We start from the raw sequence: 57,671 nt of genomic DNA, 5'->3' as shown, positions 1-57,671 counted from the left end.
CTGCTGGCTCTGGTTTGCAAACACTCCTCCGGAATGATGTTTCCACTGACGTTTTTTATTATCTAATACAAGAATCGGCTCATCCGCCGTCTTCTCCTTCTCATTGGACTGAAACGTTGTATAAGTGCATACGGACTCTGTTTTCTTCTCACCTGGTGCATTGCTAAAGTCAAAAACTGGCATTTTTCTCTCTCCTGTATTTTTCATTTGTCCTCTTAAACTGATAAAAAGACCTTTTCTCTCAGAATACCACAAGGGTTCTGAAAAGAAAAGGTCTATTCATCCACTTATTCATCCACTTATTCATCCACTTATTCATCCACTTATTCTCCGCTTACTCTACACCTTTTAAGGTTTCTACCATATTGAGACTGCGGATTCGTTTTGAGAACATAAAGCTTACCAGCATCGAAATTATCATAACCAGAATACCGGCTATGATATAATCCACCGGTGCCAGTGACAGATTATAATCGAAATTCTCTCCATTGGTATTTATCATTGCATTTAATGACACATTTCCAAGCGGTGCTCCAATAAGGATTCCGATGATGCTCAGCCACAGATTCTGTATGCTCAGTATTTTTCTTATTTTAGAAGATTGTAAACCCAGTACCTTTAATGTTGCAAATTCTTTTACTCTTTCATTAAAGGAAAGGACTCCGGAATTATACAATACCACAACTATCATAAGTATTGAAAATACCGCCATCATAACAACCATCATATTGATTACCGACATGCTGTTTTCATACGCCGCCTGCATCTCACTTTTACTGTTCACCCCGGTTACATAACTAAGGTCAGCTTTATCTTCTGCCGCTCCTTCATTCGTCATCAGAAATCCCGGTGTATATTCTGCCCCTGTTTTCTCATAGTCTTCTCTCAGATATGCGATTCCCTGGGATTCAAGGCTTCGGTAAATTGTTCCGACTTCTGCTTCATACCAGGTATTCTTACTATAAAGATGCCAGTAAATGGTATCTCCTTTTTCCACATGAAGGTCTTCCGCCAGCTTGCGGCTGATTCCAACGGTTCCCGGCGTCAGATTTTCCACCTGATTATTTAAATCCAGTATATTATAGAGATTCTTTCCTTCTAATACTGTGATGGTCTCTTTCTTCTTTTCTTCTGATGGAGCATTTTTCTTCTTTGCCACCTCTATCTGGTTTACCATCACTACTTCACCATCCAGTTCCTCCGCCATGGCATCTGCATCTTCCGTCTTAGCATCCTCAGAGAATTTAATCTGATATTCGCCTGCACTCACACGGTTAAAATTGATTTCCACCATGCTTCCCAGCAGCTCATTACAGCCAACCGCATATACCATAAGCAGCATGCCTACTGCTGTTCCGATCACACACATAAAGCTGCGCAGTTTTGCCCTGGAAATATCCCTGAGATTATACTGGCTGGTAAAAGAAAGTTTTTCCCAGAATGGCAATTTTTCAAAAATACAGTTCTTTCCTTTCTTCGGTGCTGCCGGCCGCAATGCTTCTGCCGGTTTAATACGAAGCAGTTTCCGGCAGCTCATATAGGATGCAAGCACACATACTGCCACGATGCCTGCTGCAATGATAAAATACATCGGATGGAATACCGAATGCAGACCCGGCACGATATACCAGTTTGCAAACATACCAATGACTGCCGGGCTTCCCCACAAAGTTCCTGCCAACAGTCCAAGAACGACTCCAACTACCGAAACAACAAGACTGAAACTGATATAATGCAGCATGATTTTATGCCGTTTCAAACCAAGGGCATTCATGGTTCCTATCTGGGTACGCTGCTGTTCTACCATTCTTCCCATGGATGTTGCAATTACTAAAATTGCGATTCCCACAAATATAATGACAAATAAATAGGAAAATGACTGATGTTGTTCTAATTCACTGTCTAATCTTACCAGTCCCGGAATGGATTTTCTGTCTACAATGGCTGAATAATCACGGTCGATGCTTTCTGCCAAAACCTCTTCATGAGCAAGCCCGCCGCCATCGGTGGTTACAATAATCATCTGGGTATACGGCATCATTTTGGCAAGCTTTTCGTCGCTGACTTTATCTATCATCTGACCTAACATTTCCTGGGTAATGTCATCTTCTGTAAGTCCTGCCTCTTTTAACTGCTCTACTTTTTCATCTAAAGCAATGGTATTTTTCTTAACATCCTTCCAGGTGATTTTTCCTGTATCAATCATGTGATTTATATAATCACGGATTGGGAATGCATCATAAGACATATATGCAATGGCAATATTTTCAAGATACATATCCGCATCGCCATCTGCCTCACGGAATTCATACTCTGCGCTCTCTATCAGGCCCTTTACCTTTCTGATAAATGTAATCCCGTTGTATTCAATGGTAAAATCATCTCCGACTTTAATGTTCCGGAATTTTGCGAATGCATTGGCAAGCCAGACACCATCTGTATCTGTCGGATCAAAAGGTTCTCCTGAAATATAATATGGTGTATCTACAAGATTTTCCCGCTCCAGATACAAATCTACCTGTGCGCCATCACAATCCGGTGCACTTCCTGTTACTGACATCCGAAGCTGGGCATCTTCTACAAAATCCAGTGCTTTTACCGTATCCAGTTCATCCCCGGAAAATCCCTCCCCATACATCCAGATATCGGAAAGATTACATTCTTTGTGATAATTCTCTCTTGCAACTTTCTGTGACAAAACATGGCCTTCAAATGTACAGAACAGTGCCATTGCCAGTGCTGCAAGCAGAAAAACCGAAAAGAAGGCTCCAAAATTGGCCTTGTAGTCACGCAGCATTTTGCGAAATAGCATTACCACTCCACCTCCTCTACATCCAGTGGGTGTTCATTTTCCACAATTTCACGTATTTTTCCGTTTTTCATACGAATGACTTTATCTGCACATTTTGCAATATCTGCGTTGTGAGTTACCAGAATGACTGTATCCTGATTTTCCCTGCTGCGTTTCTGCAACAGCTGCAATACGATCACTCCCGTTTCTGAATCCAGTGCTCCGGTAGGTTCATCTCCAAGAATAATCCGTGGTTTTTTGGATAATGCCCTTGCAATGGAGACACGCTGCTGCTCTCCACCGGATAGCTGCGCTGGAAATTTATTCTTATGATCAGCAAGACCAACTGCCTCTAACATTTTTCCCGGATCTTCTGCATCTTTTACTATACTTCTGGTCAATGCTACATTTTCATATGCTGTAAGACCTGGCAGCAGATTGTAAAACTGAAAAATAAATCCTATTTTATCTGCCCGGAAATCCGATAACTGTTTATCATTCATCTCTGAGACAGTTTCTCCATCAATGATAACCTGTCCCTCTGTTGGCTGGTCCATTCCCCCTAACATATTTAGTACCGTCGATTTTCCTGCTCCTGACTGTCCTAAAATCACCACAAATTCTCCCTCGTTAATTGTAAAGTTCACATGATTGACTGCATATTGCAGTGCTTCTCCTTCCCCATAAGTACGGACTACGTCCTTAAACTCAACAATTGTTTTCTTTGTTTCCTTTTTCATATTTCCATGTTCTCCTTCTTTCACGCAAGTTAGTCGTGTCTAATCGGGATTATAGCACAAAAATAAAGATAACCAAGTTCCGGTTATCCTGTTGAAAAATATTATCATTAATTTTTAAATAAATTTATTCTGTTAATCCTTTGATTTCATCCACAGATAATCCTGAAATTTCTGCTATCTGCTCCAAAGAAAAGCTGCCCATCCTGAGCATCCGGGTTGCTGCTTTAACAGATGCCTGTTTTTCACCTTGTTCTACCCCTGCCTCAAACTCCGCTTTGCGAAGTTTCTTTTCTTCTTCCACTTTATCATATTCGAAAATACTCATCGCAACTACCTCCGCACGATTCTTTTTCAGGAAATCAGCAAGTATATTCTCCCGGATGCATTCTGTAACCGCTCGTTCCACAGCATCCTCCAACGGAAGCTGCTCTGCATACTTTCTGACTTTCGTCACATACTGCGCATACTCCTTTAATTTTCGGCAATGCTGCATTAATTCGCAATTATGTCCTTCATTGATATTTAATGTTGTCACAATCAGTTCCAATGCCGGTTCTGCTCCGGTATGTAAAAAAGCATCTGACAACCGGCTGATGCAACAGTCCTCTAACGGCTCTATTCCATTATAAAAAACAAAAAAGCCGGGAGTCGGAATCTTTTGAATTGCAGATGAATATAACGATTTCCGGTCGATGAGTTTCTGGTATTCCGCTGCAATATAAAACAAGTCCCGAAGAGGAATATTGGGATTTACTGTAGACTGATGTTCATAAAGATAGAGATTCATGTCTAAAATAAATGCCAGATCATTTTTCATTCCCATATAAATAGCATTTTCCAATGTTACAATTTCCAAGTCATCGGGATTGGTATAATTCCGTTTGTTTACCGCATTATAGAGTGACAGAAGTGACTCCCTGTCTGAAAAAAGCATACGAAAAATCGTATCCTTATAATTGCGGTTTGCTGCTGGTACTTTCTTTGTCATATGTAGTTCCTCCTTTGATTTGCAGGAAGCTGCTACATACTCCTTTTCCTGTAACTTCTCCTGCTTTTTATTTAATAAATGGTATAAAAAGCATAGATAGATACAGAAATGTCATAACGCTTAAGACTGCCAGAATGGAATAATAGAAAATGCTATCTGGATTGTATTTTATGCTTTGGATTATTGTATCACAAAGATTTTGTCCCCGGCAATCCTTTTATGAATATTTTAGATTTCTAAGAATCCCTTAAGTTTTATTAATGGGTCTGTTCATATTCTAAGAATTCTTTTGTCTTAGACCAGTACTTGATTCCCCAGTTTTCAAAATTCCATTCTTCCATATAGGCATTGCACTCATAATCCACATAATAGAGGACATTTTGCCACAGGATAAAATTTGTAGGGAAATAATCAATATTTGTATGTGCAGCATATAACTTTGTGCACATTTCTTTTACCTGTTGCAGGCAGATTTCCGGCAGTGCATCCTTTTCTACCTGCTGATAGACAGTGTCTCCCGGAATGTATTCCTTTAAAATGCGTTCCTGTGTTTCATCGATATCAAGCAGCTTTGGCATGGTAATTCCAATTTCCATAAGCCGTTTATAATCCCTTTTTTCAGCCTCTAACTTATTATCAAACTGATAATAACTGCATGGTTCATGGTGAATCTGTTTCAGGACATATTCCTTCTCCCCATCCGTCACAAGATAGGAATAGCCGCCTTTCCCCTTTCCAAGCAGTTTTTTCACTTTATATTCTTTTCCGTTTAATGTCATTACCTCTTCTTCCGGCAGCTCCATTTCCGCTCCGATATCCAGTTTCTTTTCATAAGCCAGCTTATCCGCCATGCGGATGCTGCGCTGTTTTCCGGTATCATCCACCAGAAGAATCGTAACCATCGGTTCTTCCCCTTCCGGCCGTCCTTCACAGCCGAATTCATCCTCAATAATATCTGTGATTCTATATGTTTTCATCTGCCATTCCTTTCTCTTTACTTTTTCATCTCATCATCTTTCATTATACCAGTTTTTCCTGTTTTTGTATTGTCAACTTATGTATTATTGCAGGTTGACATTCTATTGATTTTTGTTTATCATAAAGAACTGTAAAATTCACACAGATACAAAGGAGACAAACCATGGATGCACTGACACTGGCACAGGAAATTATTGACGGACGACGCATTACGAGAGAGGATGATTTATCCTTTTTTCTTACCTGCGATTTAAAGGAATTATGCGAAGGAGCCGACAAAATCCGTGCTGCAAGAATTGGAGATAAAGTAGATTTATGTTCTATCATAAACGGACGAAGCGGACGCTGTCCGGAAGACTGTAAATATTGTGCCCAGTCTGCACATAACCATACCAACTGCGAAGTATATGACTTCCTGCCGGAAGAAGATATCATCAAAGCCTGCAAAATGAACGAAAGCGAAGGCGTTGACCGATTTTCTATCGTAACTGCGGGAAAAGCACTGACCGGTCCGGAGTTTGAAAAAGCCATTCACGCCTTTGAATCCATGCATCGGGAATGCAAAATCGATTTATGTGCTTCCATGGGATTTTTAGACGAAGAACAACTGCACCGCCTTCATGAGGCAGGCGTTACCAGCTATCATCATAATATAGAAACATCACGCCGGAATTTTCCAAATATCTGCACCACCCATACCTACGATATGAAAATTGAAACTTTAAAGAAAGTAAAAGCGGAAGGCATGTGCGCCTGCTCCGGTGGTATTATCGGAATGGGCGAAACCTGGGAAGACCGTCTGGATATGGCAGTAAGTTTAGCTGAACTGGGAATTGATTCTATTCCAATCAATGCTTTAATGCCAATCCCGGGAACTCCTTTAGAAAATCTGCCGCAGTTAAGTGAAGATGATATTCTGCGTACCATCGCATTCTTCCGTTATATCAATCCGGATGCAAATATCCGTCTGGCTGCCGGCCGTGCGCTGCTTACCAACGATGGTGAAACTGCTTTTCAGGCTGGTGCATCTGCAACCATTACCGGAAATATGCTGACTACCGTTGCCTGCGCTACCATAAGAAGTGACCGGAAATTGTTAGAAGATTTAGGCAGGGATGTAACTCCGGATTACTGGAAAGAAGCATAGTAGATTCCGCAGTCTGCTGGGCCTGCCACCGACAGATTCTTATGAACATTTGGTAGCTCCTATAGGATCCGGCAGCTCCTTACGGATGCATGGCAAAAAAAGGAAGCCGTTCCAATGGAACTGCTTCCCTTTTTTTATGCGGATAACCCACAAAATATTTTCCCGCGTTTATACGATTTTCCTACACCTGTATTCGGTCTGCAATTTCATTTCCCATTGCAAATCTGCTGTCTTTTGCCCCAATAATTACACAGTCACGCATTTTCTGGATGAGCTGTATGCGTTCCCCCTCATCTACAGAGTGGCTATGCAAGAAATCAAGCACTTCCGGCTGACCAAACATCCACTGAATGGTATAGGTTTCACCTGGTGTTGCTTTTGACAATGCCTGCATAGAAATTCCTCCTTTTCTCCTATTGTAGTTTTCACCTGCCCTGTTAGTCAATTGCTATCTTAGTTGCAATCTTCCAACAAATAGTATACGTATATAACAGGAGTAAGATACGGATTTTCTCTTTTATCTTTTTAAAATATCTTCCAAATCCAGACCATAACGTTTGGCAATATCTCTTGCATAACTTAAGCCATCCGGTGTCGTCCGGATGACCCGGTAACTCCGGGTACCCTCTTCTTTACTTTCCATCATTGCCACCAGATTATCGATTTTGCCTTTATTCTCCGGATGCTCATTATAGGTATCCAGCTGTTGTGTCAAATCATGAATATGGGTCACATAAAGGCCACAGCAGCCGATAATTCCGATTCCGGTCAGCACCTCTGATGCTATGTAGCCTGCCTCAAGTCCACTGGTACTGGAAAAAGATTCATCCATCAACAGCATATCCGTATCTGACAGTTGTTTCATGATTTCACTCAGTCTTACACACTCACTTTCCAGTCTGCCCATTCCATAATTATTCTCATCAGAGGATGGAAAATGTGTAAATATTCCAGACACCGGACTCATTACCGCCTCTTCTGCCGGAACAAACAGCCCCAGTTGGAATAACGCCTGCGCCATTCCGATGGAATAGGCAAAAATAGATTTTCCTCCGTGATTTGGGCCGGTTATCAGATAGAATCTTCCTTTTTCATCCAGCTCAAAGGAATTAGACACAATTGTTTCCTCTACGGAATTCACTGCCAGCATGGGATTGTATACATGCTTTAACTCACAGCGTTTCTCCTGCATGGATGCACTCTTCGGTCTGCACATGGCAAATCCCTTTTCTTTCATGGAACGGATAAATTTTACTCCGGCAGTCAGAAAACGGATATCATCCAATAAAGCAATAAACATATTTGTATTAATGTGATAATAATTCTGCACCAGCGGTTCAAACTCCCTCAGCGACTTTGCAAAAATAGTCTGCAAAGCTGCATTCATGGAATAGTCTATAGCATCCTGTTCATCATTGTGTAGCACCCTGCTCAGTGGATAGAGTGCCGACATCAGATGCCATTTATCTTTTTTCCCTTTTTTCAAAAGCCGGTCCATGATAGTTCCTGGATGGAACTGCTCCTCATTGACAGAAATCAGTCCGGCTTCTTTCGGTCTTAAATTGCCATCAAGATTAATACCTACGGTTACGCTTTTGATATGCCCGAAGTTCAGTTCCATTTTCGGAAGTTCCTCATTCAGGCTCTGGTACTCGCTGCTTGCTACGATTGAGTGAATTTCTTTTTTGAAATTCTGCATACCTTCCGAATGAATCTCTGCTTTTTCCAATGCATCCGCAAACAGATTTACAATTTCCTGATACATTTCAAGATATCGCACCGAACGCAGGGCTGAATCCGTCGTAAAATCACTGTTTAATACTCTTCGCATATCATTGATATTATAAATAATGGATACTGCCTTGCAAAATGCCTCGTAAAGTGATGGATTTTCCACCAGATCTTCTACTACGCCCAGACGATACTCTAATACCCGCTCATCTGTAGAGAAGAAATTTTCCAGTGAAAGGTCTGCCACTCCCCGGTAACTTTCCTTAATCAGTATTACCATAGCATCAATTTTTAATGCCTGGATAAATTTATAATCCTTCATGGGAACGGCTTTGTTCCGGTCATAATCCGGTGGATATAATAAATGAAAATCTGTCTGCATTCCACTTACGCTCCTTTTCTCTATTGTGCCCTTCTCTGTCACGCATCTGAACGTGAATATGCATTTTTCATCTGGCTGCTTAATTCAAACAGTACCTTATCCAAAGTATCCTGTGTTTCTTTCTTAAGCATTTCTGCTATCGCATTATTTGCCTGCTGCATCAGTTTCTGTCTGTTTGCTGCGTCCTTTTCTTCTGCCAGAAGTGCATCATAGGTATGCAGCAGTTCCCGCCCTTTTGCCATCACATGCATCTGATAGCGTTCGATGTGAAAAAGGGATCTGTGATAAGAGGCATCTGCCATAGCTGCAATCATACGGCTTGCCCAGTAGAAATTATCTGTAGAAACTTCTCCGGTGGTATTGGATACATATTCCGGCGTTGTCTCCACTTCACCATAAAATGGAACCAGCACATTAAATGCATTGGATGCAAATGCCACCCACTGTATAATGCTTCCTGTATTTTCGGTAATGTCTGCCTGCTCCGGCCGCATTTCAATGACAGAAAGGAAATCATTCCGGTTGACTCCAATAGAACGGAATGCGCCCTTCATGGATTTCTCTCCATAAGAACCGTATGGGTCATAAGGTGTTCCCTGAAAATGTGCGGACAAGACATATTTTACATCTTCGATTGTTACCTTTTTCTCCGGTTTTAAGCACCATGGAATATCATCGGATGCCGGCGTATAATCAGCCTGCTCCCCATCCCATTTATAGGTATGTGGGTTGAGATAACGCTCCATAAACCAGGCTCTTGGTGTATTGTATACATGGTCGGAATCATCATGGGAACCAAATGCATCTCTTGGATTTAACTTTCCATCCAAAGAAAGGTCAAGATGATTCTTTTCAATAAATTCCCGCAGATCCTTTGAGCACATATAGTCCTTCTGTGTAGTAAGGGCATCCTCTAAATCAAAGCTGTCAAGTCCCAGCTGGTTTGGCATTACCACATAGACATCATCCGGCACTCTTCCTGCCATCCAGTGATGTCCGCCAATGGTCTCAAGCCACCAGATTTCATCCTTATCCTGAAATGCAATTCCATTCATCTCATAGGTTCCATACTGCTCCAACAAACTGCCCAGGCGAATGACACCCTCTCTTGCACTGTGAATGTACGGAAGCACAATGTATACAATATCCTCTTCTCCAATGCCGCCGATAATCTCTTCCCTGCCATTTTCTGCCGGATGGTAGGTCACCAGAGGATCTGCTCCTAAGACGCGGGGATTGGAAGTTATGGTCTCTGTTGCAGTCATGGCAATCTTCGCCTCATTGACACCGCAGGCAGCCCAGACACCTTCCCCTTCTACCGCATTCGGCATTGCCGTGTAACGCATCGGATGCTCCGGCAATTCTATTTTCACATGAGATAATACCGACTGATAGATTGTCGGCTGTTCTTCCGGATGAATTACCACATATTTCTTAGGTGTAAAATGTCCGGCACCGGAATCATCATTTCGTGCAATTATGGTTGCTCCATTATAAGAAGCTTTTTTCCCTACTAAAATAGTTGTACATGGCATATCTGTTCTACCCCTTTTCCTGTTTCATTGAATGTTATTTCTAACGATAGCCCATCTTCGTCTCATAGTTCACGATGGTATCCTCATTGGTTCTCTCTATTTCCGATAACATATCTTCTTTGAAATCGTCCGGTTCAATGGTTCCGTTGTACCAGGATTTTCCATCGAAATATTCCTGCAGTCCTTCATCTAAGAATTTTCTTCCATGTCTTGCATAGATTTCATTTCTGGCAATCCGAAGGTCCTCCTGGGTCAGATTCTCCAAATCAGCTTCCGTTAATAATCGGCTGGCACTCTCCGGAAGAATATATTCTGCTTCCTCTTCTCCAACTGCTCCGTCTGTTCCCATGTCCTCATTTCCGGTTGTATCTTCTTTATTTATTACTTCGGAAGTTTTCTCAGATGCTTCCTGCTGTCCGCTTACACCTTTCCTATCTGTCTGCTCTGTAGACATTTCCGTCTCTGTGGTCTGCTCCGTTGTAACCACCGGCTTATCGGTAATATCATCCTGCTTTGCCGGCTGATTGCCCTTGATAAATAACAATACTATAATTGCAATCAGAATAATAAGAAGAACTGCTGCACCGATTAATAAATATACCATGGCACCGGAGCCGGATTTCTTCTCAGTTTCATTCTTATTTTTATTTGATATTTTTTCACTGTTCTTTGTTTTTGTTACTTTCTCATTCTCATTCTTTTTTTGTTGTGGATGTGGTGCCGGGCTTGCCTGTCTTACCGGGGTCTGCTGCTGTGTCGGTGCCTGTTGCGGTACTGAGTTTCTCTGCGGTACCGGAGTCGGTTGATTTACCGGTGCTTTCTGCGGTGTCGGATTTGGCTGGATTGCTCCCGGCTGAAAAGCTTCTACTTTCGTTCCGCATTTGGTACAGAATTTTGCATTTACCGGTAATGCATTTCCACATTTTGTACAAAACATTTTCTTTCCTCTTTTCTGTTATTTTATGTTTCTTTTGTTTCAAATTTTCAAATTATTTTTATTATAGATTCTATTGTACAAAAATGCGGGACACCAATTCCGTATCCCGCATTATCTTTTTTATCTTTTAAATTTCTTCCCGTCCTGTTCTGGAACGAATTACGAATAATACACCAATTAATACCACGATACAAACCGGAAGTGCCAGCCATGAAATTCCTGCCAGTCCGACTGCCTGCAGGATACCAATCAGGAAATAGCCTAATAAGCAGACAACCGCAACAGTCAATGCATACGGAAGCTGGGTTGCTACATGGTTGACATGCTCACAGTGACCACCGGCAGATGCCATAATTGTGGTATCTGAAATCGGTGAGCAATGGTCTCCACAAACAGCTCCTGCCAGACAGGACGCAATGGAGATTACCATCATCTGTCCACTTGGGAATACACCAAGGACAATCGGAATCAGAATGCTGAAAGTTCCCCAGGAGGTTCCGGTTGCAAATGCCAGGAACGCTGCTACCAGGAAGATAATCATTGGCAGGAAGCCCTGCATTGCATTTGCTGAATTTGCTACCAGATCAGCCACGAATACTTTTGCTCCCAAGAGATTGGTCATTCCGGATAAGGTCCATGCCATAGTCAGAATCAGAATCGGAGCAATCATTGCCTTAAATCCTTCTGGAATACATTCGGTAAATTCCTTAAAGGATAAAACATCACGCATCATGTAATAGATAAAAGTAAATACCAGTGTTACTGCACCACCAAGAACCAGTCCGACGGAAGCATCACAGCCAGAGAATGCCTCTACAAAGGAAGTTCCGCTGAAGAAGCCACCGGTATAAATCATGGCTACGATACAGCTTACAATCAACACAGCTACCGGAAGAATCAAATCCAGTACGTGAGAGTTTTCTTTTACAACTTCCTCTTCATTATCTTCATACGGTCTTCCCGGTGTGGTAAACAAATCACCTTTGATTGCATTCATTTCATGGGTTTTCATCGGTCCGAAATCCACGCGCAAAAGAGTAATTCCAATTAACATTACCAATGTCAGCAATGCATATAAGTTATATGGAATTGTCTGGATAAATACCGCAAATCCATTGATTCCGGAATCTGCCGGAACAGAAGAAGTAACTGCTGCTGCCCAGGAACTGATTGGTGCGATGATACATACCGGTGCTGCCGTTGCATCAATAATATAAGATAATTTTGCACGGGACACCTTGTGCCGGTCTGTAACCGGACGCATTACACTTCCTACGGTCAGACAGTTAAAATAATCATCCACGAAAATCAATACACCAAGAATCATAACGGAAATCTGCGCTCCGATTCTGGTTTTAATATGCCGGGATGCCCACTTTCCAAATGCGGCAGAACCACCTGCACGGTTAAGAAGGGATACCAAAATGCCAAGCATGACAAGGAATACTAAAATTCCCACATTCCATGCATTCGCAAGCTTGTATACCATACCGCCCTCTTCTTGGAAGAAAATGGTATTTATCATCAACTCAAGGTTGAAGTTGGAATACAGCAAACCTCCTGCAATAATTCCTGCCAGAAGTGAGGTATATACTTCCTTGGTAATCAGTGCCAGTCCGATTGCAATAACCGGCGGAAGCAATGATAAAATTGTCGCATAAGCTTTACACTGATAGCTGTCAGCATCAGCAATTGTTCCAGGTGTCTGGCTTGTTACGACCATAAGTATCACGATAATCGCAATAAATACCAGCATACCAATCTGTTTTCTTTTCATTTTCACTGTTTTCGTCTCCATCTCATTGTATTTTCAAAATAACCTACTCTGCCTTAATTGCCCAGCGCATCTTAGTAGAACGTGCCCGTCCGTTCTGCGCACACTCCTGTGCAGATGGGCGGATTACATCTTTGGCATAATCGGCATAAATGCCTGCCCGATAGCCTTCTTTTAATGCTTTCTTTACTAACTTGTCTTCGCCGGAATGGAAAGTTAAAATTGCAGCTCTTCCGCCCGGTTTCAATGCATCCGGCAGTTTCTCCATGAATTCATACAGTACTTCAAATTCACGGTTCACATCAATACGAAGTGCCTGGAAGGTTCGCTGGCAGGTCTTTTTTATCGTATCCTTCTTCTCTTTTTCCGGTAGAAAATCAAGCGTCTTTTCAATGATATTCCTTAACTTTGTGGTGGTATCAATCCGGTTGCCTTTTCGAATCTCATCGGTAATCGCTTTTGCCAGTTCTTCACAGTATGGCTCATCCGAATTTTCATAAAGCATTCCCGCCAGTTCATCCTTTGTAATGGCAGCCAGGCGTTCTGCTGCACTGATTCCGGCTTCCTGGTTCAGCCGTAAATCCAGTGGGCCATCCACTTTAAAAGAAAATCCACGCTTCGGATTATCAATCTGCATGGAAGATACACCCAGGTCCGCAAGAATAAAATCAAATCCGCCGGCTTCTTTTGCAATTTCATCTATCGTACAGAAATTCTGTAATCGTATTGTCAGAATATCTTCTCCAAAACCGGCCTCTTCTAACCGCTTTCTTGTCCTGGCTGATTCCTCCGGGTCTACATCCGTTGCATAGATATGTCCCTGCCCGTTTAAGCACTGCAGCATGGCTTTCGTATGACCGCCATATCCCAAGGTCGCATCAAAGCCTGTTTCTCCCGGCTGGATTTTTAAGAAATCCAGAATTTCATTTACCATTATGGAAATATGCATTCCGGCAGGTGTGTTTCCTTTTTTTATTACATGCTCAATCGTATCTTTATATTTTTCCGGCTGAAGTTCTTTATATTTTTCTTCAAATTTCTTCGGATATTTTCCACTGTAACGCACCCTGCGTTTGTGGGTTGTCTGGTTTTCCTCTGCCATAATTAAAAAGCCTTCTTGATTGCTTCCATTAACTCATCATAAGTCTCAAATGCAGGCAGTTCCGGATGGTCTTTCTTAATCTGCTCGGTGCTGCGGAATAAGAATCCTGCTTTACTTGCCTCAATCATTCCAAGGTCATTGTGGCTGTCTCCGCTGGCAATCGTCTCATAACCAATGGACTGTAATGCTTTTACTGTAGTCAGCTTGGAATTTTCAATTCTCATCTTAAATCCGGTAATCTCACCGTCCTCTGCCACCTCCAGAGAATTGCAGAAAATGGTAGGCCAGCCTAATTTCTTCATCAGAGGTCCTGCAAACTGGGTAAAGGTATCACTGATGATGATAACCTGTGTCATGGAACGAAGTTCATCTAAGAACTCTTTTGCTCCCGGCATCGGGTCGATTTTTGCGATGGTTTCCTGAATCTCTTTTAATCCAAGTCCATGTTCTTTTAAGATGCCAAGTCTCCATTTCATCAATTTATCGTAATCCGGTTCGTCTCTTGTAGTTCTCTTTAATTCAGGGATTCCGCTTGCTTCTGCAAATGCAATCCAGATCTCCGGTACCAATACTCCTTCCAGATCAAGGCATACAATGTTCATGTCCATAATTAATCCTCCATACAAACATATTTAATTCAACAAATTACTTCCCTAAAGTATACCTTATTATGAATAAAAGTACAAGAAAGAACCTCATTTTTCAGAAAGCCAAAGCTTTTCTCATAGCCAATATGTGACAAGCTATGTTAATCTTACCAGAGGTATCGGTACACCATACAATTACCTCTGTTGGAAATGTAAGCTTCAGTCTTGCGCTGATTTTCCTGGGTGCAGCTCTTTCTTATATTTCCTTAAAGAATCTCGACTTTATTTATGATTATTTCTTTCTGGTAATTGTCAAAATGATTCTGATTCCGGTTGGTGTTGCAGCCGTGGTATCACATTTCCTTACTCCGGCCGAAACAACCATTCTTACCCTGATGGCATGTATGCCAGCCATGTCCGCCATTCCGATGATGGCAGAAAACTACCATTCCAATGTGGAATTTGCTTCAAAGACCTGCTTTGTCATGACACTTTGCTCCGTCTTTACGATTCCGCTGGTCTTCTTCCTCTTAGAACTTCTCGGCGTCCACATTGGCTGATGATTGGTCTTCTTTCTGAAATATGCTATAATGAGCACTGCGTACTAACTTAATAGTGACTTATCAAATGCTTATTTTAACTTTAAGAAACCCTTCAGAAAGGAGTCTCCATGAGTATCTTATCCAACCTATCCAGTAAAAAACGTACCTTTGAAGTAGCAGAACCGGACCGGAAATACCTGGCACAGGGCATCTTCTTCATTGCCCTTGGAACCATTCTTATTTCCTGCATTACCGTTACAGAGCTTGATCTGATGTCTCGTTATCTGCTGCTGGCTGCCGGTATTATCCTTGGTATCTTCGGCTGTTTTCGATTATTGAAATTCCATAAAGACGCCAAAGCTTTCCGCGACTACGAACCTGCCTGGGACAAAGGCAGAGGCATGTATGACCGGTTTGCCAAAGAATATAACCAGTGGAACGAAGATGAAACTCCTCCGGTAAGCTGTGATGGTGATATTACATATTTTCTGAAATTACAGCAGGAACGTCTTAAGGAAAAGGGACTTCATATGGAAAACCGTGTCATTCCGGGAAAGGGAAATACTTTTGGTACTGCCTGTCTCACCCACAAGAGTGCCTGGTATACCTCGGATACAACTTATGAAGAAATCCGCCATAAGTTCTCTTTTTCCAATGCTTCCGGCGAACTCTATTCCCGTGATACCGAGCAGGTTATGTATGAAACAATTGTACACAGCCCTAACGAACAGCAGCTTCCCTTTATTACCGCAACCTGTCCAAGCTGTGGTGCCGTTAATCTGGTTTCCAATCTGACGGAAGGCTGTCCTTACTGCGGTACAAAATTTCGCATAACGGATTTATTTCCCCGTGTCATGAATTTATCCTTTGTAATAAATCCATCCTCTAACCGGAATATGCAGGTATTTCACAATACCATTTTACTTACCATGCTGGCATTTTTTGCTGGATTCTTCCCATTCTTTCTCATTGAAAAACAGGAAATTCTTCCTCTGGCACTGTTCTCTGCTTATCTTGCCGCACTGATTGGTGGCGGATTCTTAGGCTTGCTGTTAGGAGATTTGCTGCTTCTTATGGGGCTTGGCAACCGTGATGGCATGAAACATATTTCGGCTTTTGGCTTTCTGCGTACAAAACGGAAGTTAAAGGATACGATGCTTCGTTATGATCCGAATTTCTCTTATGAAAAGTTTGAAGGCCAGATGATTTCTCTTGTACGCATGGCGGTATTTTCCAATGACCCATCCACGCTTTCTTCCTATCGTGGTGGTACATTAGACGAGCGTTTCAAAGATATCATTGAAATGACTTATACCAGTGGCATGACACTGAGAAATCTGTCCGTGGAAAACAATCAGCTGCATATGACCTTACGAACCTGGTGGATAAATTACAGCGAAAAAAATGGAAATATTTCCAAAACCGGTGACTGTATTGATGTCACTCTTTTGCGAAATATTTCCACTCCGGAACCACCTGGATTCTCCATCAGTTCCGTTATCTGTAATAGCTGCGGTGCCAGCTTTGATGCAGTACGACAGCGGTATTGTCCATTCTGTCACAGCGAATATCATATGGAAGATAAGACTTTTATTATCGAAGATATGAAATTAATCCGATGAACTATTCTTTTTCTTCAAAACCATGCTGCAGGAATTCATTCCATGCAGCATTGGTTTTTTCTAATTCTTTTTTCTGCATAATCGCATTCCGGTCACTTAAAATGGCAAGCATTTCATCTACAATTTCACCCTCCGGCAGATATTCATAGTGTGATAAATACCATAACATCCTCTGTGCCGTAAAATCCGTATTCAGATTCCGGGTAATGACATCACAGAATTCTTCCGGATACCCCCGCTCTGTCATGATATGATAAAGCTCTATACTCTTTTCCGACTTCGGTTTCATTTTCCATTCCTGCCCTTCGTCTCTTAGAATTCATATTTTAATATGGCACAGTTCTTCACGCCAAATGCAGCATATTCTTCATTGGTCATTTCATAAAAATAGGACTGCACAACTCTTGATATGCCATTGTGTGCCACCAGAATATAAGTCTTATCGGAAGCTGTTACTTCATCCAGAAGATTGTAAATTCTCTGTGCCAGATGCAGCATAGATTCTCCGCCGTCATAGCGGGTGATAAACTGTCCCTTTGCAATCTTAAATTCTGCTCCATCCCGCGGTGTGGATTCAAATCTGCCAAAGTTCTGCTCTTTTAAACGAAGCTCTTCCCTTGCCGGAATTCCGGTAATTTCCGAAATATGCAATGCAGTATCTTTTGCCCGGATTAATGGGGAATATAATATTTCATCCGCCTTTATGCCTTCTTCTAATATTTTCTTTCCGGTCTCAATTGCCTGCTTATGTCCAAGCTCAGTCAGTGCAATATCTGTTGCACCACATATCTTATTTTCTACATTCCATATGGTCTGTCCGTGCCGGACAAAATATACATATCCCATACTGTTATCTCCCTTAATGCCTTATTTATGTTCTTCGTCATTTTAGCGGTTCACCGGAAAAATGTCAATTTTCATATGTTTAAACAAATTTGAGGAATAATCAGTTTCCAAGTCACTTATTGTCTAAATAATTTTGACTTATTTCCCATAAAGTAGTAAAATTATGATAAATATTTAGATTTTCGCTTTTACTTTTACTATTGTATAACGCAATTGGTGCCATAGTGCCATTGTATATAACGAAGGAGGAACGTTATGTTTGAGAATCTTAAAATTAGAAAACGTCTGGGGAAGGCATTCCGTATTATCGTGACATCCTGCTCCATCGCAGCCGTCCTTGGTGTGGTTATGCTGATTGTAACCATGACTCTGTATAAGAATGCCCTGAACAATTATGGTTTTTCACAGGGTGACATCGGCAAAGCAATGGTTGCCTTTACCGATACCCGATCTGCCACCCGTGCTATTATCGGATATGATGATGACAGTCTGATTAGTCAGATGTCCGATACCCATGATGAAAGAAAGGCCACTTTTGAACAGTATTGGGAAATCGTAGATGAAGTTACTACCACCAGCAAAGAGCAGGAAATCTATGATTCCATTGATGCCAAGCTGGAAGATTACTGGACTACTGAGCAGAAAGCAATTGATACCGGCAAAACAACTGACCCGGGTCAGAGCGCAAAAGCCCAGAATATAATGGTTGATGAAGTAGCCCCATTATATGATGAAATCTATTCCGGAATGAGGGACTTGATGAATACCAAAGTAACAGAAGGAGATCGTTTAGCAGATACACTTTTTGTTGTTTCCCTTATTTTTATCATTATCATTGCTGTAATTATTATCGTATCCATCCTTGTTTCTTCCAAGATGGGAGCTTCCATTGCAAGGGGAATTTCAAAACCTTTAGTCGCACTGGAGAATCGTCTTAGCACTTTTGCACAGGGTAATTTACATGACCCTTTCCCGGAGGTGAAATCCAACGATGAAGTTGCAAGTATTGTAGCCACTTCTACTGAAATGGCCGAAACACTAAACGCACTCATCACTGATGTAGGTGTTCTGATGGAGGGCATGGCAAATGGTGATTACACCATTCAGTCCGAGCATTCCGACAAATATGTCGGTGACTTCGAACAGTTACTGACCGCAATGCGTGGCATGCGTGATGCAATGGTACATACTATCCAGATGATTGGAGAAGCTTCTTCCCAGGTTTCTGCCGGTTCCATGAACCTTGCAGAATCTTCCCAGAGTATGGCAGAAGGTGCTACTGAGCAGGCCGGTGCCGTACAACAGCTTCAGGCAACAATCACTGATATTACAAGTAATATTGAACAGTCCGCTGATCAGGCTCAGATTGCTTATGATCAGGCAAAGCAGTATGCTGCTGAAGCAGAAGACAGCAGTGCTGAAATGAAAGCCATGGTTGATGCTATGGCACGTATTGATGAAACTTCTAAGAAGATTGGAAATATTATTTCTGAAATCGAAGATATTGCTTCCCAGACCAACTTACTTTCTCTGAATGCTTCTATCGAGGCTGCAAGAGCCGGCGAAGCAGGACGTGGATTCGCCGTTGTTGCTGACCAGATTCGTCAGCTTGCAGAGCAGACAACCAAATCTGCTGTAGATACCAGAGACTTAATCGAAGGTGCCCTTCAGGAGATTGCTGAAGGTAATGCTGCTGCAGACCATGCTGCTGAATCTATCGGAAACGTTGTAAATGGTATCCAGCAGATTGCTGAATCTTCCAAGCACATCAGTGATGTTGCTAAGACTCAGGCAAATGCCATGGATCAGGCAGAACAGGGTGTAAACCAGATTTCTGAGGTAGTTCAGTCCAACTCCGCATCCGCAGAAGAGACCTCTGCTACCAGCCAGGAGTTATCTGCACAGGCAACTTCCTTAGATGAACTTGTTGGAAAATTCATCTTACCGGAAGACACTGAACAGTAAAATATACCAAAGCCCGTGAAATCATAAAACAACTTTGATTCCACGGGCTTTTCTTTTATTCCAATTTCTTTATTTCAATTTTCCCTGTTCTTCTGCCAGGCTTCGCAGTTCTTTATTTAACATATTATAAGGTCCGAAATTCTCGCAGGTGCAAATACAGGTTTCACAGCCTGCAAGTATTTTCTTAGCTTCTTCCAGTTGTGCTTCTTCCATCGGATAAAAAGCTTTTGCAGTAATGACTTTTGATGCCAGTGCCGTTGCAACAGGATATTCTACGTCATTTTCAAATAAGATTCCTGCTGCAAATGGAATATGCTCTCTCTGCAGTCTGTAATAGGTTGGTATTGCAGCACCACCGCCTCCGATTACGAATACATTCGGGGCCGCTTTATTTCCCGGCATCTGCATGATTCCAAGCATGGAATCAAAGTTCTTTTCCTCAATTCCATAAAGCTTCTGTACCAGCGAACCCTGAAAGATTTCTTCCGGTGTTCCTATGTGGCTGACGGTGGTTCCATCTACACAGGCTACCATATCCGATACTTTCTGTACCAAGTCAAGTTCATGCAGTGACATCATTACTGCTATATTCCGTTCCCTTGCCAGTTTCCGGATGCTGTTTAAAATATCAAGCTTATAACGGATATCCAGATAAGAGGTAGGTTCATCCAATACCAGGATTGCTGTATCCTGGCAGATGGCTCTCGCCAACATAACACGCTGTCTCTGTCCGTCACTGATTCTTGTAAATGACTGCTCTGCCACCTCTTCCGCATGAACCATGGTAATTGCCTCATCCACCAGTTTCCAGTCCTGCTTATCTAAGATTCCAAGTCTTCCGGTATAGGGATATCGTCCGGTTGCAACCACATCCCGGCAGGACATCAGCTCCGGATGAATATGCTCTGTCATTACCATGGAAAGGCTCTTTGCAATTTCTGCCTCTTTCATTTCCGAGGTTGCTTTCCCATTCAGGTATACTACACCATCAAGGGATTTCAACTGCTTTACAATACTCTTTAGAATCGTAGATTTACCGGAACCATTTGGGCCAATCAACGTCAATACCCTTCCCGGTTCTGCCATCAGATTGACATTCGAAAGAATGACCTTTTTTCCATATCCAACTTTGAATTTGTCTGTTACAAGCCCTTGCTTTCTTTCAGAAGATTTCATTTTTCCTGCCATGCGTTCTTTCTCTGTGGACTCTGCTTTTCCTGCTATCTGTTTTGTCATCCCCGCTCCTCCTGTCTGCGCAGCATCATTATAATTACCACCGGAACCAAAAAGACCGCTGTAACGGTACTGATACTTACTTCTGTCGGTGCAAAGAGTGTTCTTGCGATTCCATCACAAAACAGTGTCACTACCGCTCCCCCCAGAAAGCAGCCCGGTATCAGCACCAGTGGTTTTGCTGTTCCTGTGGCAGATTTTATCAGATGTGGCACCGCAATTCCTACAAAGGAAATCGGCCCTGCAAACGCTGTTACACAAGCCGACAACAAGCTGGATAACAGAATCAGGCTTACCCGGAGCACCGTTATATTAACCCCCATATTTCTGGCATAAGTCTCTCCCATCTGATACGCACCAATCGGCTTTGCAAGAAACATTGCCGCAAGAAAGGACAGCAAGGTCAGGATAAATATCATCAGGATATTTGACCAGTTCATTCCGGAGAAGCTGCCCTGGGACCAGTTGTGCAAATTTACGATATTCGAATCATCTGCAAAAGTAACACAGATGTCTGTAATTGCCGAGCAGATATATCCGATTAGAATTCCGCATACAATCAGAAGAGACATTCTATGTACCTTCATGGAAATTAAAAGTACAAATCCCATTGCCAGAAGTGAGCCGGCAAAGGCTGCTGCTACCATTCCAAAAGAACTGATTGTAATTCCCCTTCCCAGAAGATAAATCATTGCCAGTGCTACCATAAGTTTGGCACCGGAAGAAATTCCCAGCACATACGGACCTGCAATTGGATTTCCAAAAAAAGTCTGCAGTAAAAATCCGGAAATGGACAATGCTCCCCCCAGCATGACAGCAGCCAGAATCCGTGGCAGTCTGATATCCCAGATAATATGATAAGTGGTACCTTCTTCTGTCTGTTTCAGTAAAATATTCCAAAGCTCATCCCAGGAAATCGAAATACTTCCAGAACCAATATTCCAGAAAATTAATCCCACCAGCAATATAAAAATTGTTATAAAAGAGACTGCATACCGCTTCATTTTCTTTTACCTCAGCTTCTTTAAATATCCTGCTTCTTCTGTATCTGTATTCTGAAATATTTTATTCAGATCTTCCATAAAATCTCCGATTGCCGTGGATTTCTGGAAGAAATTATTTGTGGTACAATAGACATTTCCATCCTGTACTGCCTGAAAATCTGCAAACAGTGCATTCTTCTGCTTCAATTCCTCCAGCGTACTGATTTCGCCTTCAATTGTACTGTTATATATTAAGATATCGGCATTCTTTGCATCTGCATAGAAATCCTCCATCTGTATGTTCATTGTGGAAAGTGCATTTTCTTCTTCGCCCGCCAGTTGTTCCGGCACATAGGTTCCACCGGAAAGAGCAATCATCTGTGCTACATAATCATTTGATTTCCGCACACTGATTGTTCCGTTTGCTGTCACACTGAAAAATGCTACTGTTACATTGCAGCTTTCTTTCTTCATAATCGGCTCTAATTTTTCTAATTCTGTTTCATAGAAAGAATCTGCTTCTTCCTCTTTATCAAATAATACTCCATATAAACGGATCCATTCCAGTCTGCCCAATGGGTGTGATTCATAGCTGGAACGCTCCACAAGTACAGGGATTCCAAGTTCTTCCAACTTTTCTTTTACTTCCGGGTTATGATAAATCATTGTATTTTCAATTGCCAGATTACAGCCTTCATCCAGAATCAGTTCATAGTCCGGAGCACTGTATTTTCCTGCATATAAAATGTCTCCTTCCTCCATGGCTTCCCTGGCTTCTTCTACATACCAGCCATCTTCCTTCGTTCCGGAGAGCCGGATATCTGACATGGCATCAATCTGTCTTACCAAATCCATGACAGAAGTGGATACCAGATATGTTTTATCCAGCGGCTGCTGTAAAACCGTAACATCCTCCGGGATATTCTGCGGCACCACCATGCCCTCCGGAATAAGCAAAAAACGACCGTCATCCACGATCGTAATCATTTTGTACCCGCCATATTCATCGACACTATACTGTGTTGCATAATTTAATTCCATACTCCCAGTCTTGCTGAGAGAACTAAAATCTACGGTATCTGCTTTTTTCTCCTGCTTCTTTGTACCACAGGCACAAAGAGTCAGAAGAAGTATACAGATAACGCTCACTATCATAATTCGTTTTTTCTGCATTTTATTTTACCAGTTTAAAATTCAATGTATATTCAATTTCATGAGGTGTGCTCATTGCAACAGTATCACCCACTACTGCAATGTCACAGTCAAAGCCGGATACCGGAATCGTAAAGGTGGAATTTCCGCCCTTGTTCTCATTAAGATACTTTGTTCCATCTACTAACATGTAATCATAGTTTGGACTGCTCCACACAACGGTTGCAGTAATTTTTCCATCTTTTATCACAACCTTCGCCGGTGAATCCACCGTTGCTCTTCCGGTTCCGCCCCCTAAAGTTACTTCTGCCTCATAAGAGCCATCAGCTAATTTTTTTTTTCAGGATTAGAAACAGATACTTTGTGGTCGTACCATTTTCCCTTTGTTCCAATTAATGCAAGATCAAAGTCTTCATCCACTGCAGGAACCGGAACATCAAAGCCGTATACTTCTTCGCTGGTTCCATCACTGTATTCTACCGTATCTGTAGTAGGCTCAAGAAGCTTCGCACCATCTTTCTGTGCATCTGCTGCTGTTCCAACAAATAAATTTACAATGTTCTTAGATGGAAGTGTGATATGCGCTGTCATTTTTCCATCCTTTACCGTAAGTTCTGCCTTGCCTTCTTTTGCTTCATTTACGTGAAACATTGTGCTGTCTGTGTTGAAGTCTACGGTATAAGTTCCATCCTCTAAGGCTGCAGAGGAATTGGAACCACCTGCTGTTGCAAGTGGCTCTGCCTCTAAAGCAGCCTTTGTATGTGCTACATAAATATCCTGGACTGCTTTGATTCTTCCAAGACCTTCAATCTGTGTATCTACACTGTCAAATGCTTTAGATGCTTCAAACTGGCTCTTCCAGGAGTCTTCATCATCTCCAGCCATATCGTTGTTTGCATGGTCTCCGGCAACAACCATTAACGGACGAAGAATTACTTTTTTGTATCCTGCTTCTTTTACCTTTTCAATAACAGCTTCACATGCGGTATCTTCCGGTTCACCTTCTACGGTTCCAACGAATGCATTCTTGTAATTCAGTTTTTCTAACTGGGTCTGCATCTGGTCATAAGTTACATTTGCAGTATGGGAAGTACCATGTCCCATAAATACAAATGCTGTTCCATCTTCTGCTGCAGCATCCATGCTGTCATATCCAGCAAGTTTAACTGCTTCTGCTGTAATTGCTTCTGCAACGGCAGCCTTGTCTTCGTTGATTACAGTTGCATCACTTCCAACTTCACCTAACAGAGGTTCTGCGATACGGACTGTTTCAAATTTATCCTGATACTTCTCAATTGCTTCTACCAGTTCATCATATTCTGCACCATGCATTAAGTGAGTCGGCTGTACCACAAGATTCTTAACGCCATTGTCTACCGCACGCTCTAATGCCTGATCCATGTTATCGATTTTTTCATCATCACGGGCCTGTATATGGTTAATAATAATCTGTGCTGTAAATGCTCTTCTTACAGACCAGTCAGGATTTGCTTCCTGTAATGCTTTTTCAATGCCGCCGATATCTGTTGCGCGGCTGTCATTAAAGGATGTACCAAAGCTTACTACCAAAAGCTCATTCTCTCCAATATCATCCTGATTTAAAGGATCATCCTTTGATGCATCTCCGGTATCTCTTCCAAAGTAATCCGGGTCTGCATTTTCTCCAGATACCAGTTCCTTCTGAGCATCTGTCAGTGCATCCCATGCTTCTTTTGCTGCCTTACACTGTGCATCTGTCTCATCAGTTCTTTCCTGCACATAAATTGCATCAATCAATGCTGCTACCTCATCTGCCTTTGCCTGATCATCCTTTTCATCTTCTGTCGAAACAGCTTCTGTTGTTTCAGTTGTCCCTGTTGTTTTCTTATCACCACATCCCGCAAACATGGTTGCAGCCATAGTAAGTGTAAGAACTACAGTCAATGCTTTCTTTTTCATTTTTTTCTCCTTTTCTCATGTTCTGGTTTCACTTACACATGAAAAAACTCCGTTCCATATTGCTATGAACGAAGTAAATGACATACTAACTACAGGAAATACGCTTTACGGATTTCCCTTGTTATCAAACAGTACAGCCAATTACTCGTGACCCGGAATCTCTTCCCGTACCAGATAAACGGCAGGTTTCCTGACTCAAAGATTAACGCTCCGTAATCACCTTCCCAATGTCTGTGCATCAGTGGCGCTTTTAAAAGCCTGACTACGTTACTCCCTTCTTACAGTGACGAGTTCGTACAGGATTTACACCTGTTTCCCTTTTACCCTGCATATGAATGAATTTCATTGCAGGCACCGGTTATCTTTCTATGAAATCGCTACTATACTAACACACTTTTTATTTTTTCACAAGCCATAGTTCACCCAGCCTCAACAAACTTCACCCTTAAAAAGTCCTCTAGCCTTTCAGCCGGTGGGTCAGTACCTTCATAATGGCATCATAATGTTCTGCCTGATGGGGATACGTACAGTTGGTACAAATCTTAAGTTTTCTGCCATTTGTCTCTTTGTACTCCGGTGTTCCCGGACAATGCTCCATTTCATACATCGGGCAGTAGCAGAACATACAGTTAATCTGCTCAATGTCCCTATGGCAGGGATAATAAGCGCATGCACGATTCTCAAAAAAGCGGCTGCTGTTATGCACCGGCTCATCTTTGGTCTTTACAATCACGATGGTAAAATATCCGCTCTTTTCCGGTATGTTATCCACACCGGAAAAGACTTTTTCTTCCTCTTTTCCACAATCGGAAACACTATACACTTCTAACGGACGGATGGTGCTTTCCTTTTGCAGCATTTCTTTTAACTGCTTCAGCTTCCTTCCGGACTTCATATAGATTCTGGTGCCGGAAAATTGTCTCGATTCTTCTATCTCATAGGAACCGGGAATAATATGAATCTGCTCTTCCTTTTCTCCCAGCGAAATGCCAAGTCTTGCTGCCACTGCACAAAAAGACGGTACCCCGCTGACCATTTCCGTATAGCCACCATGCTCTTCGATTTTCTGTGAAAGATAAGTATAGGTGGAATAAATTGCCGGATCCCCCAGCGTTAAAAAGGCAACCTTTTCTCCCCTTGCAAGATATGCTTCTATATTTTCGCATATCTTATCATGGGCTTCTTCTAACTTTTTCTCATCTCTGGTCATGGGAAAATTCCATGCCACAAGCTGATGCTTCCGTATGTCCGGCACCAGTTTTTCTACAATCTGAAAAGCATTACACTCTTCTATCGGTTCGGACGGCACTACTATGGTATCGCAGCATTCTATCACCTGAACCGCTTTATGGGTCAAAAGCTCCGGCTCCCCCGGACCTACTCCGATTCCATATAAAATTCCGCTCTGTGCTTTTTCTTTCTGCATCTATCTTCCTCTTATTTTAAATTATCTTTTACTTCTATTTATCATTTACTTCATTTTATCATTTAATTCCATTTATCTTTTTGCTTCAATTTTGATTGTTGATACAGTCCTGCCTGCTGATAGAAATGCTCCACAAAAGAAGGGTTGGACGGATAATAAAGATGAGGAAATCCCCACCAGTGGTTTTCTCCTTCCCAGACACATTCCCACCTTCTGTTTCCGGTCGGTTTCTTTGCCACGCAGTCCGTTCCATTTTCCGTACTGTCAAAATAATGGAATTCGTGTCCCCGGATTCCTTCTTTTTCCGGCAGGAAACAGCTCTCTTTCTCGGTAAGCTCCACATAGCCAAAACGCACCAGTTTTCCCCGGTAATCTGCATCTGCATCAATTACGCCCGCCATGGAATATTGTCTGCCTTCCATATCCTTCAGTGATTTATGAAGATAAAGAAAACCCCCACATTCTGCCAGTGACGGAAGTCCGCCCCGGATGGCTTCCCGTATGACTGTCTTCATGCTGTCATTTTCGGATAATTCCTTTGCAAAAAGTTCCGGATATCCCCCGCCTAACAGTAATCCGCTGATATGCTCCGGCAATTTCTTATCATGCAGGGGGGAAAACGGCACCAGCTCAAAGCCCCTTTTTGAAAGCAGTTTCAGGTTCTCCTGATAATAGAAACAGAATGCCTCATCTTTTGCGATGGCAAGGCGGAGCTTACTTTCATGGGTGTCATTTTCTTTGATATCTGCTCTCTGGAATACCATATCATTTTCATAGATATCTGCTCTCTGATATGTCACTTTGTTTTCGTGACTATCAACTTCTGGGGATGCCGCATCTTTTTCTCCGGCTCCCCCAATTGCTAAAATCCGCTCTATCGATACCGTTTCTTTTAAGCTGTCTGCCCCGCGGCATACCTGTTCTTTTAAATCACGCTTTTCTTCCGGAAGTTTTAAGCCTAAGTGGCGGCTCTCCAGATGAAGCTCCTTCTGTTCGGTAAAACAGCCCAGCACTTCTATGGATAATTCGGTTTCGATTAACTCTTTTAATGACGCATAGAACATTTTGCTGACCCGGTTTAGTATCACGCCCTTTATGATTCCGGCTTTGTCATAGGATAAAAGTCCCTGTATCAGTGGAAGTATCGTTCTTCCCATGCCATGTGCATCAATTACCAGAATCACCGGCAAAGAAATTGCTTTTGCCAGGTGATAAGTGGAACCTTCTTCTAAAATTCCGCCAAGTCCGTCATAAAGTCCCATGACACCCTCTACTACTGCAAATGCATCTTCCGGTGTCTCTTCCACAAATATCTCTTTTGTCTTTGTTTCGCCGGTAAAATATGTATCCAGATTTCCGCCCGGCACACCTAAAATCGTCCGGTGAAACATCGGGTCTATATAATCCGGTCCGCACTTAAATGCACAGACATTGACTCCTGCTTCTTTCAAGGCTTCGATTAACGCACAGGTAATCAATGTCTTTCCACTGCCGCTTTTGGGTGCTGCAAGAACTACTCCTTTACGCTTCTGCATCCGCTTCTCCTCCCTGCAAATCAAAGGAACATATCATAACCGGATTTTCCGCCTTTGGCATATAATAAGAGCCAAGCTCATGATAACGGCTGACCTGCATCTGAATCAGTTCAAAACCACAGACCGGAAAACGCTCTTTCACCTGCTTGAATTCCGCCACTGTCTCAAGGCTTATGGCATTCATTACAACTCTTATTCTCCTCTTTTTTGCTGCCAGTACTTCTAAAATTTCCATCAGGTGTCCACCGCTTCCCCCGATGAAAACATGTGTCGGCTCCTCTAATCCATTGCATGCCTCCGGTGCCGTTCCCCGGATAATCTCCATATTTGCTACCTGAAACTTCTCTTTATTCTGTGCCAGAAGTGCTAGCGCCTCTTCTTTCTTTTCAATGGCATAGACTTTGATTCCTTTGGATAAATGGGCTGCTTCCACAGCAATCGAACCCGTTCCGCTTCCAATATCATAAAGCACCGAATCTTTCTGAAGCCGCAGGCTGCAAAGGCTGACCTGACGCACTTCCCCTTTGGTCATTGGAACTTTCCCACGAATAAAGGCTTCATCCGGGATTCCCGGTGACAAAGTTGCCGGCTCTTCCTGCGCTTCCTGTTCCCTGCGCTTTCCCTGCTCCGCACATTCTTCATTCGCTTTCTGTTCTTCCTTCTCTATCATAACAACATACAATCCTTCCTGTTCTGTCTCCTGGCACGCTTCCGGTGTAAGCACCATCAGCTTCTGCTGCAGATAAGACAACTGGTACCCCACTGTAATTCTGCAATTCTCTTTATTCGAAAAAAGTACTCCTAATTTCCGGATATCTTCAGCTCCGGATACCAAAAGAAACAGCCGCCCATTTTCATGCAGCCTGTGCAGCACTTCTGCCTGCCAGCCACCCGTATCTGTTTTGCCATGTATACTGTAAATTCCGGCATTTTCCCAGCTTACGCCACAGGCTGCTGCCATCATCTGAATGGAAGAAATGCCCGGAATGCTTTGCAGGGTTCCATGAAGTATGCCCTTTTGCAGCGCTTCCTGCAGACAGATTCTTACCTTGCTCCAGCCACTATAAAAACCAATATCCCCGGAAAAAAGGATGACTACCTTCAGTTTTTCATGCACCGCATACTGTCTGCTCTTTTCCTTAAGCCATGTAAGGATTTTATCCGGCAGATAAAGTGCCTCTTTTTCAAGCTTCGGTGTCACTGCCTCTATCAGACGTTTCGCACCTAATACAAGGTCCGCTTCTGCCAATGCTTCCTTTAACCGGACGGTCATCATATCTGCATCCCCCGGTCCGATTCCTGCCAGCGTAATCATAAGCTCCGCCGGTCTTAAGGAAAGGTTTACTCCTGTTAATGTTTCGATTTTCTCACAGACTGCATCAAAGGAAAGTCCGTCTTCCTCTGCTGCCTCCCGACGAATGACCAAAAGCGGGATATGATTTTTTAAAGCTGCTTCTTTTTTTTCTAAAAAGCCTCCGGTAATGCCGCCCTGCTTTGTTACCATACATTTTATCCCGTACTGATGAATCAGTGCATCATTGAATTCTTCAGAAAAAGGTCCCTGCAGTGCCAGAATCTGTTGTGGCAGAATTCCTTCCCTCCGGCAGATTTCAAGACTTTCCAGCCCCGGCAGTACCCGGACATAAAGACGTTTTTTTACTTCTTCCGATTCGGTATATACGGAAAGTTCCTTGCTTCCTGTAGTAAGAAGAATGTTTCCCTTGATTTCCTTTAATGCTTCTGCACAGGCCTCATTGCTGTCAAAGAAACGAAGTCCCGTTTCTTCCGACGCCTGGATGCTCCGTTTCAGCCGTAAGTAAGTGACCTCAAGTCCATCCGCTTTCATTCCGGCAACGCAGCTTTTTATGGTTCTGGTCACTTCCACCGCATAGGGATGAGTGGCATCGATTACAATGTCAAAGGATTCTTTCCTTAGAAATTCTGACATAGCTTCTTTGGAAAGGCGTCCTTCCTGAATCTTCACCTTCGGATGCGCCTTCATAACCAGCTTTCCATAATCGGTTGCCACCGATACGGTGTGGGCTATGCCTGCTGCCGCCATCAGCTCCGATAAGTTTCTTCCTTCTGTTGTTCCTGAAAAAATGATGATCTTTTTCATTGCTCTATCTTATAGCCTCTTGGTGTGATTAATTTTCCATCCTGAATTCTGGTTCTGGAATTTCCGACAAAAACGGTAGTAAACATATTTACTGATTTACTCTGTAATTCTTCTAATGTACAGGTAACTGTGCTTTCTCCGTCTCTTCCGATATTTTCCACATAACCGCATGCGCGCTCCGGTTCTATCTCCTGAAGCAGAATTTTGCATGCTCTTTCCAAATAGTCTGCCCGCTTCCGGCTGGACGGATTATAAAGTGCAATAGCAAAATCTCCCCGTGCCGCCATAATCAGCCTCTTTTCAATTAACTCCCATGGTGTCATAAGGTCACTGAGACTGATTACACAGTAGTCATGATTTAATGGTGCTCCAAGAACCGCTGCTCCGCTGTTGGCTGCGGTAATTCCCGGTATCACTTCCAGTGAAATCGCCGGATATTCTTTTCCGATCTCATACATCAGTGATGCCATTCCATAGACACCGGCATCGCCGCTGCATACCATTGCCACGCTTTTGCCTTTTTCTGCTTCCTCAAAACACATTCTGCAGCGTTTTTCTTCCTGCCGCATCGGCGTGGAAAGAAATTCCTTGTCTTGAAAACGTTCTCCTAACAAATCAAGATATACGGTATATCCGATGATTACGTCCACCTGTTCTAATACTTCGATGGCTCTGCCTGTCATCATCTCTTCATTTCCCGGTCCCATTCCAACAATCCATATTTTACTCTTCATATAAAGTCAGTCTCCAATCTTCTTTTGCTATTGCAAGTGTCATTCCATTTTCCGCTTTTTTCTGAAGCACCAGCCTTCCATTATCCCGGCAGGCTGCCATGGCTGCCCGCTCGCAGACATTGTCTACGCCCACCTGGCTTTCCACAAATACCGATGAATCAAAGGTACCGGACACACGGCTTAAGGTTTCTGCATCAAAGGTGAGAAATGGAATGCCATGTTCTGCCGCAAGTTTTAGAATTGCCTTCTCATCCTTCTTTTTATCAATCGAAGCAATCGCCCGTATCTGTTTCCAGTCTACTCCGGCTTCCTTTAAACAGCTTTCTGCAAATGCCTTAAGTTCCTGTTCTTCTTTATTCCTTCTGCATCCGATTCCAAGAATATATTCTTTGGGGATTAAGGTCAATAATGGCTCTGACTTCTGTCCATCCTCTGGTGTGCCGATTACCACATCCACTTTAGCAGCATATTTCGGAACGATTGTCATGGAAAGCTTCTTTTTTTCCAGCACCTTTGCAGAAACTTTCTTAATGCCTTCTTTTTTATCAATGGAAAGGTCATGCTTTTTTGCAAATACATCTATGGCAAAGGCATTATTAATGTCAGTCGCTGTGGTAATTACCGGAACTGCTCCTAATAACTCTGCCAGTAAAAGTGCTATCTCATTGGCGCCTCCTACATGCCCGGATAAAAGAGGAATGACATAATTGCCTGCCTCATCCAGTACCAGCACCGGACTGTCTGTCAGCTTGTCCTTAAGAAATGGGGCAATTGTCCGCACTGCAATTCCGCATGCTCCGATAAAAATGATTGCATTTCTTAGGGAAAACTGCTCCTTTGTCCACGCGTTCAGATTTTCCACTTGTTTTCTGCCATGATAAGTATGAATTTCACAGGGAAGCTGCTGCTCTTTGGAAAGTCTTTTTATCTTTTCGGCAAGCTCTGCTCCCTTTTCGGTAAAGCTGATGACACTCCATTTCAATGACTGCATTTTCTTTCCGCCTTCTTATGATTTTTTTGCTGCCCGGAATTCTGTGGAGAAATCTTCTGCATACAGTCTGGATTTGCTGTATCCGCTCTTGTTAATGACATCTCCAACGAGAACCAGTGCCGTTTTGGTAATTCCATGTTCTGCCGCTGTCTGTGCCAATGTTTCTACCGTGCAGATATATATTTCTTCCTCCGGCCAGCTTACCTTATAAGCCAGTGCCGCAGTGGTATCCTTTGAATAGCCGCCCTTTATCAGTCGCTCAGATAACTTCTCCAACATTCCGGTGCTTAAATAGATTGCCATGGAACACTGATGGGCAGCAAATGCCTCAATGCTTTCTTTCTCCGGAACCGCCGTCCGTCCCTCCATTCTGGTAATGATAAGGGACTGGGAAATATCCGGCAGGGTATACTCCAGATTCATGGCTGCCGCTGCTCCAAAGCAGGCACTTACTCCCGGCGTAGAATCATAGGCTAGCTTTCTTGCATCCAGCTCCTGCATCTGCTCCTGAACCGCTCCATATATGCTTGGTTCTCCGGTATGCAGCCGCACCACATCTTTTCCTTCCTGCTCTGCCTCCACCATAACTGCAAGGACTTCTTCCAATGTCATCACTGCACTGTTATATACCTGACAGTCTGCTTTGGCATAGTCTAAAAGCTTGGGATTTACCAGTGAACCGGCATAGATAATCACATCCGCTTTCTCCAAAAGATGCATTCCTCTTACGGTAATCAAATCCGGTGCTCCGCACCCTGCTCCAACAAAATGAATCATTCCTTTTCCTCCAACAGTTCTTTTAATAATGCCTCTGCTCCCGGCGTTACACCTAAAAGTCCGATATCATTACTATAAACCATACATTCTATTTCCAGTCCATCCCCGGCACGATGCTTAAGATGGTCTTCCATTTTTTCCATGATATATTCCATGGCAGGTTCTAAAAGTCCGGCTTTTCGAATCCGTTCTACGGCATCCTCTGTACCAATGCAGTCTAATATTTCCCGAAGCAGTGTCACTTCTGCGCCCGCCCGGATTGCTGCCGCCGCCAGAAGCTCCATCCGGCAGTCTGCCTCTTTGGAATGGGTGTTCATAATGCCGCCGGATACCTTTATCAGCTTTCCGATATGACCGGTTAAGAGCATTTTGGAAAATCCAAGTTCTTTTACCATGTCAATGGTCTGTCCGATAAAGTTGCTGCATTTTACACTGCGCTCCAAATCATAACCATAGGTCCGTTTCATAAATTCCAATCCGTAGTTGCCCGGTGATATGGCAACAATAGAATGACCTTCTGCCCGCTTCTGTTTCAATTCCACTGCTATGGTATCTAGTAATGCCTTATCACTCATAGGCTCCACAATCCCGCTGGTTCCAAGTATCGAGATTCCGCCCTTTATTCCAAGTCTCGGATTAAAAGTCTGCGCCGCAAGATTTTCTCCTTCCGGCACTGAAATTACGACTTTGATTCCGCCCTGAAAATCAAACAGATGGCAGACCTCTGATACTTCTTTTGCAATCATCTGCCGTGGTACTGTATTAATTGCGGCATTTCCTACCGGCTGGTCTAATCCCGGCCGCGTAACCCTGCCAACACCGATGCCGCCATCTATTTCTATCTGATTGTTATTTTCTTCACAAATGCTCACCGCTGCATAAATCCATGCCCCCGTTGTCACATCCGGGTCATCCCCGCCGTCCTTTTGTACCGCGCAGGAAACTTCTGTTTCCTGAATTTTGATATGCTCCACCGTTGCATGGTAGGAAATTCCCTTTGGTGTCTCAATGGTAATCTCTGTTTTTCTTCTTCCACTCAGCAGCATATAGACTGCTGCCTTTGCTGCGGCTGCGGCACAGCTTCCGGAGGTAAACCCATATTGCATCTTTCTTCCCCCTGATTTTACTATCGTCTTAATTGATACAAAATTGCATTGCAGATAGCTGCGGCAACATTGCTTCCGCCCTTTCTGCCCCGGTTAATGATATAAGGTACTTCTGTTTCCATAATCAATTCTTTTGCCGGTACCACATTTACGAAGCCTACCGGAACTCCGATAATAAATGCCGGCTGGTAGCGTCCCTCCGTTATCATTTTATGAAGCTCGATTAACGCCGTCGGTGCATTTCCCACCGCAAAAATAACCGGTTTTTCAATGGCTGCGGCTTTCTCCATGCTGATGGCGGCTCTTGTTACCTGCCGCTCTCTGGCAAGCTGTGCCACATCCGGGTCTGCCATAAAGCAATGGGCTTCTCCGCCAAATGATGCCAGTATTTTCTTATTGATTCCGGCAAGTGCCATATTGGTATCCGTTACAATATCGGCGCCCTTAAGAATCAGTTTCTTTGCAATTTCTACTGCATGGTCAGAATAACACATTGTCTCTGCATAATCAAAATCTGCGCTGGTATGTATCACACGCTTGGTAACAGGTTCCTGCTCCCTGGGCAATACAATATGACGCTTTTCTAATTCCTCTGAAATAATCTCAAAGCTGCGTTTTTCGATCTCTCCCGGCAATACAAATTCGATTGGATTCATTTTCCCATCACCTCTCTTAATGCGCTTATCAGCCGCTCATTCTCTGTCTGCCCTCTTACTGCAATCCGGTAATACCCTTTGGACAGACCTCTGTAATTTTCACAATTTCGAATCAAAATCTGTTTCTTTAAAAGCAACTCATATAATGGCAGCTCTGTGTAAAATAAAATATAATCTGCCCGGGACGGATACACCCGGAAGCCTAAGGATATCAGCTCTTTTGTCAGAATACTCCGCTGCTCTTTTATGAGTTTCCTGCTTTCCCCGATAAATTCCGTTTCTTTTGCTGCAGCGCATCCTGCCATCTGGGCAAATACCGATAAGTTCCATTCCGGAAGCTGCCTTGCAATCTTCTGACAGACTTCCCTGTTCCGGCAGATAAGATAACCCAGCCGGACTCCCGGTATGGCAAAGGTCTTGGTAAATGCTCTCACCTGAATCAGATTCCTACATTTCATGCCAGCTTCCATTTCTTCATAAAGCTCTGCTTCTTCACAAAACGGCAGAAAGCATTCATCTACCACCACTATTATATCAAGCTCCTGACACCGCTTTAAAATCCCTTTTAAAATCTCCGGTGGAATTAACTGTCCGGTGGGATTATTGGGATTAGCAAGGTATATAAGCTCCGTTTCTTTATCTAATGCCTCAATAAAGTCCTCTCCCAGCACAAAATTATCCTGTTCCCGCAATGGAAAATAACTTACTTCACACGCTTCCGTTCCGGCAGCCCACTCGTAACCATAAAAAGAAGGAACCGGAATCAGTATTTTCTTTGGTTTTAATGCATGAAGAATTGCAGGAAAAAGTTCAGAAGCTCCATTTCCGCACAATATCTCATCTGCCGCTACCTTATCCATCTCAGCAATGGCTGCCTTCAGCTTCTCCTGCCTGATATCCGGATACCGGCTGCATAAAGACACCGCTTCCCTAAGGGCTGCCTCTACAGATGCCGGTATGCCCAGAGGATTGATATTTACAGAATAATCTAACGATATGCAATTACGGTAGATGTCTCCTCCATGTACCATATTCCTGTTCCTTTCCTGAATTTTCATCCTTTCAATCATATAAAGAATAACAATCCCATCACCAAAAGGCAAATGCCTTCACATAAAAATGCAGTCGCATACAAAAGCCGGTTTGCTCTTCTGATGTCCTCGTATTCCACCGGACGCAGTGCATCTCCGATAAACGGCTTTTTCACCAGTCTGCCAAAATACCAGGCATCCCCTGCAAGCTGTATGGACAGTGCTCCTGCACAAACTGCCTCTGTCTGGGCAGAGTTCGGGCTGGCATGATGATACCGGTCCCTTTTATAAATGTAATATGCATGTTTCCTGTTATATTCCTTTCCAAGGAAATACGTCCCTGCAATCATCAGGTATGCACTGATACGGGATGGGATATAATTGCAGATATCATCGAATTTTGCGGCAGCTCTGCCAAAATGAAGATAACGTTCATTCTTATATCCTACCATGGAATCCATCGTATTGACTGCCTTATAAAAAAAGCCCAGAACCGGTCCGCCAAGTGCGGTATATAGCATCGGTGCAATGACTCCATCCGAAGTATTTTCTGCCACCGTTTCAATGGCAGCCTTTGCCACTCCGGTTTCATCCAGCCGCCCGGTATCTCTGCCTACAATCATGGAAACAGCATGTCTTGCCGCTATAAGGTCATTCTCCTTTAAACAATTATATACCTTCATGCTTTCTACTTTCAGGCATTTTGCAGCAAGAATCTGATAGGTCATAATCATTTCCAAAATAACACCTGCCACCGGATGAATCCGGTACGCAAGAATCAGAAGAAGTGCGGTCACCATAAGAACTGTCAGCAAAACAAGCGCAACCATTCCAATGCCTGCTCTTACAAGGTATTTCTCACTGCACTCCTTTTTATTCATTCTTTTTTCCAATATCCCTATAAAATTTCCAATCACCCGGATGGGATGTGGCAGCCAGTATGGATCTCCCAAAAGAAGGTCCAGGCAAAATCCCAGTCCGAACGCAATCATGTGATAAATCATATTGTAATCTCCTCAAGGGAATCTAATTTCCATTCTTCCCCGCAAAGTCTGAGTTTACAGCAGTAGCCGCCTCCGTTTTTCACCTGATAATCAAAATAATTTCCGCCTGCAAGGATGTGAAGCAGTGCCATAATTGTGCCGCCGTGTACAACTGCTGTTATATTCCGGGGCTGACTTTCTGTCATCTGATTTTCTGCTATCTGTTTTTCAGGCTTCCGGAGTTCTGTTATCTCATTCGCTGATGACGTCTTTGCAGTATCTGCTACTTCTCTGACAATCTTTTCCTCTATGATTTTTGTTGCAGTAAGAAGTCCTCTATGGCAGCGTTTTATATATTCCTGCTGGCTCTCGCCTTCCGGAAAAGGCAGTGTGCCATTGCTGTCAATCCATTTCTGATAATAGGCATTATTTTTCAAATCTTCGTAATTTTTTCCCTCATATGCGCCAAAATTCATCTCCCGCCATTCTTCTATCGGATAAGCTTTCTTTCCCGGAAAAAGTATACCAGCACTCTCCTGACAGCGCAGCATCGGACTGATGAAAAGCAGCCACGGCTTTCTTAAAATGTCTTTTTCTGCAAGAATCTCTAACTGCTTTCTGCCATCCTCGGATAAGGCTTCTTCTGTTACACCTAAATACCGGTGTTCCTTATTTGACGGGGTCTTTCCATGACGGATAAGCGTTAAATTTATTTTAATCTCTGGCTGATTCCACATACAATGCGTTCTACCCTTTCTGCCTTCTCGGCAATCCGTATCTGTAGTCTTCCGGTCCGCTCCCTGTAATCCCGTTCCAGAGCATCCATCGGTACAATTCCGTTTCCAATCTCATCACAGATGAAAATAAGTCCCGGATATGTTTCCAGCAGTTTATCAGCTAACAACTCCACATCTGTCTGCTGCTCAAGACATTTCCGAATCCACAGGTGTAAATGGTTGATGACCGGATTCTCAAATTCCTGCAGTTCTTTTATCATTCCATCCCAGTCTGCAGGAAGGTTTTCGCCCTCTATCACCTGACCTTTACATTCCGGGTGAAGCTTTAACACATATTCCTTTTTTCCCTGGTAACATCCGCCCAAAAATAATTCCATGATTTTTCCTTTCCAGTCTGCTATAAAACAAAGAATGTGCCACGGCACATTCCCGCGCCTGCGGCGGTTGCTTGCGGCATCTACCTTATACGCCGCAGTGCGCATACTCGCGGAGCGTTTTTTACTATACAGGAAAGCAATTTCCTGTATAGTGAAAAACAACTACCACTGCAACTGCCATGGCATTTTCGCATAATGACACAAAATATCCTGCGGTATCACCATTGATTCCGCCAAATTCCTTCCGGCTTTTCCAGCTATAATAACCATAACAGAGCAATGCCACAACTACTGCTGCAAGCCCTGCCCACAGGTTTACATAAATCATACATCCACTGTAGACAACTGCCTCTATGATGAGGACTGCCAGCACTCTTTTTTTCTGGGCACTGTCTGCAAAATAAGCAAGCATACCGTCTTTTTTTGCCGCCTTCAGGCTTACCACACCAATTCCGCTTAAGCTTCGTGATAACGCAAAGCCAATTCCCACTACAAGAATTGCAGACAGTTCCGTAAGCTCCGCATATGCTGCTCCATAAATAAGATAATATAAAACCAGCATCAATACGGAAAATGCTCCAATATGCGGGTCCTTTAAAATTGCCAGCTTCTTCTCCTTATCCTGATAGGAATGAAATGCATCCATGGTATCCATAAATCCATCCATATGAAAGCCACCGGTAACAAGCAGTGGAATTGCCACCGCTATCAGTGTTTTGCAAAGATGGCTTATCCCGACTGCATTTCCAAGAAAGAACCAGCCGGCTTCCAATGCACCAATGATAAGACCAATTAATGGGAAGAAGCAGAGGTGATACTGCATATCTTCTTCCTTCCAGTCAAACTGTGGCACCGGTATTTTTGAATATATAGAAAATGCAATGACGAATCCTTTTATAATTTTCATGTATTCCTCTTCTTTCTTAAATTCCATCCTTTTTTATGAAAATCGGAATCCCTGCTACTACTTCAACGACCTGCTCTGCCCGCTCTGCAATCTGCCGGTTTATATCTCCTAACAACCGGATATAAGCCATTGTGGATGCATCATAACGGATTCCGTCTTCAAATATCTGATTCGTGACAATAATCAGTATATCACAGGAATCCTGCAATGCTGTTACTCCACTTATAATTTCATGGGAAAGCTGCTTTACTTTCGCTTCATCCATCACAGCAGACAGATTTTCTTCTGAAAACATTTCGTTGGCAACGAGGTTCGACATACATTCCAGCAAAACTATTTTCCCGTCTGGCACTCTTTCTGCTGCAACTTTTCCTGCTGACACTTTTTCGGTTGCCACTTTCTTTGCTGCCTCTTTAAGTCTTCTCGGCTGCTCTATCGTAAGAAAGCCTTTTCCTGCCCGCATTTTCTGGTGACGCTCTACTTTTTTCTTTCCTTCTTCATCATACACCTGCATGGTGGCTACATAATAAAGGCTGCCGTTGCCTGCGGCTTTTACTGCCATTTGTTCTGCATATGCGGATTTTCCGCTGCCGCTTCCGCCGATTACCAATGCAATCATTCTTCATACCTCTTGTACTGTTCTATCTCAAAATTTGCAAAGGATGCTCCCTGCAAATACACGCCCAGTGCCACATCCAGCAGGGACATCATCATCACTGCACCGGTTCCCTCACCCAGCGCCATATCCGCATCCAGTACCGGATCTAAATGCAGCTTTTTCATAATCGCTGTCTCTGCCAGTTCCCGACTCTTATGGGATGGTATCATATAATTTACGGCACCCTTGCAAAGAGTCTCTGCCAAAAGTGCCGCAACGGCACTGATGACGCCATCGATGACAACCGGTATCTGCTCGATTGCTGCTCCGATAAATACGCCTGTCAATCCGGCTATGTCCAGTCCACCTACAGTCTTTAATATGGTAAATGCATCCGCATCACGAAGGGAATATTTTTCTATCGCTTCTTCAATTACCCTGCATTTTCTTTTTAATGCCCCATCGGTTAATCCGGCACCTTTTCCGGTCACCTGCTCTACCTCTAAATCCAAAAGTGCTGCTGCAACGGCTGTGCTGGTGGTTGTATTTCCGATTCCCATCTCTCCTGTAGCAAGTATCTCATAGCCGTCTTTATGGCATTGCTGCACCAGTTGTATTCCGGTTTCTATTGCCTCTAAGACCTCTTCTTCTGTCATTGCAGGTTCCTTTGCAAAGTTTTTCGTACCCTTTGCGACTTTTCGTGGCAATACTCCGGGAATTATTTCCTCCGTATCAATTCCAATGTCCACCGGAATTACATCCACGCCTGCCACTGCTGCCATCTTTCCTACAGAAGAATTATTTACTCCCATGGCTTTTGCCACTGCAAAGGTTACTTCTTTTCCACTCTGGCTGACCCGCTCTTCCACCACGCCATTGTCTGCACACATAACAAGAACTGCTTTTTTCTGAATGGATATTCTGGTTGTCTTCTCTATGGCTCCAATCTGTGCAATCAGATGTTCAAACTTTCCAAGTCCATCCAGGGGTTTGGCGATTCCATCCAGCTTCTCTTTTACCCTGCGATACCAACTGTCATCTAAAGGCAAAATCTTTATGCTATCCAATTCTGCTTTTGTCATATTCTGCCTCCTGCAGCATTCCATAAACCGCTTCCATATCAAGATATTTCCGCAGTGTATCCGCCAGCAAATCGTACTGGCTCTCCTTATACTGCTGATAATTCATGCCCTGATTATCTTCATAATGCACTCCCTTTTTCTCCGCTAATGCCCGGATAAAAGTGGATGCGATATCTCCTTCATCAAAAATGCCGTGGACATACGTTCCGTAGACATTTCCCTTCTGCACAACGGCTGCATCCTGTATACAGGATTTCTCCTGTGCATGCGCATGAGCTTGGGCTTGAGCCTGTGTCTGCTTTGGTGCCTGTATCCGCTCTGGCTTCTGTGTTCCGCCGGTATGTCCCATATGAATCTCGTAGCCTTTGTATTCTTTGCCGGAAAGGGCGGCTAACGTGCCGGTGAGAGAGTCTATGGTTCCCATTACCTGACGGCGTACCTTTTCCCGGCTCATCACCGTCTTAAGCGGCAATAGTTCCATACCCCGTAAGCTGCCGCCTTCCTCTACCGAATAAGGGTCTTCGAGGCTTTCTCCTAACATCTGGTAACCGCCGCAGATTCCAATGACCGGAGTGTCTGCGGAGAGTTTCTTTATCATAGCTTCCATGCCATTTTCGCGCATCCATTTCAGGTCACCCATTGTATTCTTACTGCCCGGCAGAATAATGGCATCCGGATGATGGATTTCCTGCACCGAAGTCACATAGCGCACCGATACTCCCTCCATATGCTCGAAAACATCAAAATCCGTAAAATTAGATATTCTCGGATAACGGATAACTGCCAGGTCTATCAATGCCTCTTTCCGATGCTTGAATTTTCCGGTCAGGCTGTCTTCATCCTCAAGTTGTATCCTCATATAAGGCACCACTCCGCAGACCGGAATGCCGCCTTTTTCCTCTAACATCTGAATGCCCGGCTCCAATATGGATACGTCTCCGCGGAATTTGTTGATGATTAAACCTTTTACACGGGATTTTTCCTGCTCTTCTAAAAGCATCAGCGTTCCTAAAAGCTGTGCAAACACACCGCCCCGGTCAATATCTCCTGCCAGAAGAACCGGTGCATTTACCATCTCCGCCATGCCCATATTTACAATGTCATTTTCCTTGAGATTAATTTCTGCCGGACTTCCGGCTCCTTCTATTACAATAATATCCGCCTGCTCTTCCAGTTTGTGAAATGCCTTTAATATATCCGGGACAAGCTTTTTCTTATAGTTAAAATATTCCCGTGCCGGCATATTACCAATGACCGTACCGTTGACAATCACCTGGGAGCCAATGTCATTGGTTGGCTTTAAAAGAATCGGGTTCATACAGACCTGTGGCTCGATTCCTGCTGCCTCTGCCTGCATAACCTGTGCCCGTCCCATTTCAAGCCCTTCTGCTGTAATATAGGAATTCAATGCCATATTCTGTGACTTAAAAGGCGCCACGCGGTATCCATCCTGATGAAAGATACGGCATAAGCCTGCTGTAATCAGGCTTTTTCCGGCATTCGACATTGTTCCCTGTATCATAATCACTTTTGCCATGTGATAAGTTCCTCGATTTCTTTTGTTTTCTATACTATCTTGCTTCCAATCCCTGAAGCAGTACCACATAACATGCGAAGTCTCCGATTCGTTTTCGCTCTTCCCCTAACCAATCATCCCAGTCATTGCCCAGCTTATGCTCATACATATAAACGGACAGTTTGTTTTTCGCACTGATCACAAGATTATGACAGCGGGTGCGCTCCGCATCTGCCTGTCCTTTCTCTGCCAGCGATTTCTGGTTCCATCCGTTTCTGATTCGCACATAGTCTACTGCACATTTCAAAAAACGGTCTATGAGTTCCCTGCAGGCTGCATCCGCCTCCCCCTGCTCTGCAATCTGGTTCCAGATCTGCATGGCTTCTTCAAAGGGCAGTGACGTCTCCTGTTTTAAGTACTCTTTGTATGTTGTATACATTGGACATCCTCCGTATATTTTTATCTTAACAGATATATTGTATAACATTCCTTGTTTTTAGAAAAGATACTTTCCCTTTTGATTTAGTCAAAAATAAGACAGTCTCAATTGAGGCGACTGTACCGACCCCCAAAAGTGGCTGTCTTTTTTTATTTCTGGATTCTATCATCAACACAATTTCTATTATGTTCCTTTTCTCTCTTTTCTTCTGCTGAAAATAAAACATCGGATTGTCTACACGCTGTGTCGACAATTTCAAGAAAAAACTTATAAAACTTCAGACAAGATATACATTACTTCTTGAATTTATATTTTCCTTTTCCGTGACCGGACACTGGTTCAATAATATCTGCCTGCACCAAATTGGAAAGAAGTTTTGAAGCACCTGAACCTTTCAGTTCAAGAAGTTCCATAACTGCACTTCTTCCAAACACCTCATCAAAGCCAAACTTCTCAAAAAGTCTATGGATATGAATCGTCGTTTTTACCAAGAAATCACTACTTTTTTCGGAAAGTACACTTTCAATATCCACTTTTATATCCTCAATATCCACTTTTACATCCCCAATGTCCACTTTTTCTTTGTTCAAAAGTCCACTTATATGAAGATTTCGATTATGAAGCTCATTTTCCTCGTTCAAAAGCAAATTTCTGAGAAATGCTTCCAAATACTCTGTTGTTTCGTGAATACCTTTTTGCAGGTTTGTATAGTTTGCACGGACAAGTGCATTTCTGAAATACCACGCATTTTCTGCAAAAATATCATTGGTTGCAGAGAACCCAAGCGTCCTTAAATATTTGATGAAAAACACTGCCGTTGTTCTCGTATTGCCTTCCCCGAAGATATGGATTTGCCATAACCCTGAAATGAATACCGCAAGATGATGAATAATCTCGTCCATTGAAAGCCCTTTATAACTAAAATCCTTCTCCTTCGAAAAATCATATTCAAGTGTAGCTCTCAGTTCTGAAGCACTACCGTACATAACAGTTGCTCCATCAAGCACCCATTCTTTCTTTGTGATGTTGTAATCTCTAATCTTTCCGGCGTGTTTATAAATACCCTGAAAGAGTTTACGGTGGATAGAGATATACTCGTTTGGTGAAAATGAAAACGCTGTTTCCGAAAGAATTTCTGCGATACGGGACGAAACCTTATCTGCTTCTTCGGTACGCTCATCATCGGACAAATGCACTGGTCTTTCTTCATAATAGCTGTCAATAAGACTCTGTGCTTCTTTCATCGTGATTTTACCTTCAATGTTCTGAATGGCGGTATCAATCAGATATTTAGATGGTTTGAGTCCGTCCACTGCCTGAAGTCCAATTGCCGTACTCCAAGCATATCCTTTATGAGCTTTATCCGGTTCAGACTCCCTCAAATATTCCTTAAACGGGTCTTTTTCCATATCCACTACCTCGCTTCATAGTTATTCTAGTCAAAGTTCTTTATTCAGAAAACAACTTGATTTTAGAAAACATTTTATGCAATCTGTACTCATCAAATATCTTATACTCTTCCTTCATTGCTCTTACTTTCTTAACATTATATATCTGAAGATTAGCTTTTTCAAGATTTTACAAAGCTTTGGAGAGCTTGTGGGGATATCCTATTTTCTGCTTTGGAATGTTATAAAATATAATGGGACAGGAACTCAAATAATTTCTGATTCGTTTCTTCATTCAGTTCTTCTGCCTGCAAATATTCAGGCAGTGGAATTCCCTGCTGGCATTCTCCGCAGATATCAATGCCAAGTATATTTCCATTTTCCAGAAAATGCGACAGCAATCGCTCCAGCATCGGAAGTGACATGTTCCCCTGACTCCAGTTAGTCTCCGTATATTGTTTATCCAAGATGTCTTTGTCTATGGATATATAAACCGGCAGATTCTTTTTCATTTTGGAAATCTTATTTTTGTCTTCTCCGGTATGAATTTCTTCTGCGGAAAAAGTAAGGAGTTTTTCTGATATTTCCTTACGATTCATCAAGCCATCTTTTTCCCGATAAAGCTGCTCTATATCCTTCGCCTGCGGTCCGATTAATATCAGTTGCTGCAACCATGGATTCGTCTCTAACACCTTTTCTGCCCAGTCTCCGCAGCTTGTCATGTGCTCAATCATCGGCTTTTGCATGTCCGTATGATGGTCAAATACAACAAGCTGGAATTCCTTTTGAATCTGGCTTGTCATAATTTCTGTCACATAATGATAATTTCCGGAATCCAGAAAATGGATTCCATGAATTCCATATGGCTTGATTTTTTCTCTGATTTTCTCTTCCGCCTGTCTGGAACAATACAAATCACACTCTTCAATTTCAGAGCAGTCCAGCCAGTGGATGCCGGTATTCTTTGGTATGTTTTCATCGCAATATACATGCGAAAAATCTAAAATCAGATGATTGGTTGTCATTGTTGTGCCTTTCTTAGTCTTGATGTTTTTCCAAAAATACCCTACCCAAAATATCTTTAATAGCATATTCTATCAACTATTTTCTTAAATTTGATTATATTATTTTTTATCCTTGTGATAAATTCAATGCATTCTGCTATCTACCTTTTCTCCGCCACATATTCCAAAAATATTTTATCTTTAAATCCACCACGTTCCTTAGCCTTTTTAATTCTCATTGCCTCGAGCTCATCCAAACTATATCCTCTCGCCAAACAAATTGCCTGAAGCACTTCCAGAACATCAGCCATTTCTTCAAGATTTTTATATTCTTGATACTCAGCAACCTCTTCATTTAACTTGGTTTCAAGTGCAGCTATATACTCATCTTTTGATAAAATGCGCGTTTTGCATTCCTTCCCATCTGCCTTAATTATTTCAGGTATTTTATCTCGTACTAGCTTATTGTATACCTTCATTATATCACCCCCTCCATCAACATATTTATTTAACTACCTCCTTTGTTTTTAGTACAGTGGGCGAACTTATACTTCGTATAACATTGGAGATTTTTACTGTAATAAAGAATAGTACGAGCATTTTTAATTTTATCAGCTATCATAATTCTGTATGCCTCCTTCTTCCATGAGATTACAGCAAACGTAGTAGTAATGTCTATCAAAAGGCTTTTACATATTAGATAAAAGCATGTAAAATTTCTTTTACATAGCTTAATTGCGGTCTATTTAGCTTATTTCTTGACTACTCAGGAAAAATATTTCTACCCTCGCCCCACCTGTATTTTCAGAATTTGAAAGTTTAATACCTCCACCATATTTTTCAGCCACAGTTTTTGCAAAAAATAGTCCCATCCCATAATGGGCTTCGCCATTTCTACTTGTGTCATCCATAAAAAACTGCTCTGTGCCATGCAATAATGCTTCTTTTGTAAATCCTGATCCGCTATCCTCCACAATGAATGTCAGCCGGCCATCCTGCTCCTTTGCGTCAATATAAATGATTCCATTTTCTTTTGTATGCTCCACTGCATTCTGAATCACATTCATTACGGCTCGGAACATTGGATCATAAGCAATCGTTACCTTTTTATCACTTTGTTCCGCCTTCCAATCTATCTTCTGGTGATAGATTTCTACCAGTCCGAGTGCCTGTTCCTTTATATCTGCGAAAAAATCTTCTAACCTCACCGTTGTATAGGTAACATCACTGCAATTCCATGATTTTGTGACATCTATCAACTGTTTTACATAACTTTGTATCTGTGTTGTGCCGTTCAAAACATAAGTGATATTATTCTTCTGTTCTGTGGTCAGTTCAGTCTCTGAAAGTAGTTCTGCATTTCCCCGTACAATCGTAAGAGGTGTTTTAATATCATGCGCCAAAGCAGACATCTGCTGTTTCTTTTCCTGCTCTGTTTTCCACTGCTTTTCTAAAGATTCTCGCAATGCATCTCGCATATCATCGATTGCCGATAAACAGTCATCAAACTCTTTGATACCGGAACAGGATGTCTCATATTCCAGATTTTGATCCTTTATTTGTCCGATTGCGTCTAATACAGGCTGCATCTGCTTTTTGATTCTTTTTCCAAAACGTATGGACGGAATGATGATAATCGCTACCGCTCCAATCACAGACATAATACTCATCACATTCTGTGGTCCTATAAAATGCTCCCTCAAAAAAGCTGAATGATATTGAGGTGTCAGGCGATATTGCAATACAACATATTCATTTTCCCTTACAATTACTTTATAAAAATATTTCCCGGATGCGTTTCCGTACTTTGCAACATTCCATGCTATCTGTTCGTATTGTTCTGACAGATCTCCACCTATTTTCTCTCCATTCTCTGAAAAGATTACATAATCACAAAGTGCAGGAATCATCTCAGCAGTTACTTTATCCGCACGTAAAATCGTATCATATGCTTCATTAATCTTTTGCTCTGCATAATTCGCCGGATAGATACAGCCCACACTAATCAAAAGGTACAGCAGCAGCCAAGCAACAATCACCAAACCTACTAATGATCCAAGCATGACCAGTACATATCTCATAAAAATCCAGCTGAGTGCATTGCTTCTCTTTACTCTTCCCATTTATATCCAATCCCCCAGACTGTTTTTATCGGTGTATAATCATAATCCGCAAATTTTGCTCTTATATTTTTGATATGCGTGATAATGGTACTGTCATTACTCTCACTGTCAAAACCAAAGACCTCTTCTAAAATCTGTTCTTTCGAGAAAACCTGTCCCCTGTTTTTAGCCAGGAATTCACAAATTTCGTACTCCGCTTTCGTAAGAGGAACTTCCTTATCATCCATCAACAGTTTCTTTTGAGACATCTGAATGCAGACTCTCCCTAAAACCATCCGGACAGAATGTTCCCTGTGCTCTCTTCTAAGATGTGCATGAATCCTTGCCCGAAGTTCCCTCACTCCAAATGGCTTTGAAATATAATCATCTGCTCCCAACGAAAGTCCGTTCACCAGACTTTTTTCCTCCGTTTTTGCCGTAAGAAACAAAATCGGACAATCCACAAGTGCCCTGATTCTTTTGCATAATTCAAAGCCGTCCATTCCAGGCATCATAATGTCAAGTAAAATCAGGTCATAACGATGTAATTCTTCCATATTAAGTTTCAGCGGATTACTTACTTTGGTAACCAGATGTCCATCCTTATTCAAAATGCTTTCTATCATTTCCAGAATTGCCGGTTCATCATCAACTGCCAGTATTTTTGCCATAGTTTCCCTCGATTCTATTCCGATATTCTGTTTCCTTCCCAGTGGTTTACCCACCAAAAATAGTATACCATACTAATCCCTGTAAATATTAAGCAACCTGGTATGAATGACAACCATTCACCTACACTAGTTTCTCCCAATACAGATTGCAGATAAGTATATGGTACTCTACCCGTCCAGCAGACAAATACATATTTCCACACATAATCTCCAAGTCCGGTAAGCATCAATGCACTAATTAGTCCTGATATAATCCCTGCTCCAATGGATACCCCTTTTCCAAACTGAAAAGCCAGAATCAGCTGCCACAGATAAAGTGGAACACTGCTTCCCCACAGCAGCAATGCTGCAACAACACATATTTTTACAATTTCCATATTGCTGTTACTCCAGCTACCACTTGCTGATATCATTCCAAATCCAGTTCCAAATATTAAAGTAGTCAGTAAGACAGAGCCAAGACAAAACATCAGTAACAGCAGAAGTTTCGATATAAATGCCACTCCTTTTTTCGATAAGGATAACATATTCTGAAAGTTACCTGCATTTTGTTCCTGCTCCATCACACTTGCTGTAAAAATTCCAACAAGTACTGGAAGTCCTGCTCCTATTGCCTGATAAAATGCAATCACTTTCATATTTTCATTCCATGGTGAAAAAAGGTAATACACTAAAAATATAACGCTGGTTAGAATCGGAATCAGTAAGTGTGCCAGAATCACAGATGTTCCTTTCATCTTTCGCAAGTCTGCATTCAGAGATCTTCCAAGCATCCTATCTCACCTCTCTTCTCTCAAACCATTTCAGAAACAAAAGCGTTGCAAGAACAAACCAGATCATTGAGAGGCAGATCCCCGGAGCAATGACTCCCGTATTCAAAAATGGATTCCCCGATTCTGCCGCAAGACCATTCGGTAAAATATGAAGTAACGGACACATCATTCGCATAGGGATTGCCGAAACAAGTACATACCAGATCCTGGTTTGTGATATTACCACACCGCTGACGGTAATAAACAGGCAGACGAACAGGTTTACAATCATTCCAAAGCGTTCGCTTAAAAACAAAGCTACCGGAATCTCCCATAACTCAGAAATCGTCAGAAACAATACTGCAATCAACGCTCCTCCAACTGGAACATGTGTCGTTAGAAGAAAGCCTCCAAGCGTTGCTCCTGCAAACACAATCACATTGGAAAACAGAATCATGCACCCAATATAAATAATTTTCCCCAGCAACAATTTTCTTCTGTCTGTGGGAATAGTCATTAAATGATAGTATTTTATCTTTTTCTCCTGCGCCACAGAAAGATAACAAAATAGAGCAATCATCCCCGGCAGCAAAAGTGTATACCACCAGTTCCAAACACTTTCTGCATAAGCATTTGTCATCCCAAGAGTAAATATAAATGCCATGACAAATGTAAGAAGAGGAAATCCCCAGATAAACTTTTTTCGCATGGTTCTTTTGGCTTTTTGATGTTCTGCTTTTATAATATTAACCATGGATTTCACCTGCTTTCTGGTTTTTTCTTACCACATTCATAAACAAATCTTCAAGATTATCTCCCTGCTTTAATTCTCCTTCGTATCCTAAGATTCCACCTGAAATAATCCCGACTTTATCTGCAAGTAACTGTACCTCCGAGAGAATATGACTGGAGAGAATTACAGTGATTCCCTGTTCCGGAAAAGACCGGATCAGCTCTCGTAATTCCTCGATTCCTATTGGATCTAATCCATTCGTAGGTTCATCCAATATCAAAAGTTCCGGTTCTCCAAGCAATGCCATTGCAATGCCTAGTCTTTGCTTCATTCCCAAAGAAAACTGTCCTGCTTTCTTCTTTCCGGTGTTTGTAAGTGATACAATCTGCAAGACCTCATCAATTCTGTTTTCATCTGTACCAAGCAATAATTGCCTTACCTTCAAATTCTCTCTGGCGGAAAGATTTTCATAAATAGGCGGATTCTCAATTAACGCTCCTATTTTTGATAAATCTTTCCTATCCCAAAGTTTTCCATCAAAGTAAATCTTTCCTGCAGTTGGTTTCATCATACCGGTCAGCATTTTCAATGTGGTAGATTTTCCCGCACCATTCGGTCCAAGCAGTCCATAAATCTGTCCCTTTTCGATATTAAGTGAAACATTATTTACCGCTTTCTGTTTTCTAAAATATTTACATAGATTTTGTGTCTGCAACATCATTTCCATCTTTGCCATCCTTCCTTCTATATTTCATTTCTTACTGAAATATAATCTATCAGGGAAAAATAAAGATTTGATGAAGTTTGCTACATTTTAGAAAATCTGTCCCGGAAGTTTTTTCTTCTCCATATACGGGAACTCTCTATCAAATGCCTCTGCTTCCTTTTCATTTACCAGATAACCTGCCGGAGGTGCATACTCTCCTGTAATTCCATTAAGATATCCCGGCATCAGTTCTTCGCACAGAAAAAAAGATGCATCCTCGCCTTCCGGCAATCCATGATAGCGGATGCCAAACTCACTCGCCTGTCTGAATCCGCTTTTTCCATAAAAATCAATATTTCCTTCAAAACATAGTGCTCCGCATCCAAGCTCTTTTGCTTTTTCTAAAGAATAATCCAGTAAAATCTTTCCATACCCCTTCCTTTTAAGCTCCGGTGCAATACAGATCGGTCCCATAGTCATAATGGGAATACTTCTGCCATCATCGGCTGCAATCACAGCCTTCATAAACATGTTCTGTCCAATTAACTGTCCATCTAATGTCATGACAAAATCCAGTTCCGGAACAAATGCGGGATCATTGCGAAGTTTGTGGAGTACATAATGCTCCAGACAGCCTGGTCGATACACATTCCAGAAACTCTCCCTTACCAGATTTTCTACCTCATGGTATTCATTTTCTCTTTCCAATCGAATGATAATATTTTCCTTCATTTTCTTTTTCTCCACTTCTTTATATAATGCTGCTAATACTTTTTTCAAACCGCTCTTTTATTCTTGTTTTATCCTTTGCTCCATCATACAGACTATAGTAGAAAAACATGATGGAATAAAACATGGTTGCTTTTTTATCTGCCTCCACAACACCCATGCTCTTGAACAAATCCTTCACGTATTCTACCGGACCAGACACAAGATACTGCTGATACAAAGCCTGCATCTCCTCATTCCGAAACTGCTCTAACGTAAGCATCTTTCGAAATGACGATGCAAAATCGTTTTCTGTCCAATATAAAAACATAGATTTACTGTATTCCATGAAATTGTCCGCAGAAATCTCTTCATACTGTTCCGGTTCATTTTCCTTTTTATCAGCAGGCATATCATGTGATTCTGCCTGTTCGCCATCCCCCTGCTCCATCCTTTTTACAATATGTTCAAAAATATCTCTCTTACTCTCATAATGCCTATACAATGCACCTTTTGTCATGCCAAGCTCCCCCGCAATCTGACTGACAGAAACTGCTTCATATCCATCTCTCGCAAATAAATGTAATGCAACAATCAATATATCTTCCTTTGTAGTTTTTGACATACCCAAACCTCCTGCTCATAAAATAAACGACCGTTTACATTTTGATTATAGTAAACGGCCGTTTATTTGTCAAGTCAGATATCTCTACACATTTTTACATAACTTTGTTTATGATAATTTTGTCTTTAATGGGAAACAGATGTCAATCTCCATATAACCATCTTCCTCTATCTTCCGATAAATATCAATAATCGGTCGCTCATCCAGCTCATTCTTTCCCTTAGGAGGACTCATAAACAAGGGGAAAACGATATAACACGATACAAGATGTAATCGAAAGGATACCAGTGAAAGGTTTAGTATTTTCAAGGGGGCGACGAGATTTTTATAACAAGATATAACAGTTATTAAATCCTTTAAAAATCGTCATCTGAAAACTGGAAGTTTCCATTTATTTCTTTTTGCGGTATTTGGGTTCAATACCTACTACATACGCTACCATAGCCGCAATACTAATAAGCATTGCACCCAATATAGGTATAATAATCAAACCCGAATTCTGCCCATCTAATAAAGGCAATCCAATTAACGTAAACAAAACACCATACACGCACCACAATATGCCCAAAGCACGATTATAGCCTTTCACATCTTCTATGGGCGCTACCTCAGCATTTGCCCAAAAACCGAAAGGTTTTGCTTTCTTGGAATTAAAATCATAAATGCCCATTACAATAAATAATACGCCGATTATTACCCAAATAACAAATGCTATTAATCTTCCTTCCATAATATGTATCCTTTCTTTGTAGTTCTGTAACTTCAAATAAACGCGTGCTTTTATAGCTCGCCTCTCAAACGTGCTTCTATATCAGATGCCGTGTATAACACATCCGTTACAATTACCCTTTCGTCACGGATTGTATAAAACACTGAATAATTATCGACGAGCATTCTACGCAACTCCATTCTCTTTTCCGGCTCAGAATCCATAATCCTAAATCGTTCTGGGAAAGTGTCTAATGTAAGTATTTCATCAGCAATGCGATTATATTGCCCCATTGCATTATCTGGAGCAAGCAAATCTATAGCAATATAATTGTATATATCTTCCATATCCTGCAAAGCTTCTTTTGTAATCTCTACCTTATATTGCTTCATTAATGCCTCTCTCTAAATGCCACAAACGCACTAGCTGCATCCTCAACATTTCCTTTCTCTATATCGGCATATCCTTTTTCTAACTTTTGATGAATCTGTGTAACAGACATCATATCTGCATTCACTGAATTAGCTGCTTTTGGTAATACAATAGAAAAGGGAATTCCTCCTACTAATGATATTTGTTTTAAATACATATCTATAGCAGTAGCCATTGGTATCCCTAATTGTGCCAATACACTTTCTGCATTTTCTTTTACATCTGGATTTACTCTTATATTTAATGTTGCTGTTTTTCCCATAGAATACACCTCCATCTTTCTTTTATTGTAACGTCTTTTGCGTTACAAGTCAATCTATGAAATATATTTTCGATGCGATAGCTTCACATTGTTTTGATTAACCATTGCATATCTGAGCGTTGTATCTATTTGCTCATGTCCCAGAATTTTCTGTACCTGTTCAATCGGCATACCTTTCTCAATTGCTCTGGTGGCCATAGTCCTTCTGAACTTATGTGGGTGTACCTTTTCTACACCTAACTTCTTCCCCATTTCTCGTAATCGTAACTCCACACCGCTTTCAGTAAGTCTACTGTGTGGTTTGTTTAACGACACAAATAACGCTATATTATTATCTGTCCTTGATTCAATATAATTCAACAAATGAATTTTGGTCTTAGCATCAAAATATGCTTTCCTCTCTTTGTCTCCTTTGCCATAAACCACGCATTCCCGCTCAGAGAAATCTATATCATCAATGTTCAGCCTTACCAATTCGCCTACTCTAATTCCTGTTGAAAGCAGAAAATCAATCATTGCCCTATCACGCAGATTATTACAATTATCTCTAAGAATTTCTATTTTCTCATCTGGAATGGTATCTTTTACAATAACGGCAGTCTTTACCTTATGAATTCTTTTCATTGGGCTTTTTATAATATAGTCCTCTTCCTCTAGCCACGAAAAAAATGTGGAAAGACTTCTACGAATATTATCAATAGTTACCTTTCCACAATTATTTATCGTTTGATACTCTACAAGATATTTTCGTAGCATCTCGGTCGTTATCTTTATGACCGGAATATTTATTGTATCCAACATCTTTTCAATATTACACCTATAATAGCGTATTGTTTTGTCAGAACACCCTTCTAAATGCTTTGCAGTTAAAAACATATCTAGAAAGTCCATATTCGTTGTCTGCAAATAATCAGATACAGTATTTTCAGATAACCGTTTTACCAACACCTCTTGTAGTTTCTGCATCTGCGATGCATTTAATACTTCTGCCATGTCATTGATGATGTCATAAATTTCTCTACCCATAAGAGCGCACTCCTTTTTGAAGGAGTATATCGTAGAAAAATCAGCACATCAACAGAGCGTATTACTGAAAGTTTCACCTTATCTGGTTAAAACATGTTTGCAATATTTTGTACATCCACATTTTGGACAAGTTAACTTTCTTTTGGTAATTGTATGAGGTCCCATAACATAGGATTTCATATCAGGAACAAATCGCTCCTTGCATTCAGGACATTCAAAGGCTCCTGCTTGTTCAATACCCTAGCTTCGTGCAATTTCACAGACAGGAAACATTTCCATCAAGGATGATCCTGTAAAAAGGATTTGTCCTGTTGACTCCCGATTTTCTTAATTATATAAACTGGAATTCATCTATCTGCATCGCAGCCATCTGCAAATATCGACCACCTGCACACCCTGATAATCATAAGTTTCATGATGTGTCCTTGCAATTACCATCTTAGGATATGCATCTCGTATTGCAAGCAATGGCGAATATTCCCTCTCAAATGTTGTTTCATCTGAAATATTGTCACTTACCTGAATGTATATCAGTGTGTCTCGTTTCTTTGCTACAAAGTCCACTTCTTTTTTATAAAGTTTACCAACATATACCTCATAACCTCTCCTTCGTAACTCCAGATAAACAATATTCTCATAAACCCTTCCAAAGTCCATATTTCGTGTACCATTGACTGCATATCGAAATGCTGGATCACAAAGATAAAACTTACTATTGTTTTCGAGATATTTTTTCCCCTTTAGGTCATACCGTTTTGCCTCATAAAATAGAAATGCGTTCTCTAAATAACCAATGTATTTTGATACTGTCTTTCTGGTAATCTCTCTTTGGTCATTATTTAATGTCTTGCAGATATTATTGGGAGAAAGCAGGTTGCCAATATTATCCATCATAAATTCAGATATACTGGCAAACTCTGATGTATTTCTTATTCTATATTTCTCAACCAAATCTCTTATAAGAATAGTCCCATACACATCTCTGATATAATCATACTGTCTATCCTCTGTCTTATATACATAAGCTCCCGGCATACCACCGGTTCGGACATACTGATCAAATGCATCATCATACCCATCCGTAATTCCATAATAAGTCAGATATTCCACAAAAGAAAAAGGATATACCTTTATTTCCATCGTTCTTCCAGTAAAAAGTGTTGCCAGATCTGAACTTAACAAAAATGCATTTGATCCGGTAACATAAATATCATAGATTCCTTTTGTATAAATACTATTGATTGCAAGTTCGAACTGAGGGCACATCTGAACCTCATCAATCAATAATACGTTATTCATTCCTTCTTTATATTGACCCAGGATATACTTATGCAATGCATGATATTCCAGTAAATGATCAAACTCTAATTCCTGAAGGTTTATCATTACAATATTGCTCTTTTCCTCTAACGACTGCAGATAAGTGATAAATTCCTGCAGCAAAACAGACTTGCCGCTCCGTCTGATGCCCGTGATTACTTTTATATCTGGCGTCCCATATAATTCAATCAATTCATCTAGATACTTTTGCCTTACAATAAACTGCATATCACCATCTCCTATTCCCATTTTTTGAAATTTCTTTATATTTTGGTAATACATTTTATGCATATTCTAGCACAGTCAGCTGCTTCTGTCATTATTCTATTCCCATTTTTCTTAAATAATTCATTTTCTGGTAATGGCATTTTCTTATAGAACAAAAAAGCAGCAGACATTTCGTAAGCACATGGTTTGACGTTTCTTCCTAAAACAGACCACTCTGATTGCAGTTTAAATAGACTATCTTCACACCATTCATTTTAAATCTCGCCTCTGCATTGCCCTGTGGATACGGCTTCTTCCTGCTGTAACTGCAATCCATGACACCATTCTATTTCAGCGTATGAATATCCTCAACCTACGGAGAGTAGAGTTCGAATTTGCTCATTTATTTTTCCATCCCATCCAGAAGCTTTATAAATCTTTTATCATTCATCTGCTCATTCGTAAGGTATTCTCCATTATAAAACAATGCATAGGTTGTAACCGGTGTCGGAGCATTCTGTGCTTCTTCTTTCGTTTCCAATCTGGTTGCCTGAAACGGAACCTCTCTTTCCCTGGCAACTTCAAGAACACGGTATGTGTGCAAATGATGAAAAATTTGTGCAAAAAAAGAGGTGCTGCATTGTGCAAACACCTCTTTAGATAGATTTTTAAACGATTCTAAATTTCTATTATCTGCTCCACTTTTTTCTGAATATTGTCTAAGTTATCATGAAATATCTTAGTATAGTCCAATTTATTTATCCTTTAACCCATAACATTGGTACAACATATCTCTCATTTTTTCATTGAAAATTATAGCCCAAAAAGGCATTTTTGTTCAACGAACTTAATCTGTTAAATTACATCTTAAATTTATATTTTCCTTTTCCGTGACCGGACACTGGTTCAATAATATCTGCCTGCACCAAATTGGAAAGAAGTTTTGAAGCACCTGAACCTTTTAGCTCAAGAAGCTCCATAACTGCACTTCTTCCAAACACCTCATCAAAGCCAAACTTTTCAAAAAGTCTATGAATATGAACTGTCGTTTTTACTGAAAAATCACTACCTTTTTCGGAAAGCACACTTTCAATATCCACTTTTGTTTCTTGAATGTCCACTTTTTCATTCTCAATATCCACTTTCGAATCTCCAATGTCCACTTTTTCTTCGTTCAAAAGTCCACTTATATGAAGATTTCGATTATGAAGCTCATTTTTCTCGTTCAAGAGCAGATTTCTGAGAAACGCTTCCAGATACTCTGTTGTTTCGTGAATGCCTTTTTGCAGATTCGTATAATTTGCACGGACAAGTGCATTTCTAAAATACCACGCATTTTCCGCAAATATATCATTTGTTACAGAAAAGCCAAGTGTCCCGAGATACTTGATAAAGAATACTGCCGTTGTCCTTGTGTTACCCTCACCGAAAATGTGGATTTGCCACAATCGTGAAACAAACACTGCAAGATGATGGATAATCTCATCCTTCGAAAGTCCTTTATAGCTGAAATCCCTTTCCTGTGAAAAATCATATTCAAGCGTCTCTCTCAATTCTGATGCACTTCCATACATTACAGTTGCGCCATCAAGTACCCACTCTTTTTTCGTAATATTGTAATCTCTGATTTTCCCGGCATGCTTATATATTCCCCGAAAAAGTTTACGATGGATTGAGATATATTCATTCGGAGAAAAGGAAAATGCTGTTTCAGAAAGTATCCCTGCAATACGGGAAGATACCTTATCCGCTTCTTCTATACGTTCCTCATCCGAAAAATGCACAGGTTCTTCCCCATAATAGCTGTCGATAAGGCTCTGTGCTTCTTTCATTGTGATTTTGCCTTCAATATTCTGAATGGCAGTATCAATCAAATATTTAGATGGTTTGAGTCCGTCCACTGCCTGAAGTCCGATTGCCGTACTCCAGGCATAGCTTTTGCCTGCTTTGTCTGGTTCTGCCTCTTTCAGATATTCTTTAAATGGATCTTTTTCCATACCTGCTACCTCAATTCATATGCATTACCTTTATGGCAAAATCCCCCACCAGTAAACTGATGGGGAATATCTATTTTTATTCTTAATATAATTTTGCACCAGCAGGAATATGGTTATCAACCATAAGAAGATGAAGTTCTTCATCCTCTGAATCCTTCAGGTTATTCACTGCGGAAAGTAACATACCACAGGAATCAATTCCCATCATCTTACGTGGTGGAAGATTTGTGATGGCGATAAGTGTCTTGCCAACAAGCTCTTCCGGCTCATAGTAAGCATGAATGCCAGAAAGGATGGTACGGTCTGTGCCTGTTCCGTCATCAAGTGTGAACTGTAACAGTTTCTTTGACTTCGGTACTGCAACGCACTCTTTAACCTTTACTGCACGGAAGTCTGACTTGCTGAATGTATCGAAATCAACCTCTTCCTCGAATAAAGGCTCAACTTTTACATTTGAAAAATCAATCTTCTCATTTGCTGTAAAGAATCCGTTGTTATCGTTTGCAGCTTCTGCTGCATCTCCCTCGGAAGACTTGGAAGCCTTCTTGTCGGAGTCGAGTGACTTCATTGTCGGGATTTCACATCAATTTAATTTACTTTAATGCTTTTTCCTTTAATAAAGCCTTTTTCGGTGTTCCAACATTATCATAATAACATATTTATGCTGATTACACCACTTGAATTTGTCGTACTCTTGTCGTATGGCACACATTTTGTCGTACTCTCGTCAGTCCATGCCGGACTCTTTCCTAAAATACATCTAAATTGTGTGCTAAATTTTGAATTGCTTCCTGCTTTTTAGTATCGGTAACTTCCGCATAAATATCCATGGTTGTTTCGATATTTGCGTGTCCCATAATAGACTGAATTACCTTTAAGTTTGTTTCATTTTCGCAAAACCTTGAACAAAAGGTATGTCGCAAATGATGACATGAAAAATGTGGTATTATCACAGGCTCTCTGTGCTGTTTTGCAGCTTTTACCACTTCTTCTGCATTGTGCGCTTCATATATACGCTTGATTGCTCTGTTTACAGCTTGCG

At 41.6% G+C, this 57,671-nt stretch carries 56 protein-coding genes, 3 pseudogenes and 1 riboswitch (2 of these 60 running past the window's edge); of the genes and pseudogenes, 4 read left to right on the top strand and 55 right to left on the bottom strand.

Going from position 1 to position 57,671, the window contains the following annotated elements; genetic code table 11:
* The 5 genes from DWY37_RS06090 to DWY37_RS06070 all read right to left on the bottom strand — a co-directional run.
* Positions 1-183 carry the 5' portion of an AAA family ATPase gene (locus tag DWY37_RS06090; RefSeq protein WP_118541070.1) on the bottom strand. 1,305 nt of this gene lie to the left of the window's left edge, so 183 of the gene's 1,488 nt are visible here — the first part of the coding sequence; the start codon lies at positions 181-183; its stop codon lies beyond the left edge, outside the window.
* A gap of 151 nt (positions 184-334) precedes the next feature.
* Positions 335-2,812 (bottom strand): ABC transporter permease, encoded by a 2,478-nt coding sequence (locus DWY37_RS06085; RefSeq protein WP_118541042.1) that lies wholly within the window; start codon positions 2,810-2,812, stop codon positions 335-337.
* Entirely contained in the window at positions 2,812-3,531 is a 720-nt protein-coding gene (locus DWY37_RS06080) for an ABC transporter ATP-binding protein (protein WP_118541040.1), read from the bottom strand. Before DWY37_RS06080 ends, DWY37_RS06085 begins: the two co-directional genes overlap by 1 nt.
* A gap of 124 nt (positions 3,532-3,655) precedes the next feature.
* A complete protein-coding gene (locus tag DWY37_RS06075; RefSeq protein ID WP_118541038.1) occupies positions 3,656-4,519 on the bottom strand; it encodes a hypothetical protein in 864 nt (287 codons plus the stop codon).
* Between the two features lie 257 nt (positions 4,520-4,776).
* Positions 4,777-5,496: a hypothetical protein gene (locus tag DWY37_RS06070; protein WP_330417558.1), complete on the bottom strand. Its 720-nt coding sequence runs from the start codon at positions 5,494-5,496 to the stop codon at positions 4,777-4,779.
* A 164-nt stretch (positions 5,497-5,660) separates the two neighbouring features.
* Here DWY37_RS06070 and bioB point away from each other — a divergent pair, with 164 nt between their 5' ends.
* Positions 5,661-6,644, top strand: coding sequence for a biotin synthase BioB (gene bioB, locus DWY37_RS06060; RefSeq protein WP_022244125.1), 984 nt, complete (start codon positions 5,661-5,663; stop codon positions 6,642-6,644).
* 181 nt (positions 6,645-6,825) lie between these two features.
* Here bioB and DWY37_RS06055 read toward each other — a convergent pair whose 3' ends face one another.
* The 7 genes from DWY37_RS06055 to thrH form a co-directional block, all read right to left on the bottom strand.
* Complete coding sequence (locus DWY37_RS06055; protein WP_022244126.1) at positions 6,826-7,038, bottom strand: FeoA family protein; 213 nt, start codon at positions 7,036-7,038, stop codon at positions 6,826-6,828.
* A 123-nt stretch (positions 7,039-7,161) separates the two neighbouring features.
* Positions 7,162-8,757, bottom strand: coding sequence for a MutS-related protein (locus DWY37_RS06050; protein ID WP_118541036.1), 1,596 nt, complete (start codon positions 8,755-8,757; stop codon positions 7,162-7,164).
* A gap of 38 nt (positions 8,758-8,795) precedes the next feature.
* Positions 8,796-10,292, bottom strand: a complete 1,497-nt coding sequence (locus tag DWY37_RS06045) for a C69 family dipeptidase (RefSeq protein WP_118541034.1) — start codon at positions 10,290-10,292, stop codon at positions 8,796-8,798.
* Between the two features lie 40 nt (positions 10,293-10,332).
* Entirely contained in the window at positions 10,333-11,229 is an 897-nt protein-coding gene (locus tag DWY37_RS06040; protein WP_118088298.1) for a YARHG domain-containing protein, read from the bottom strand.
* 127 nt (positions 11,230-11,356) lie between these two features.
* Positions 11,357-13,006: a Na+/H+ antiporter NhaC family protein gene (locus DWY37_RS06035; protein ID WP_118544431.1), complete on the bottom strand. Its 1,650-nt coding sequence runs from the start codon at positions 13,004-13,006 to the stop codon at positions 11,357-11,359.
* Between the two features lie 43 nt (positions 13,007-13,049).
* Entirely contained in the window at positions 13,050-14,105 is a 1,056-nt protein-coding gene (gene rsmH, locus DWY37_RS06030) for a 16S rRNA (cytosine(1402)-N(4))-methyltransferase RsmH (protein WP_117697361.1), read from the bottom strand.
* Positions 14,106-14,107: 2 nt separating this feature from the next.
* Positions 14,108-14,707, bottom strand: coding sequence for a bifunctional phosphoserine phosphatase/homoserine phosphotransferase ThrH (thrH, locus tag DWY37_RS06025; protein ID WP_118541068.1), 600 nt, complete (start codon positions 14,705-14,707; stop codon positions 14,108-14,110).
* A gap of 143 nt (positions 14,708-14,850) precedes the next feature.
* Between thrH and DWY37_RS06020 the strand changes: the two genes are divergently transcribed.
* Both DWY37_RS06020 and DWY37_RS06015 read left to right on the top strand, forming a co-directional pair.
* Entirely contained in the window at positions 14,851-15,252 is a 402-nt protein-coding gene (locus tag DWY37_RS06020) for an AEC family transporter (RefSeq protein WP_118541032.1), read from the top strand.
* Positions 15,253-15,362: 110 nt separating this feature from the next.
* Complete coding sequence (locus tag DWY37_RS06015; RefSeq protein WP_118541030.1) at positions 15,363-16,856, top strand: hypothetical protein; 1,494 nt, start codon at positions 15,363-15,365, stop codon at positions 16,854-16,856.
* Position 16,857: 1 nt separating this feature from the next.
* On the opposite strand, the gene DWY37_RS06010 is transcribed toward DWY37_RS06015, so the two are convergent.
* Positions 16,858-17,145, bottom strand: coding sequence for a hypothetical protein (locus DWY37_RS06010; protein WP_197420827.1), 288 nt, complete (start codon positions 17,143-17,145; stop codon positions 16,858-16,860).
* Positions 17,146-17,168: 23 nt separating this feature from the next.
* Positions 17,169-17,702, bottom strand: a complete 534-nt coding sequence (locus DWY37_RS06005) for a histidine phosphatase family protein (RefSeq protein WP_118177384.1) — start codon at positions 17,700-17,702, stop codon at positions 17,169-17,171.
* 255 nt (positions 17,703-17,957) lie between these two features.
* Here DWY37_RS06005 and DWY37_RS06000 point away from each other — a divergent pair, with 255 nt between their 5' ends.
* Positions 17,958-19,667, top strand: a complete 1,710-nt coding sequence (locus DWY37_RS06000) for a methyl-accepting chemotaxis protein (protein ID WP_118544420.1) — start codon at positions 17,958-17,960, stop codon at positions 19,665-19,667.
* 69 nt (positions 19,668-19,736) lie between these two features.
* Here the strand turns inward: DWY37_RS06000 and DWY37_RS05995 are convergent, their stop codons facing one another.
* The 41 genes and pseudogenes from DWY37_RS05995 to DWY37_RS05785 form a co-directional block, all read right to left on the bottom strand.
* Positions 19,737-20,843 carry an ABC transporter ATP-binding protein gene (locus DWY37_RS05995; RefSeq protein WP_118541066.1) on the bottom strand — a complete coding sequence of 369 codons (1,107 nt, stop codon included), beginning with the start codon at positions 20,841-20,843 and terminating at the stop codon, positions 19,737-19,739.
* 56 nt (positions 20,844-20,899) lie between these two features.
* Positions 20,900-21,904 (bottom strand): FecCD family ABC transporter permease, encoded by a 1,005-nt coding sequence (locus tag DWY37_RS05990; protein ID WP_118541028.1) that lies wholly within the window; start codon positions 21,902-21,904, stop codon positions 20,900-20,902.
* Positions 21,905-21,910: 6 nt separating this feature from the next.
* Entirely contained in the window at positions 21,911-23,056 is a 1,146-nt protein-coding gene (locus tag DWY37_RS05985) for an ABC transporter substrate-binding protein (RefSeq protein WP_118541026.1), read from the bottom strand.
* Position 23,057: 1 nt separating this feature from the next.
* A complete protein-coding gene (locus DWY37_RS05980; protein ID WP_022244140.1) occupies positions 23,058-23,306 on the bottom strand; it encodes a hypothetical protein in 249 nt (82 codons plus the stop codon).
* 464 nt (positions 23,307-23,770) lie between these two features.
* Positions 23,771-24,973, bottom strand: a pseudogene (locus DWY37_RS05975) (sirohydrochlorin cobaltochelatase); the annotation flags it as partial.
* A 163-nt stretch (positions 24,974-25,136) separates the two neighbouring features.
* A riboswitch (cobalamin riboswitch) is annotated at positions 25,137-25,347 on the bottom strand.
* 83 nt (positions 25,348-25,430) lie between these two features.
* A complete protein-coding gene (gene cobI / locus DWY37_RS05970; protein ID WP_118544421.1) occupies positions 25,431-26,399 on the bottom strand; it encodes a precorrin-2 C(20)-methyltransferase in 969 nt (322 codons plus the stop codon).
* A gap of 62 nt (positions 26,400-26,461) precedes the next feature.
* A complete protein-coding gene (locus DWY37_RS05965) occupies positions 26,462-27,934 on the bottom strand; it encodes a cobyrinate a,c-diamide synthase (RefSeq protein ID WP_118541022.1) in 1,473 nt (490 codons plus the stop codon).
* Positions 27,921-30,053 (bottom strand): precorrin-6A reductase, encoded by a 2,133-nt coding sequence (cobK, locus tag DWY37_RS05960; RefSeq protein WP_118544422.1) that lies wholly within the window; start codon positions 30,051-30,053, stop codon positions 27,921-27,923. The genes DWY37_RS05965 and cobK overlap by 14 nt, the downstream gene beginning before the upstream one ends.
* Positions 30,050-30,787: a precorrin-3B C(17)-methyltransferase gene (gene cobJ / locus DWY37_RS05955; protein WP_118541016.1), complete on the bottom strand. Its 738-nt coding sequence runs from the start codon at positions 30,785-30,787 to the stop codon at positions 30,050-30,052. Before cobJ ends, cobK begins: the two co-directional genes overlap by 4 nt.
* Positions 30,777-31,778, bottom strand: a complete 1,002-nt coding sequence (locus DWY37_RS05950) for a cobalt-precorrin 5A hydrolase (RefSeq protein ID WP_243092080.1) — start codon at positions 31,776-31,778, stop codon at positions 30,777-30,779. The genes cobJ and DWY37_RS05950 overlap by 11 nt, the downstream gene beginning before the upstream one ends.
* 15 nt (positions 31,779-31,793) lie before the next feature.
* The gene (gene cobM, locus DWY37_RS05945; RefSeq protein WP_117945960.1) at positions 31,794-32,555 is read right to left on the bottom strand and encodes a precorrin-4 C(11)-methyltransferase; all 762 of its coding nucleotides are present in this window, start codon (positions 32,553-32,555) and stop codon (positions 31,794-31,796) included.
* Complete coding sequence (gene cbiD, locus DWY37_RS05940) at positions 32,552-33,661, bottom strand: cobalt-precorrin-5B (C(1))-methyltransferase CbiD (protein WP_118541014.1); 1,110 nt, start codon at positions 33,659-33,661, stop codon at positions 32,552-32,554. The genes cobM and cbiD overlap by 4 nt, the downstream gene beginning before the upstream one ends.
* Before the next feature lie 20 nt (positions 33,662-33,681).
* A complete protein-coding gene (locus DWY37_RS05935; protein WP_117697387.1) occupies positions 33,682-34,317 on the bottom strand; it encodes a precorrin-8X methylmutase in 636 nt (211 codons plus the stop codon).
* A complete protein-coding gene (locus tag DWY37_RS05930; protein WP_117697441.1) occupies positions 34,314-35,348 on the bottom strand; it encodes a pyridoxal phosphate-dependent aminotransferase in 1,035 nt (344 codons plus the stop codon). Before DWY37_RS05930 ends, DWY37_RS05935 begins: the two co-directional genes overlap by 4 nt.
* A 35-nt stretch (positions 35,349-35,383) precedes the next feature.
* On the bottom strand, positions 35,384-36,352 hold the full coding sequence (gene cbiB, locus DWY37_RS05925; protein WP_117697389.1) for an adenosylcobinamide-phosphate synthase CbiB: 969 nt from the start codon (positions 36,350-36,352) through the stop codon (positions 35,384-35,386).
* The gene (locus DWY37_RS05920; RefSeq protein WP_118541012.1) at positions 36,349-37,068 is read right to left on the bottom strand and encodes a histidine phosphatase family protein; all 720 of its coding nucleotides are present in this window, start codon (positions 37,066-37,068) and stop codon (positions 36,349-36,351) included. The genes cbiB and DWY37_RS05920 overlap by 4 nt, the downstream gene beginning before the upstream one ends.
* Positions 37,041-37,445 (bottom strand): bifunctional adenosylcobinamide kinase/adenosylcobinamide-phosphate guanylyltransferase, encoded by a 405-nt coding sequence (locus DWY37_RS05915; RefSeq protein WP_022244153.1) that lies wholly within the window; start codon positions 37,443-37,445, stop codon positions 37,041-37,043. The genes DWY37_RS05920 and DWY37_RS05915 overlap by 28 nt, the downstream gene beginning before the upstream one ends.
* Before the next feature lie 124 nt (positions 37,446-37,569).
* Complete coding sequence (locus DWY37_RS05910; RefSeq protein ID WP_117841959.1) at positions 37,570-38,352, bottom strand: adenosylcobinamide-GDP ribazoletransferase; 783 nt, start codon at positions 38,350-38,352, stop codon at positions 37,570-37,572.
* A 16-nt stretch (positions 38,353-38,368) separates the two neighbouring features.
* Complete coding sequence (locus tag DWY37_RS05905; protein WP_118541010.1) at positions 38,369-38,971, bottom strand: bifunctional adenosylcobinamide kinase/adenosylcobinamide-phosphate guanylyltransferase; 603 nt, start codon at positions 38,969-38,971, stop codon at positions 38,369-38,371.
* Positions 38,968-40,032 (bottom strand): nicotinate-nucleotide--dimethylbenzimidazole phosphoribosyltransferase, encoded by a 1,065-nt coding sequence (gene cobT / locus DWY37_RS05900; protein ID WP_243092079.1) that lies wholly within the window; start codon positions 40,030-40,032, stop codon positions 38,968-38,970. The genes DWY37_RS05905 and cobT overlap by 4 nt, the downstream gene beginning before the upstream one ends.
* Positions 40,010-41,569, bottom strand: coding sequence for a cobyric acid synthase (locus DWY37_RS05895; RefSeq protein ID WP_118544423.1), 1,560 nt, complete (start codon positions 41,567-41,569; stop codon positions 40,010-40,012). Before DWY37_RS05895 ends, cobT begins: the two co-directional genes overlap by 23 nt.
* Before the next feature lie 34 nt (positions 41,570-41,603).
* Positions 41,604-41,987 (bottom strand): hypothetical protein, encoded by a 384-nt coding sequence (locus DWY37_RS05890; RefSeq protein WP_118057637.1) that lies wholly within the window; start codon positions 41,985-41,987, stop codon positions 41,604-41,606.
* A 293-nt stretch (positions 41,988-42,280) separates the two neighbouring features.
* Positions 42,281-43,396 (bottom strand): Fic family protein, encoded by a 1,116-nt coding sequence (locus tag DWY37_RS05885; RefSeq protein WP_117697403.1) that lies wholly within the window; start codon positions 43,394-43,396, stop codon positions 42,281-42,283.
* A gap of 221 nt (positions 43,397-43,617) precedes the next feature.
* Positions 43,618-44,400: an arginase family protein gene (locus DWY37_RS05880; RefSeq protein ID WP_117697405.1), complete on the bottom strand. Its 783-nt coding sequence runs from the start codon at positions 44,398-44,400 to the stop codon at positions 43,618-43,620.
* Positions 44,401-44,540: 140 nt separating this feature from the next.
* Positions 44,541-44,858, bottom strand: coding sequence for a nucleoside triphosphate pyrophosphohydrolase (locus DWY37_RS05875; RefSeq protein WP_117697407.1), 318 nt, complete (start codon positions 44,856-44,858; stop codon positions 44,541-44,543).
* A 267-nt stretch (positions 44,859-45,125) separates the two neighbouring features.
* Positions 45,126-46,502: a sensor histidine kinase gene (locus DWY37_RS05870; RefSeq protein ID WP_118544424.1), complete on the bottom strand. Its 1,377-nt coding sequence runs from the start codon at positions 46,500-46,502 to the stop codon at positions 45,126-45,128.
* Positions 46,490-47,152, bottom strand: a complete 663-nt coding sequence (locus DWY37_RS05865; protein WP_117841909.1) for a response regulator transcription factor — start codon at positions 47,150-47,152, stop codon at positions 46,490-46,492. The genes DWY37_RS05870 and DWY37_RS05865 overlap by 13 nt, the downstream gene beginning before the upstream one ends.
* A 14-nt stretch (positions 47,153-47,166) precedes the next feature.
* Positions 47,167-47,925, bottom strand: coding sequence for a lantibiotic immunity ABC transporter MutG family permease subunit (locus tag DWY37_RS05860; protein ID WP_118541006.1), 759 nt, complete (start codon positions 47,923-47,925; stop codon positions 47,167-47,169).
* A gap of 1 nt (position 47,926) precedes the next feature.
* Complete coding sequence (locus DWY37_RS05855; RefSeq protein ID WP_118541004.1) at positions 47,927-48,658, bottom strand: lantibiotic immunity ABC transporter MutE/EpiE family permease subunit; 732 nt, start codon at positions 48,656-48,658, stop codon at positions 47,927-47,929.
* On the bottom strand, positions 48,651-49,364 hold the full coding sequence (locus tag DWY37_RS05850; RefSeq protein WP_118173483.1) for a lantibiotic protection ABC transporter ATP-binding protein: 714 nt from the start codon (positions 49,362-49,364) through the stop codon (positions 48,651-48,653). The genes DWY37_RS05855 and DWY37_RS05850 overlap by 8 nt, the downstream gene beginning before the upstream one ends.
* Before the next feature lie 87 nt (positions 49,365-49,451).
* A complete protein-coding gene (locus DWY37_RS05845; RefSeq protein WP_330414810.1) occupies positions 49,452-50,123 on the bottom strand; it encodes a GNAT family N-acetyltransferase in 672 nt (223 codons plus the stop codon).
* Positions 50,095-50,676: a TetR/AcrR family transcriptional regulator gene (locus DWY37_RS05840; RefSeq protein WP_118173443.1), complete on the bottom strand. Its 582-nt coding sequence runs from the start codon at positions 50,674-50,676 to the stop codon at positions 50,095-50,097. The genes DWY37_RS05845 and DWY37_RS05840 overlap by 29 nt, the downstream gene beginning before the upstream one ends.
* 391 nt (positions 50,677-51,067) lie before the next feature.
* The gene (locus DWY37_RS05835; protein ID WP_117684373.1) at positions 51,068-51,406 is read right to left on the bottom strand and encodes a hypothetical protein; all 339 of its coding nucleotides are present in this window, start codon (positions 51,404-51,406) and stop codon (positions 51,068-51,070) included.
* Positions 51,407-51,456: 50 nt separating this feature from the next.
* Positions 51,457-51,777 carry a type II toxin-antitoxin system RelE/ParE family toxin gene (locus DWY37_RS05830; RefSeq protein WP_015553868.1) on the bottom strand — a complete coding sequence of 107 codons (321 nt, stop codon included), beginning with the start codon at positions 51,775-51,777 and terminating at the stop codon, positions 51,457-51,459.
* On the bottom strand, positions 51,777-52,079 hold the full coding sequence (locus DWY37_RS05825) for a type II toxin-antitoxin system RelB/DinJ family antitoxin (RefSeq protein ID WP_015553867.1): 303 nt from the start codon (positions 52,077-52,079) through the stop codon (positions 51,777-51,779). The genes DWY37_RS05830 and DWY37_RS05825 overlap by 1 nt, the downstream gene beginning before the upstream one ends.
* Positions 52,080-52,133: 54 nt before the next feature.
* Positions 52,134-53,105, bottom strand: a complete 972-nt coding sequence (gene xerA, locus DWY37_RS05820) for a site-specific tyrosine recombinase/integron integrase (RefSeq protein WP_117841904.1) — start codon at positions 53,103-53,105, stop codon at positions 52,134-52,136.
* A gap of 351 nt (positions 53,106-53,456) precedes the next feature.
* Positions 53,457-54,653: an ATP-binding protein gene (locus tag DWY37_RS05805; protein ID WP_117781531.1), complete on the bottom strand. Its 1,197-nt coding sequence runs from the start codon at positions 54,651-54,653 to the stop codon at positions 53,457-53,459.
* Positions 54,654-55,035: 382 nt separating this feature from the next.
* Positions 55,036-55,215 (bottom strand): annotated as a pseudogene (locus DWY37_RS16275) (YoaP domain-containing protein); the annotation flags it as partial.
* Positions 55,216-55,492: 277 nt separating this feature from the next.
* Positions 55,493-56,629, bottom strand: a complete 1,137-nt coding sequence (locus DWY37_RS05795; protein WP_118541002.1) for a Fic family protein — start codon at positions 56,627-56,629, stop codon at positions 55,493-55,495.
* Between the two features lie 82 nt (positions 56,630-56,711).
* Positions 56,712-57,203 (bottom strand): annotated as a pseudogene (locus DWY37_RS05790) (hypothetical protein); the annotation flags it as partial.
* Between the two features lie 175 nt (positions 57,204-57,378).
* Positions 57,379-57,671, bottom strand: partial view of a tyrosine-type recombinase/integrase gene (locus DWY37_RS05785; RefSeq protein ID WP_118540998.1) — the 3' portion only. It continues 949 nt past the right edge of the window; only the last 293 of its 1,242 coding nucleotides appear in the window; the start codon falls outside the window, past its right edge; it ends in the stop codon at positions 57,379-57,381.

This window comes from Roseburia sp. AF25-13LB, assembly GCF_003478915.1.
Classification (GTDB): domain Bacteria; phylum Bacillota; class Clostridia; order Lachnospirales; family Lachnospiraceae; genus Roseburia_C; species Roseburia_C amylophila.
This window is presented reverse-complemented; position numbering and strand designations above follow the sequence as displayed.

Coding starts and splice junctions, on each gene's coding strand:
- DWY37_RS06035 (WP_118544431.1), bottom strand. CDS start 13,006: ATGAAAAGAAAACAGATTGGTATGCTGGTATTTATTGCGATTATCGTG.
- DWY37_RS06075 (WP_118541038.1), bottom strand. CDS start 4,519: ATGACAAAGAAAGTACCAGCAGCAAACCGCAATTATAAGGATACGATT.
- DWY37_RS05890 (WP_118057637.1), bottom strand. CDS start 41,987: ATGTATACAACATACAAAGAGTACTTAAAACAGGAGACGTCACTGCCC.
- DWY37_RS06085 (WP_118541042.1), bottom strand. CDS start 2,812: ATGCTATTTCGCAAAATGCTGCGTGACTACAAGGCCAATTTTGGAGCC.
- cobK (WP_118544422.1), bottom strand. CDS start 30,053: ATGAAAAAGATCATCATTTTTTCAGGAACAACAGAAGGAAGAAACTTA.
- DWY37_RS05830 (WP_015553868.1), bottom strand. CDS start 51,777: ATGAAGCAATATAAGGTAGAGATTACAAAAGAAGCTTTGCAGGATATG.
- DWY37_RS05865 (WP_117841909.1), bottom strand. CDS start 47,152: ATGGCAAAAATACTGGCAGTTGATGATGAACCGGCAATTCTGGAAATG.
- bioB (WP_022244125.1), top strand. CDS start 5,661: ATGGATGCACTGACACTGGCACAGGAAATTATTGACGGACGACGCATT.
- DWY37_RS05920 (WP_118541012.1), bottom strand. CDS start 37,068: ATGTGGAATCAGCCAGAGATTAAAATAAATTTAACGCTTATCCGTCAT.
- DWY37_RS06070 (WP_330417558.1), bottom strand. CDS start 5,496: ATGAAAACATATAGAATCACAGATATTATTGAGGATGAATTCGGCTGT.
- rsmH (WP_117697361.1), bottom strand. CDS start 14,105: ATGGCAGAGGAAAACCAGACAACCCACAAACGCAGGGTGCGTTACAGT.
- DWY37_RS05825 (WP_015553867.1), bottom strand. CDS start 52,079: ATGGGAAAAACAGCAACATTAAATATAAGAGTAAATCCAGATGTAAAA.
- DWY37_RS05855 (WP_118541004.1), bottom strand. CDS start 48,658: ATGGTTAATATTATAAAAGCAGAACATCAAAAAGCCAAAAGAACCATG.
- DWY37_RS05860 (WP_118541006.1), bottom strand. CDS start 47,925: ATGCTTGGAAGATCTCTGAATGCAGACTTGCGAAAGATGAAAGGAACA.
- DWY37_RS05875 (WP_117697407.1), bottom strand. CDS start 44,858: ATGAAGGTATACAATAAGCTAGTACGAGATAAAATACCTGAAATAATT.
- DWY37_RS05850 (WP_118173483.1), bottom strand. CDS start 49,364: ATGGAAATGATGTTGCAGACACAAAATCTATGTAAATATTTTAGAAAA.
- DWY37_RS06005 (WP_118177384.1), bottom strand. CDS start 17,702: ATGGGATATGTATATTTTGTCCGGCACGGACAGACCATATGGAATGTA.
- DWY37_RS06010 (WP_197420827.1), bottom strand. CDS start 17,145: ATGAAACCGAAGTCGGAAAAGAGTATAGAGCTTTATCATATCATGACA.
- DWY37_RS06000 (WP_118544420.1), top strand. CDS start 17,958: ATGTTTGAGAATCTTAAAATTAGAAAACGTCTGGGGAAGGCATTCCGT.
- DWY37_RS05935 (WP_117697387.1), bottom strand. CDS start 34,317: ATGAATCCAATCGAATTTGTATTGCCGGGAGAGATCGAAAAACGCAGC.
- DWY37_RS06040 (WP_118088298.1), bottom strand. CDS start 11,229: ATGTTTTGTACAAAATGTGGAAATGCATTACCGGTAAATGCAAAATTC.
- xerA (WP_117841904.1), bottom strand. CDS start 53,105: ATGGGTAGAGAAATTTATGACATCATCAATGACATGGCAGAAGTATTA.
- DWY37_RS05995 (WP_118541066.1), bottom strand. CDS start 20,843: ATGAAATCTTCTGAAAGAAAGCAAGGGCTTGTAACAGACAAATTCAAA.
- DWY37_RS05915 (WP_022244153.1), bottom strand. CDS start 37,445: ATGGAATTATTTTTGGGCGGATGTTACCAGGGAAAAAAGGAATATGTG.
- DWY37_RS05885 (WP_117697403.1), bottom strand. CDS start 43,396: ATGGAAAAAGACCCGTTTAAGGAATATTTGAGGGAGTCTGAACCGGAT.
- DWY37_RS05805 (WP_117781531.1), bottom strand. CDS start 54,653: ATGCAGTTTATTGTAAGGCAAAAGTATCTAGATGAATTGATTGAATTA.
- DWY37_RS05835 (WP_117684373.1), bottom strand. CDS start 51,406: ATGGAAGGAAGATTAATAGCATTTGTTATTTGGGTAATAATCGGCGTA.
- cobM (WP_117945960.1), bottom strand. CDS start 32,555: ATGATTCATTTTGTTGGAGCAGGGTGCGGAGCACCGGATTTGATTACC.
- DWY37_RS06055 (WP_022244126.1), bottom strand. CDS start 7,038: ATGCAGGCATTGTCAAAAGCAACACCAGGTGAAACCTATACCATTCAG.
- DWY37_RS05930 (WP_117697441.1), bottom strand. CDS start 35,348: ATGGTACATGGAGGAGACATCTACCGTAATTGCATATCGTTAGATTAT.
- DWY37_RS05985 (WP_118541026.1), bottom strand. CDS start 23,056: ATGCAGAAAAAACGAATTATGATAGTGAGCGTTATCTGTATACTTCTT.
- DWY37_RS06045 (WP_118541034.1), bottom strand. CDS start 10,292: ATGCCATGTACAACTATTTTAGTAGGGAAAAAAGCTTCTTATAATGGA.
- DWY37_RS05895 (WP_118544423.1), bottom strand. CDS start 41,569: ATGGCAAAAGTGATTATGATACAGGGAACAATGTCGAATGCCGGAAAA.
- cobJ (WP_118541016.1), bottom strand. CDS start 30,787: ATGAAGAGTAAAATATGGATTGTTGGAATGGGACCGGGAAATGAAGAG.
- cbiB (WP_117697389.1), bottom strand. CDS start 36,352: ATGATTTATCACATGATTGCGTTCGGACTGGGATTTTGCCTGGACCTT.
- DWY37_RS05965 (WP_118541022.1), bottom strand. CDS start 27,934: ATGCAGAAGCGTAAAGGAGTAGTTCTTGCAGCACCCAAAAGCGGCAGT.
- DWY37_RS05905 (WP_118541010.1), bottom strand. CDS start 38,971: ATGATTGCATTGGTAATCGGCGGAAGCGGCAGCGGAAAATCCGCATAT.
- DWY37_RS05990 (WP_118541028.1), bottom strand. CDS start 21,904: ATGAAGCGGTATGCAGTCTCTTTTATAACAATTTTTATATTGCTGGTG.
- DWY37_RS05910 (WP_117841959.1), bottom strand. CDS start 38,352: ATGAAAATTATAAAAGGATTCGTCATTGCATTTTCTATATATTCAAAA.
- cobT (WP_243092079.1), bottom strand. CDS start 40,032: ATGACAAAAGCAGAATTGGATAGCATAAAGATTTTGCCTTTAGATGAC.
- DWY37_RS05880 (WP_117697405.1), bottom strand. CDS start 44,400: ATGACAACCAATCATCTGATTTTAGATTTTTCGCATGTATATTGCGAT.
- DWY37_RS05870 (WP_118544424.1), bottom strand. CDS start 46,502: ATGGGAAGAGTAAAGAGAAGCAATGCACTCAGCTGGATTTTTATGAGA.
- DWY37_RS06020 (WP_118541032.1), top strand. CDS start 14,851: ATGTTAATCTTACCAGAGGTATCGGTACACCATACAATTACCTCTGTT.
- cobI (WP_118544421.1), bottom strand. CDS start 26,399: ATGCAGAAAGAAAAAGCACAGAGCGGAATTTTATATGGAATCGGAGTA.
- DWY37_RS06080 (WP_118541040.1), bottom strand. CDS start 3,531: ATGAAAAAGGAAACAAAGAAAACAATTGTTGAGTTTAAGGACGTAGTC.
- cbiD (WP_118541014.1), bottom strand. CDS start 33,661: ATGCAATATGGGTTTACCTCCGGAAGCTGTGCCGCAGCCGCAGCAAAG.
- DWY37_RS06050 (WP_118541036.1), bottom strand. CDS start 8,757: ATGCAGACAGATTTTCATTTATTATATCCACCGGATTATGACCGGAAC.
- DWY37_RS05840 (WP_118173443.1), bottom strand. CDS start 50,676: ATGTCAAAAACTACAAAGGAAGATATATTGATTGTTGCATTACATTTA.
- thrH (WP_118541068.1), bottom strand. CDS start 14,707: ATGAACATTGTATGCCTTGATCTGGAAGGAGTATTGGTACCGGAGATC.
- DWY37_RS06015 (WP_118541030.1), top strand. CDS start 15,363: ATGAGTATCTTATCCAACCTATCCAGTAAAAAACGTACCTTTGAAGTA.
- DWY37_RS05795 (WP_118541002.1), bottom strand. CDS start 56,629: ATGGAAAAAGATCCATTTAAAGAATATCTGAAAGAGGCAGAACCAGAC.
- DWY37_RS05950 (WP_243092080.1), bottom strand. CDS start 31,778: ATGCAGTCATTGAAATGGAGTGTCATCAGCTTTACCGAAAAGGGAGCA.